52 protein-coding genes, 1 pseudogene and 1 riboswitch (2 of these 54 cut by a window edge) are annotated in these 57,671 nt (G+C 40.9%); of the genes and pseudogenes, 19 read left to right on the plus strand and 34 right to left on the minus strand.

The genetic code is table 11. The features are described 5' to 3' along the window. On the minus strand, positions 1 to 2,287 hold the 5' portion of the coding sequence (locus tag AU255_RS01325; RefSeq protein ID WP_080521199.1) for a DUF4118 domain-containing protein. 419 nt of this gene lie to the left of the window's left edge; 2,287 of the gene's 2,706 nt are visible here — the first part of the coding sequence; it begins with the start codon at positions 2,285 to 2,287; its stop codon lies beyond the left edge, outside the window. A 629-nt stretch (positions 2,288 to 2,916) separates the two neighbouring features. On the opposite strand from AU255_RS01325, the gene AU255_RS01335 reads away from it, so the two are divergent. The 3 genes from AU255_RS01335 to AU255_RS01340 all read left to right on the plus strand — a co-directional run bounded on the left by AU255_RS01335 (position 2,917) and on the right by AU255_RS01340 (position 4,798). Beyond that, positions 2,917 to 3,234: a hypothetical protein gene (locus AU255_RS01335; RefSeq protein ID WP_080521201.1), complete on the plus strand. Its 318-nt coding sequence runs from the start codon at positions 2,917 to 2,919 to the stop codon at positions 3,232 to 3,234. Between the two features lie 365 nt (positions 3,235 to 3,599). Continuing rightward, positions 3,600 to 4,517, plus strand: a complete 918-nt coding sequence (locus AU255_RS19630; protein ID WP_143735828.1) for an IS4 family transposase — start codon at positions 3,600 to 3,602, stop codon at positions 4,515 to 4,517. Further along, positions 4,466 to 4,798, plus strand: coding sequence for a hypothetical protein (locus tag AU255_RS01340; protein ID WP_332889021.1), 333 nt, complete (start codon positions 4,466 to 4,468; stop codon positions 4,796 to 4,798). The genes AU255_RS19630 and AU255_RS01340 overlap by 52 nt, the downstream gene beginning before the upstream one ends. A 149-nt stretch (positions 4,799 to 4,947) precedes the next feature. Here the strand turns inward: AU255_RS01340 and AU255_RS01345 are convergent, their stop codons facing one another. From AU255_RS01345 to amrS, 3 genes are all read right to left on the minus strand, one after another. Beyond that, positions 4,948 to 6,336 (minus strand): IS4 family transposase, encoded by a 1,389-nt coding sequence (locus AU255_RS01345; protein WP_080521203.1) that lies wholly within the window; start codon positions 6,334 to 6,336, stop codon positions 4,948 to 4,950. Positions 6,337 to 6,771: 435 nt separating this feature from the next. Next, positions 6,772 to 7,266: a hypothetical protein gene (locus AU255_RS01350; protein ID WP_080521204.1), complete on the minus strand. Its 495-nt coding sequence runs from the start codon at positions 7,264 to 7,266 to the stop codon at positions 6,772 to 6,774. A gap of 672 nt (positions 7,267 to 7,938) precedes the next feature. After that, positions 7,939 to 9,024, minus strand: coding sequence for an AmmeMemoRadiSam system radical SAM enzyme (gene amrS / locus AU255_RS01360; protein WP_080521205.1), 1,086 nt, complete (start codon positions 9,022 to 9,024; stop codon positions 7,939 to 7,941). A gap of 263 nt (positions 9,025 to 9,287) precedes the next feature. Between amrS and amrB the strand changes: the two genes are divergently transcribed. Together amrB and amrA are read left to right on the plus strand one after the other, a co-directional pair. Beyond that, complete coding sequence (amrB, locus tag AU255_RS01365) at positions 9,288 to 10,073, plus strand: AmmeMemoRadiSam system protein B (RefSeq protein WP_080521206.1); 786 nt, start codon at positions 9,288 to 9,290, stop codon at positions 10,071 to 10,073. After that, on the plus strand, positions 10,060 to 10,635 hold the full coding sequence (gene amrA, locus AU255_RS01370; protein WP_080521207.1) for an AmmeMemoRadiSam system protein A: 576 nt from the start codon (positions 10,060 to 10,062) through the stop codon (positions 10,633 to 10,635). The genes amrB and amrA overlap by 14 nt, the downstream gene beginning before the upstream one ends. A gap of 44 nt (positions 10,636 to 10,679) precedes the next feature. Here amrA and AU255_RS01375 read toward each other — a convergent pair whose 3' ends face one another. The 11 genes from AU255_RS01375 to moaB form a co-directional block, all read right to left on the minus strand. Further along, the gene (locus AU255_RS01375) at positions 10,680 to 11,333 is read right to left on the minus strand and encodes a tetratricopeptide repeat protein (protein ID WP_080521208.1); all 654 of its coding nucleotides are present in this window, start codon (positions 11,331 to 11,333) and stop codon (positions 10,680 to 10,682) included. A 58-nt stretch (positions 11,334 to 11,391) separates the two neighbouring features. Further along, positions 11,392 to 11,859 carry a CYTH domain-containing protein gene (locus AU255_RS01380; RefSeq protein WP_080521209.1) on the minus strand — a complete coding sequence of 156 codons (468 nt, stop codon included), beginning with the start codon at positions 11,857 to 11,859 and terminating at the stop codon, positions 11,392 to 11,394. Between the two features lie 6 nt (positions 11,860 to 11,865). Next, on the minus strand, positions 11,866 to 12,906 hold the full coding sequence (gene galE / locus AU255_RS01385; protein WP_080521210.1) for a UDP-glucose 4-epimerase GalE: 1,041 nt from the start codon (positions 12,904 to 12,906) through the stop codon (positions 11,866 to 11,868). Between the two features lie 56 nt (positions 12,907 to 12,962). Continuing rightward, positions 12,963 to 13,508 carry a dTDP-4-dehydrorhamnose 3,5-epimerase gene (gene rfbC / locus AU255_RS01390; RefSeq protein WP_080521211.1) on the minus strand — a complete coding sequence of 182 codons (546 nt, stop codon included), beginning with the start codon at positions 13,506 to 13,508 and terminating at the stop codon, positions 12,963 to 12,965. 123 nt (positions 13,509 to 13,631) lie between these two features. Continuing rightward, positions 13,632 to 14,528 carry a dTDP-4-dehydrorhamnose reductase gene (gene rfbD / locus AU255_RS01395; protein WP_080521212.1) on the minus strand — a complete coding sequence of 299 codons (897 nt, stop codon included), beginning with the start codon at positions 14,526 to 14,528 and terminating at the stop codon, positions 13,632 to 13,634. A gap of 3 nt (positions 14,529 to 14,531) precedes the next feature. Then, positions 14,532 to 15,590 carry a dTDP-glucose 4,6-dehydratase gene (gene rfbB, locus AU255_RS01400; protein ID WP_080521213.1) on the minus strand — a complete coding sequence of 353 codons (1,059 nt, stop codon included), beginning with the start codon at positions 15,588 to 15,590 and terminating at the stop codon, positions 14,532 to 14,534. Positions 15,591 to 15,981: 391 nt separating this feature from the next. Further along, positions 15,982 to 17,658, minus strand: coding sequence for an RluA family pseudouridine synthase (locus AU255_RS01405; RefSeq protein WP_198942512.1), 1,677 nt, complete (start codon positions 17,656 to 17,658; stop codon positions 15,982 to 15,984). 318 nt (positions 17,659 to 17,976) lie between these two features. Then, a complete protein-coding gene (locus tag AU255_RS01410; protein ID WP_080521215.1) occupies positions 17,977 to 18,459 on the minus strand; it encodes a PaaI family thioesterase in 483 nt (160 codons plus the stop codon). A gap of 9 nt (positions 18,460 to 18,468) precedes the next feature. Continuing rightward, positions 18,469 to 21,108, minus strand: coding sequence for an aminopeptidase N (pepN, locus tag AU255_RS01415; protein ID WP_080523245.1), 2,640 nt, complete (start codon positions 21,106 to 21,108; stop codon positions 18,469 to 18,471). 123 nt (positions 21,109 to 21,231) lie between these two features. Beyond that, a complete protein-coding gene (locus tag AU255_RS01420) occupies positions 21,232 to 21,615 on the minus strand; it encodes a DUF423 domain-containing protein (protein WP_080521216.1) in 384 nt (127 codons plus the stop codon). After that, positions 21,615 to 22,139 carry a molybdenum cofactor biosynthesis protein B gene (moaB, locus tag AU255_RS01425; RefSeq protein ID WP_080521217.1) on the minus strand — a complete coding sequence of 175 codons (525 nt, stop codon included), beginning with the start codon at positions 22,137 to 22,139 and terminating at the stop codon, positions 21,615 to 21,617. Before moaB ends, AU255_RS01420 begins: the two co-directional genes overlap by 1 nt. 252 nt (positions 22,140 to 22,391) lie before the next feature. Here moaB and AU255_RS01430 point away from each other — a divergent pair, with 252 nt between their 5' ends. Further along, on the plus strand, positions 22,392 to 23,702 hold the full coding sequence (locus tag AU255_RS01430; protein ID WP_080521218.1) for a cyclic nucleotide-binding domain-containing protein: 1,311 nt from the start codon (positions 22,392 to 22,394) through the stop codon (positions 23,700 to 23,702). 107 nt (positions 23,703 to 23,809) lie between these two features. Here the strand turns inward: AU255_RS01430 and rpmG are convergent. Next, positions 23,810 to 23,964 (minus strand): annotated as a pseudogene (gene rpmG / locus AU255_RS01435) (50S ribosomal protein L33). A gap of 13 nt (positions 23,965 to 23,977) precedes the next feature. After that, entirely contained in the window at positions 23,978 to 24,214 is a 237-nt protein-coding gene (gene rpmB / locus AU255_RS01440; RefSeq protein WP_080521219.1) for a 50S ribosomal protein L28, read from the minus strand. A 313-nt stretch (positions 24,215 to 24,527) separates the two neighbouring features. Between rpmB and gshB the strand changes: the two genes are divergently transcribed. The 6 genes from gshB (at position 24,528) to AU255_RS20595 (ending at position 29,455) form a co-directional block, all read left to right on the plus strand. Then, positions 24,528 to 25,481 (plus strand): glutathione synthase, encoded by a 954-nt coding sequence (gene gshB, locus AU255_RS01445; protein ID WP_080521220.1) that lies wholly within the window; start codon positions 24,528 to 24,530, stop codon positions 25,479 to 25,481. A gap of 4 nt (positions 25,482 to 25,485) precedes the next feature. Further along, positions 25,486 to 26,352 (plus strand): TonB family protein, encoded by an 867-nt coding sequence (locus AU255_RS01450; RefSeq protein ID WP_080521221.1) that lies wholly within the window; start codon positions 25,486 to 25,488, stop codon positions 26,350 to 26,352. Between the two features lie 376 nt (positions 26,353 to 26,728). Then, the gene (locus AU255_RS01455) at positions 26,729 to 27,016 is read left to right on the plus strand and encodes a twin-arginine translocation signal domain-containing protein (protein ID WP_080521222.1); all 288 of its coding nucleotides are present in this window, start codon (positions 26,729 to 26,731) and stop codon (positions 27,014 to 27,016) included. An 85-nt stretch (positions 27,017 to 27,101) separates the two neighbouring features. Next, the gene (locus AU255_RS01460) at positions 27,102 to 27,980 is read left to right on the plus strand and encodes an IS982 family transposase (protein WP_080521034.1); all 879 of its coding nucleotides are present in this window, start codon (positions 27,102 to 27,104) and stop codon (positions 27,978 to 27,980) included. Between the two features lie 66 nt (positions 27,981 to 28,046). Further along, positions 28,047 to 29,075: a multicopper oxidase family protein gene (locus AU255_RS01465; protein WP_233144634.1), complete on the plus strand. Its 1,029-nt coding sequence runs from the start codon at positions 28,047 to 28,049 to the stop codon at positions 29,073 to 29,075. Further along, the gene (locus AU255_RS20595; RefSeq protein WP_233144524.1) at positions 29,072 to 29,455 is read left to right on the plus strand and encodes a multicopper oxidase domain-containing protein; all 384 of its coding nucleotides are present in this window, start codon (positions 29,072 to 29,074) and stop codon (positions 29,453 to 29,455) included. Before AU255_RS01465 ends, AU255_RS20595 begins: the two co-directional genes overlap by 4 nt. Positions 29,456 to 29,812: 357 nt before the next feature. Here AU255_RS20595 and AU255_RS01470 read toward each other — a convergent pair whose 3' ends face one another. Next, positions 29,813 to 30,241, minus strand: a complete 429-nt coding sequence (locus tag AU255_RS01470; protein WP_080521223.1) for a hypothetical protein — start codon at positions 30,239 to 30,241, stop codon at positions 29,813 to 29,815. A gap of 200 nt (positions 30,242 to 30,441) precedes the next feature. Then, entirely contained in the window at positions 30,442 to 30,660 is a 219-nt protein-coding gene (locus AU255_RS01475) for a hypothetical protein (RefSeq protein ID WP_080521224.1), read from the minus strand. Between the two features lie 92 nt (positions 30,661 to 30,752). On the opposite strand from AU255_RS01475, the gene AU255_RS01480 reads away from it, so the two are divergent. Both AU255_RS01480 and AU255_RS01485 read left to right on the plus strand, forming a co-directional pair. Further along, on the plus strand, positions 30,753 to 31,592 hold the full coding sequence (locus tag AU255_RS01480; protein ID WP_158083023.1) for a phytochelatin synthase family protein: 840 nt from the start codon (positions 30,753 to 30,755) through the stop codon (positions 31,590 to 31,592). 363 nt (positions 31,593 to 31,955) lie between these two features. Beyond that, positions 31,956 to 32,031, plus strand: a riboswitch (cyclic di-GMP riboswitch). Between the two features lie 714 nt (positions 32,032 to 32,745). Beyond that, entirely contained in the window at positions 32,746 to 33,135 is a 390-nt protein-coding gene (locus AU255_RS01485; protein ID WP_198942513.1) for a CBS domain-containing protein, read from the plus strand. A gap of 252 nt (positions 33,136 to 33,387) precedes the next feature. On the opposite strand, the gene rfaD is transcribed toward AU255_RS01485, so the two are convergent. The 5 genes from rfaD to AU255_RS01510 all read right to left on the minus strand — a co-directional run bounded on the left by rfaD (position 33,388) and on the right by AU255_RS01510 (position 38,235). Then, complete coding sequence (rfaD, locus tag AU255_RS01490; RefSeq protein WP_080521227.1) at positions 33,388 to 34,335, minus strand: ADP-glyceromanno-heptose 6-epimerase; 948 nt, start codon at positions 34,333 to 34,335, stop codon at positions 33,388 to 33,390. A 172-nt stretch (positions 34,336 to 34,507) separates the two neighbouring features. Further along, positions 34,508 to 35,929: a bifunctional D-glycero-beta-D-manno-heptose-7-phosphate kinase/D-glycero-beta-D-manno-heptose 1-phosphate adenylyltransferase HldE gene (gene hldE, locus AU255_RS01495; RefSeq protein WP_080521228.1), complete on the minus strand. Its 1,422-nt coding sequence runs from the start codon at positions 35,927 to 35,929 to the stop codon at positions 34,508 to 34,510. Next, positions 35,922 to 36,497 (minus strand): D-sedoheptulose-7-phosphate isomerase, encoded by a 576-nt coding sequence (locus tag AU255_RS01500; RefSeq protein WP_080521229.1) that lies wholly within the window; start codon positions 36,495 to 36,497, stop codon positions 35,922 to 35,924. The genes hldE and AU255_RS01500 overlap by 8 nt, the downstream gene beginning before the upstream one ends. Positions 36,498 to 36,547: 50 nt before the next feature. Continuing rightward, the gene (locus AU255_RS01505) at positions 36,548 to 37,417 is read right to left on the minus strand and encodes a glycosyltransferase family 9 protein (protein ID WP_198942514.1); all 870 of its coding nucleotides are present in this window, start codon (positions 37,415 to 37,417) and stop codon (positions 36,548 to 36,550) included. Between the two features lie 53 nt (positions 37,418 to 37,470). Then, complete coding sequence (locus AU255_RS01510; RefSeq protein ID WP_080521231.1) at positions 37,471 to 38,235, minus strand: glycosyltransferase family 2 protein; 765 nt, start codon at positions 38,233 to 38,235, stop codon at positions 37,471 to 37,473. Between the two features lie 142 nt (positions 38,236 to 38,377). On the opposite strand from AU255_RS01510, the gene ilvA reads away from it, so the two are divergent. Beyond that, the gene (ilvA, locus tag AU255_RS01515; protein WP_080521232.1) at positions 38,378 to 39,901 is read left to right on the plus strand and encodes a threonine ammonia-lyase, biosynthetic; all 1,524 of its coding nucleotides are present in this window, start codon (positions 38,378 to 38,380) and stop codon (positions 39,899 to 39,901) included. 13 nt (positions 39,902 to 39,914) lie between these two features. Here the strand turns inward: ilvA and AU255_RS01520 are convergent, their stop codons facing one another. Further along, positions 39,915 to 40,511, minus strand: coding sequence for an MBL fold metallo-hydrolase (locus tag AU255_RS01520; RefSeq protein ID WP_080521233.1), 597 nt, complete (start codon positions 40,509 to 40,511; stop codon positions 39,915 to 39,917). A gap of 382 nt (positions 40,512 to 40,893) precedes the next feature. Here AU255_RS01520 and AU255_RS01525 point away from each other — a divergent pair, with 382 nt between their 5' ends. Continuing rightward, complete coding sequence (locus tag AU255_RS01525; RefSeq protein WP_080521234.1) at positions 40,894 to 42,129, plus strand: hypothetical protein; 1,236 nt, start codon at positions 40,894 to 40,896, stop codon at positions 42,127 to 42,129. Positions 42,130 to 42,467: 338 nt separating this feature from the next. On the opposite strand, the gene AU255_RS01530 is transcribed toward AU255_RS01525, so the two are convergent. The 6 genes from AU255_RS01530 to ectA all read right to left on the minus strand — a co-directional run bounded on the left by AU255_RS01530 (position 42,468) and on the right by ectA (position 48,765). Next, positions 42,468 to 43,337 (minus strand): TPR end-of-group domain-containing protein, encoded by an 870-nt coding sequence (locus AU255_RS01530; protein WP_080521235.1) that lies wholly within the window; start codon positions 43,335 to 43,337, stop codon positions 42,468 to 42,470. Continuing rightward, positions 43,322 to 44,803, minus strand: coding sequence for an aspartate kinase (locus tag AU255_RS01535; protein WP_233144525.1), 1,482 nt, complete (start codon positions 44,801 to 44,803; stop codon positions 43,322 to 43,324). The genes AU255_RS01530 and AU255_RS01535 overlap by 16 nt, the downstream gene beginning before the upstream one ends. Positions 44,804 to 44,856: 53 nt before the next feature. After that, a complete protein-coding gene (locus tag AU255_RS01540) occupies positions 44,857 to 46,302 on the minus strand; it encodes a sodium/proline symporter (protein ID WP_080521236.1) in 1,446 nt (481 codons plus the stop codon). A 138-nt stretch (positions 46,303 to 46,440) separates the two neighbouring features. After that, entirely contained in the window at positions 46,441 to 46,827 is a 387-nt protein-coding gene (locus AU255_RS01545) for an ectoine synthase (RefSeq protein WP_080521237.1), read from the minus strand. A 56-nt stretch (positions 46,828 to 46,883) separates the two neighbouring features. Then, positions 46,884 to 48,182, minus strand: a complete 1,299-nt coding sequence (gene ectB / locus AU255_RS01550) for a diaminobutyrate--2-oxoglutarate transaminase (protein WP_080521238.1) — start codon at positions 48,180 to 48,182, stop codon at positions 46,884 to 46,886. Beyond that, on the minus strand, positions 48,169 to 48,765 hold the full coding sequence (gene ectA / locus AU255_RS01555; protein ID WP_233144526.1) for a diaminobutyrate acetyltransferase: 597 nt from the start codon (positions 48,763 to 48,765) through the stop codon (positions 48,169 to 48,171). The genes ectB and ectA overlap by 14 nt, the downstream gene beginning before the upstream one ends. Positions 48,766 to 48,990: 225 nt before the next feature. Between ectA and AU255_RS01560 the strand changes: the two genes are divergently transcribed. Continuing rightward, the gene (locus tag AU255_RS01560) at positions 48,991 to 49,536 is read left to right on the plus strand and encodes a MarR family winged helix-turn-helix transcriptional regulator (RefSeq protein ID WP_233144527.1); all 546 of its coding nucleotides are present in this window, start codon (positions 48,991 to 48,993) and stop codon (positions 49,534 to 49,536) included. A 343-nt stretch (positions 49,537 to 49,879) separates the two neighbouring features. Here the strand turns inward: AU255_RS01560 and AU255_RS01565 are convergent, their stop codons facing one another. The 3 genes from AU255_RS01565 to AU255_RS01575 all read right to left on the minus strand — a co-directional run bounded on the left by AU255_RS01565 (position 49,880) and on the right by AU255_RS01575 (position 54,673). Next, positions 49,880 to 51,697, minus strand: a complete 1,818-nt coding sequence (locus tag AU255_RS01565; protein WP_233144528.1) for an ABC transporter ATP-binding protein — start codon at positions 51,695 to 51,697, stop codon at positions 49,880 to 49,882. 150 nt (positions 51,698 to 51,847) lie between these two features. Further along, the gene (locus tag AU255_RS01570; RefSeq protein WP_080521240.1) at positions 51,848 to 52,801 is read right to left on the minus strand and encodes an acetoin utilization protein AcuC; all 954 of its coding nucleotides are present in this window, start codon (positions 52,799 to 52,801) and stop codon (positions 51,848 to 51,850) included. Between the two features lie 30 nt (positions 52,802 to 52,831). Further along, entirely contained in the window at positions 52,832 to 54,673 is a 1,842-nt protein-coding gene (locus AU255_RS01575) for a polysaccharide biosynthesis protein (protein WP_233144529.1), read from the minus strand. 493 nt (positions 54,674 to 55,166) lie between these two features. Here AU255_RS01575 and AU255_RS01580 point away from each other — a divergent pair, with 493 nt between their 5' ends. Then, positions 55,167 to 56,948: a DEAD/DEAH box helicase gene (locus AU255_RS01580; RefSeq protein WP_080521242.1), complete on the plus strand. Its 1,782-nt coding sequence runs from the start codon at positions 55,167 to 55,169 to the stop codon at positions 56,946 to 56,948. A 138-nt stretch (positions 56,949 to 57,086) separates the two neighbouring features. Further along, positions 57,087 to 57,671: the 5' portion of a bifunctional [glutamate--ammonia ligase]-adenylyl-L-tyrosine phosphorylase/[glutamate--ammonia-ligase] adenylyltransferase gene (gene glnE / locus AU255_RS01585; RefSeq protein ID WP_080521243.1), read on the plus strand. It continues 2,268 nt past the right edge of the window; the window shows 585 of its 2,853 coding nt (coding positions 1–585); its start codon is at positions 57,087 to 57,089; its stop codon lies off the right edge, out of view.

The following is a 57,671-nucleotide window of genomic DNA, read 5'->3' on the forward strand; positions in this document are numbered from 1 at the left end:
ATTCCGTTTTAACTGTCGGAAAGCTGCGTTTCAGTCGTATGATAGCGCTCCCGATAATGTCGGTCACAGACGCCCAATCACGTTCGATTTTTAGCGAGCCATGCCCTAGACGGGTCATGTCCAACAGATTTTGAATATAACTATCTAGACGACGGCTTTCTGACAATATAGTGTCGACCAGTTCTAGTCGGTCTTCAGTATTTAATTGTTTGTCCAGTAAACGCATACTCTCGGCGGCCCCCATCATCGCCGCCAAGGGTGATTTTAGATCGTGAGAGACAGATGATAAAAGTGCGGATCTCAATTGCTCGATTTTGGTTTTGACTCGGGCGGATTCTAATTCACTGACCAATTGTATCCTTCGCCAGGTATCAGCGGCTTGCTGTATCATAGTTTGGATCAACTCTTTATCATGAGACCTTAGCCCGGACACCTTGCTATCTAGGCGCAGGATAACGGCAGCGATGGTCTCGCCATCTTTTGTAATAGGAAAAACTGTCCAGGCTGATTTTGTTACCGTATCGGTGAAACGTCCGGAAGGCTCTGCATGATGTAGGGTCCATTCGATCGCCGAAAAGTCGATCGGTTGGAACTCGACAGGAGGGTGCGGATAAATTGTATGGTTTTTGTGTTCCGTGGGCATGACAATACAGCATTCGGCCTGCATTATATTATGCAATTTTTTAACCAATGCATTCCATACTGCCTTAGAGTCTTCAGCGACCGATAGCTCTTGCCCAAGCAAGCGCATGGACTCTGAATAACGGTTAGCTTCGCGTAAGAGTATAAATTGACGACGAATACGCGAAGCAGCAGGACCGCTAAATAGCGCAATCATAAATAGAAAAACCAGTGTGTATAATTCATCTTGTCGATCGACCGCCAAACTGTGGCGAGGTTCAGTCAAAAAGAAATTGAAGCTCAGGAAGGACAGGATCGATGCGAGTATCGCTGGCACCGAGCCGTGCTTAAGTCCTGTGATCATGACAGCCAAGACATAAAGCATAACCAAGTTAGCATTACTAAGCCAGTACTCTAGGGGAATGGCCAGTAGCGTGGCAAATAACACTGCGAAAATGCTGAAAACATGGCCGAATTTGTTACCCCAGATACAGATGTTCGAATCCTCGACGCGCTTTACATCGACGGATGAAGGTTTTTTTCGGAAAACCGATACCTCGATCGGCAACCCGGATTCTATCAATCGTTGATAAAGATTTTTACGCCAAGGAAAAAACTTATGACGTTTTCCTGCTCCCACCAACACCGTATTAATCCGTTGTTCCGTAATAAAAGGGAGAATTGTTTGAAAAGTGTTGGGGCCACGAAGCGTTTCCGTCTTTGCCCCAAGGTTTTTGGCTAACGAAAAAGCCGCTTGCAAACGAGCGGAATCTTTTTGATACCGAGGTTGCCCGGTATCTACCCAGACTACTAACCATGGAATTTGCCTGCGATCGGCAATTTGTCGACCGAGACGAATCAAATACTTCTGGTCGCGTCGGTGGCTGATTAAAACCAATAATTTCTCGTAAATAACAAAATCAAGAATATTGTCCTTGTTTTGAAGTTCCGATTTAAGATGGGCGTCCGAACGCTCGGTCACTTCACGTATCGCTAGTTCGCGTAACGCCGTTAGACTAGATGGCAAGAAAAAATTCTTTCCAGTAGGAAGTAGGAATTCGGGCAAAGATACTTTGCCGTTTCGAAACCGTTCAAGCAGTGTCTTGGTAGGGGGGGCGATGAGTATCAAGTCATCGGCGTTATCGATGATTTGATTGGGTACGGTTTCATCGATACGTACACCGGTCATTTGTAAAACGGTGTCACTAAGGCTAGCGAGATTGTAAATATTAAGAGTCGTGTAAACATCGACACCGGCCGTTAATAATTCGGCAATATCCTGATGGCGCCATCTATGCCGTCCGCCAGGCAAATTACTGTGCGCCAGTTCATCAATCAGAATTAGTTGTGGTCGACGTCTGATAGCTTCGTCGAGATCAAATTCTTCTAATTCACGCCCCTGAGAAAGAACAGATTTTTTAGGTAGTACTTTAAAGTTCTCCAACAACAGAGCCGTATCATGTAGTCCATGGGTTTCTACCCAGCCGGCCAATACTGATTCACCATTTTTTAATCGTTCTTTTGCTGCGGTAAGCATCGCATAAGTTTTACCGGCACCTGAGGCTGCACCAACAAAAATTTTTAAGTGTCCATGGTTTGGATGTTTATTGTTATTTAAGAATGGTAAGGTGCCGGGGGAAATCTGACATGAATTATAGCCAATCATTTAATTAATTTTTGTTCTTCATATTTACCCGCCATCTGCTGTAAGTAATACCGATAGCGAATCCTGTTAGTTTAAAGTAGGTTGTCAAACCAGCCCAAAAAAAACTATTTTCGTCGTATTTCCATAAATCATTGTACGGAATTGCCGCCAAGGACGCTAGGCCGGAAAAGATAAAGCCCCACGAAAGACCATATTTCCAAGTTAAGAGGCACGCGGGAATTAGATAAGGAAAGATCGAGTAAATCGGGAACTGACTATATCGATTAACGAGCGCTAAGAAAAATAGCCACGCTACCATGATTATCAAATCACGTAAAAATTCCTGTTTGCTACCTGCTAGTCTAAAATATTGCATTTATGATACCCAATGGCGATAAAATTGTCTGTGTTGAATATGCACTTCGCAAGTAGCTTGAGTGCATCAATACAGATTCGCCAATTCATAGTAAATAAAGGTATATTATAGAGCTCGAATGTGTAAAATTTTTAGAAGGATAGGAGGCGTGCACATAAAAATTTCGTAAATAATTTCTATGTAAGATTCACAATAATTTCGATGGCATCAATTCTTTCCTAATAATTCATTAACTAGCTTGCTTAGAGAGTTGCTTTCTGAGCTGTATGATTAAATGGTTCACCTTGATGAACGTGCCAATACCTTAGACGGTAAATTAGAAATAGTATGTGGACAAAATGAAGGTAGCCAGCACTTGTTATCTATCTCTGGTGTTGTGTTGTTGAGTGCTACCATAATATCTCATGGAGGACGCTCGGTCGTTAGAGTGGCGCATTTATATACAGATAAACGAAACTTATGGATTAGTGAATTCGACCAACGAAGAGGGAAAAATATTTCTGCTGTTGATGTAGTAGTGACTAATAAGAATACACTTATTGCATGGGCACTATTGACCAACAAGCAATGTTATGAGGCTGCAATTATATGATTGGCAGCTACCAATATTTTAGAAATGGTGTTCAGGAATATTTAAATAACTGGGGGCATATATGGTCTGCCCCGTATTGCAAGTAAAATTTTGCTCGTAACATAAAGAAATATTGCACCCATATATTCGGTCTTTGTATGAGGTTGTCTAATGTCTAATACCTCTGGCCCTGATGGAATTCGCGCATTTCACACCTTATCAGAGCGATAAAAGATAAAAGGGGTAAGTACCTGAGGTATCCCCACAAATTAACCCTAAAAACAGCTGGATACGCTATTTTTTTTTGTAAAACAAAACTAGGGTAGACTTTTCCGGCCTAAGCATTTGATTTTCGTCTTATCATTTCATCACGGGTAGGGGTATTTATGTCAGTCGTCAAAACCTTGTATTCTTTCTTGAAGCAATCACTTCCTTCAATGCATACCGCACGCCTTCAGGCACTGATGGTAGCAGTCGAAGCGGGGCTAAGTGGTGCGCCTCTATCAATTACTACGCTAGGGCGCGCAGTATCCGGTGACTCCTTCATCAAACATAAAATTAAGCGTATGGATCGTCTTATTGGAAACACTCATCTCTCGGAAGAGCGGCTGTCCATCTACACAACCATGGCTTCCTGGTTATTGAAGTCCCTTCCCCTGCCTACTATTTTAGTCGACTGGTCGCCGTTGCCTGATGACCAAAGTCAACAACTGTTACGCGCATCGCTTCCCGTAGGTGGTCGGAGCATCACTTTGTACGAAGAAGTCCATCCTGGTCGTAAATTGGGTAATCGACGTGTACAAAAACAGTTTCTGGCTCACCTGAAACGAGTATTACCGCTTCATGTGACACCTATCGTGGTAGCAGATTCTGGCTTTCGCACCCCGTTTTTCCGCGAGGTTGAGCACTTCGGTTGGCACTGGCTTGGGCGGATTCGTAACCGTGACACTCTTGCTTTTGCTGACCATCCTGATGAGTGGGTATCAGCAAAATCACTGTACGCCAAAGCGACTCGTAAGCCTAAGCTGTTGGGATCGGCTCATTGGGTGCGTAGCAACCCCTTGGATGGGCTGTTAGTAGCATTCTATCGAAATCCTAAAGGCCGGAAACATTTGACTGCGCATAGGAATCCTGCTCGATCCGGGCAAAGCCGGAAGCAGGCCAAACGTGAAAAGAACCGTGGTTACTGGTTGTCTCACCCTCCTTGCAAGCCTATTCGGCGATTCGGGTCGTCGAGCATTATCGCACCCGCATGCAAATTGAAGAGGGCTTCCGTGATACCAAAAGCACTCATTATGGGCTAGATTTAGCCAACGAAATCCGTATTCAAGCTGATCGTAGGGCTAATCTGTTGTTGATAGCTGCATTGGTGACCTTTGCGCTTTGGTTGATCGGTGCTAGCTTGAAAGGCTCAGACACTGAGCGGCATATCTGGGTCAATACCGGTAAAAATCGAACACCCTATTCTGTAATTTTCCTTGCTCGAATAGCGTGCAAATATGTTCAGTTTGATCTTCCAGCGGACTATCTAGAATTAGCGCAGACGATGTTGAAAGGATATTTTGGGAAGCTGGAGGCTGTCTAAATTCGTGGGGATACCTCAGGGTCAGAGCCCTTTTTAAGTAATATAAACATAACCATTTGTTTATATTGATTAAATTTCTTTAACCCTTAAAAAAGGGCTACGACCCGAATGGCACTTACTTAAGAATAAAACACATAAATCACAGTGAGTTACTTTATTTTCTTCGGGTGTCCATTCTTTCTAATCACTGCTCTTGCTTCTTCTCTAGGTTTCATTAACAAGGAAAAAGGCTTTGGTCTTCTTTTTACTGCACGAGGCTCTATTCGACCAGAACGATTTCCAACCCGCTGCTGAGCAATTAATACAAATAATGATTCTTCAATGACTCCTGTACCAGTAAGAGCCGTCTGTTGAGTCCATGCCAACCACAATTGTAGTGTATGCTTAAAGCTAAGCTGGCGTGGTAATATATCGGCTAATAAAGCCGCTTGAGCCATTAATAATCGAATCAGATTATAGGCCAGAAAATAGACCCATATCTCCTTTTCACTCATTTCGGGTGTTTTACAGCTGAGCGTTTCCATGCCCATCGTCGTTTTTATATTCCGGAAATCAACTTCAATCTGCCAGCGTTTTTTATACAAAACCTTGAGTTCTGGTTTCGATGCTTCTTTAGGGCATAGCAATGTTGTTATGAGTATCTTGCCATGAGTGCTTAACTCACGGATAAGTAACGTTTTCGGTGCAACATCATAGTGCGCTTGTGTCATCCAGTCTGGTTTGATCTTTGGTTTGGTTAGTTCGATTAAGTGATCTCTGGTGCCTATTCGTTTGCCTTTCCTAAAGTCAGTTACCCGTTTACGCGCGCCCATTTGCTCAAAGACGGCATCAATGCCTTTTTCACGCAGTGAAGCTAACAAAAAATAGGTACCATAAAAAGCATCGCCAAGAACAAGGTCTCCCGTATCAAAGGTGTCTATAATATTACGAAGCAAACTTTGCTCATCTGAGCCTTTTCCATTGAACCGTCCTATCGACGCATTTAAAACGGCCCCACTTGAAAGGCAGATAACGCCAACCAACCGACAAATTGGAAAACCAAGTCCTGGTTTTTGACCACTCTGCTGAGGATATACTGCCTGATTTTCAACGGTGTCGGGCATTGTTACAGTGGTTCCATCAATTAAATGTACACGCCTTCCATGCCAGCGCCATTGCTCAGGGATTTGACAGTTAATGAGCTCACCTGTCTGGCAAACTAGGTCAGAAACCATTGCTAATGGCAAACGCTGTCTTGCTCGACAATAACCACCCGTAGAGGTACTAACAGGTGCAAGGCCACCAATGATACGTTTTATTGCTGCATCATTGACCGCTTTTTGACAGGAGCGATCTTCACTCAAGGCTTGTGCTAAAAAAATTGAAAGTGTTTCTGTGGGCGGATAAAGTCGCTCTCGATGTTCAGGTAATAAGGTGTCAATTCTTGATAGCAGTTCAGGGCAGGTGAGCAGGTTAAAAAATTGATACGAATCTGTCTTTTCTGCACATTTTTTTATTCTTTGTTGTTGGCAGCGTAAAAATTTGTTATTAATAAACATTAAGGCAGGTTCCTCGGTGATGGCTAAGTTGTTTTGTCGCAATCAGTTTATCATCGAACCTGCCTTTTTTAATATTTTCAGTAGCTTATATCTTAAGTAAGTGCCATTCGGCTACGACCCCTTTTACTTTCGACCCCTTTTACTGTTCCTTTTACTGTTACCTAAAACGGAAAGACGCACCAAGGTAAGAAAGGTAGCAGGAGAACGAGGAATATGGCAACGACATTTTTGTGAGTATGTCATTCGTGATGACTTGGACTACCAGCGTCATGTGGATTATATTCATGTAAACCCATTGAAGCATGGCTATGTAAAACGAATTATAGATTGGCCTTATTCAACTTTTCATCATTATGTAGCCCGTGGAATTTATTTGCCGAATTGGTGTTGTGATATAAATAACTCGGTTGACGGTGATGAATAATATGCGTCCGATTACGCTATGCTAATCGGACCTACCGTGCTGCCCGGTTTGTTGATACGAAGGAGCATTATTTTTCTGTTGTCTGTATGGTTATGATGAGGCGGTTCAGCAATAGGGTACGCAGCAGGCGAATGTTTCCTGATTGAAGTGGAGGAGTGATTAGAATCACTCCGGGGAAAAGGGTAGGCAGTTTTTTTATCAGTATGATGAGAATTTTGAGGTGTTTCGGTACGGTTATTGGCATTATTAACGAGCTTCATCCGATAAAAGAGCTGGATAGCTTGTTGAGCTTGTTGACATTGCTGTTCAGACTGCCGTTTTTCCCTTAATTTTTGCAAAAAAAGTGGTAAGCTGTTTTTATTATCAGGGCTATGCTCATATTTATGACAAAAATCCCAATAATAGCGTAGCCATTTTTTATAGTAACCTTGTTCCGGTTTTGGTACAGCTTCTTGAATTAATAAATCACAGAAATAGTGGTTAATATGTTTTGGAATAGTGAACATTGGAAGATATACTGAAACTGTTTTTTGATAGAAAAAGATGGATATACTGCCTAGAGATAGTAGCTTTCAGTAAAGTGCTTGTCAAATAAGCCCGGTAGGGTGGGCAGGTTTTTTTGCCCACCTTGTTTATCGGTCAATGATGGGTTAATGGTGGGCAAACGGTAAAGCTGTTTGCCCACCCTACGTTGAATATGGGAAATCGTTGTTATGTCGAATTATCGCCGTGCGGATAAACCGGGGGCTTGCTATTTCTTTACTGTGGTGACATTTCGATGACGGAATATTTTAACCGATGATGATTCTCGTGTCTGGTTACGCAATGCGCTAGGCAATACACGAAGACGCTATCCATTTAAAATGATGCCTGGGTATTGTTGCCCGATCATCTTCATTGTATTTGGACGTTGCCGGAAAATGATAACGATTTTTCGGTACGCTGGAATGGAATAACTGGGGTCAGAATAAAGTTAAATTGCGGGAACAACTGGAAAGTTAACGCTATATTCGTCAGTAATTTGGTAGGCTAAGGTAAATTGCCAGTATTGCTGACTTAATGATAAGCCAGTAATGCGATGCAGATCATTTGATTTCGGTTTTTTACGCTTTATTTTATGCGAACACGACTCGAAGTTAAGCTTAAATAAACTTTATAAAACAGAACTCAACCCCGCTCTACATCTGGACACCCATACGCTTAGCGCCCAAATTGCCAGGCTTTGCTGCAAAATGTCCCGCACATTGAGTACCACAAGCTTTACATGCGCCTGTTTCAGTCAAATTCCATTCAGATAATTGATACCAGTCACGGCCTATTAATAATTGCCCACATGCATGACAATAGGTACTATCAGCAGCCTTATCGTGGATATTGCCAACATAGGCGTAATGTACGCCATTTTTTATAGCGATCTCTCGTGCCATTAACAATGTTGCGACTGGCGTTGATGGCGTATCCTGCATTTTCCAGTCAGGATGGAAGGCAGAAAAGTGCATAGGCACATCACTGCCCAGATTTTCTACCACCCATTGAGTCATCTTTTCCAGCTCTGCTCTAGAATCATTTTCGCCAGGAATTATCAGTGTTGTTAATTCCAGCCAGACGGATGTTTCATGCTGCAAATAAAGTAATGTATCCAGTACAGGCGCAAAATGAGAGCCGGTTAATTTATGATAAAAATTCTCGGTAAACGCTTTTAAATCAATATTGGCGGCATCCATCACTCGATAAAACTCGGCTCTGGGTTTAGGGCACACATAACCCGCTGAAACAGAAACCGATTTGATGCCCAGTTCGCGACAGGCGATGGCTGTATCAATCGCATATTCATGAAAAATAACCGGATCATTATAGGTGTAGGCGACACTTAAACAACCCAGTTCAGCGGCTTTTTGGGCAATCTGTTCAGGTCCGGCAATACTCATGATTGAATCCATTTCACGAGATTTACTAATATCCCAGTTTTGACAGAATTTACAGGCCAGATTGCAGCCAGCCGTACCAAATGAAAATACCGACGAGCCTGGATAAAAGTGATTGAGCGGTTTTTTTTCAATCGGGTCAACAGCAAATCCACTGGAACGTCCATAACTGGTTAATACAATTTTTTGTTCCTGGTTTTTGCGCACAAAACATAAGCCTCGCTGGCCTGCATGTAATTTGCAAAATCTTGGACATAAATCACACTGTATACGGCCATCACCTAAGTCATGCCAGTATTTGGTGGCGACTACTGTTGGGGTATGTTCTTTTATATGCATAGCTATCCTCCAAAGTCGTTAGCTACAGAGACTGTGAAAGTATTCAATAATATACCTAAAAGGACAGGTTCCGTAGGTTGGGGTGAGATTGCGAACCCCAACAATCAATGGCTTACCTAGCCTCAGTGTTGGGGTTCATGTTTCACCCCAACCTACGCATAATACTTTCACAGTCTCTAAAGCTAACACATAGAAACTTGTAATTTATCATCAATTGGCTTATACAGTTTAATTATTACATAAAAATAATAGGGGAAATAATCATGAATAATATACGTCAGCCCGCAGTTGCTGGTTTGTTTTATCCTGATAAGCCGGATATATTAAAAAGCATGATTTCTGATTACTTACATCAAGTAGCTCCTGTGAATGAAGCTCCGCAGGCTATCATCGTACCGCATGCAGGCTATATCTATTCGGGTGAGATTGCTGCGAGCGCCTATGCGCGATTGCAATCCAGGCGTAATAGCATTAAGCGCGTGGTTGTATTAGGTCCATCACATAAAGTTAGCTTTGCAGGTCTTGCGCTTTCTCACGCCGAGGCTTTCAGAACGCCAATAGGTGATATTCCTGTAGATACTGAAGCAATCGCCTCGATAATTCATTTTCCCTTTGTCGGATATAGTGATCAGGCGCATTTATATGAGCATAGCCTGGAAGTTCAATTACCCTTTCTACAAATGACTTTAGACGCGTTTAAACTGCTTCCAATCGTCGTAGGCGATTGCCCGGCCGAACAAATTGAGCAGGTACTTGAACTGTTTTACGGTGCAGATGATACTTTAATTGTTATCAGTTCCGATCTTAGCCATTTTCATGACTATGCTACGGCACAGCGACTCGATAAAGAAACCAGCGAGAAAATTGAACACCTTGATTATCAACACTTAGACTATGGCAGTGCGTGTGGGCTAGCACCTGTTAGCGGGCTAATGGCGCTGGCCAAAAAGAAATCCTTGCAGATTGCAACCATTGATCTTAGAAATTCAGGTGATACGGCAGGTGATAAAAGCCGTGTGGTCGGGTATGGTGCGTATGTCATTAACTAGATCTCAGCAGCAACAATTATTACAAGTAGCGAGAGACTCGATTGCTTATGGTCTTAAACACGGTCAGGCATTACCGCTAAACAGCAAAGAATATGCGCCGGAATTACAAGTACTGCGGGCAACATTTGTTACTCTGGAAATCAAACATCAACTGCGCGGTTGTATTGGCATGCTGGAAGCAGTCCGCCCGCTAGTTATAGATATTGCCGAAAATGCCTTTGCAGCGGCATTCAGAGATCCCCGCTTTCCACCTGTATCAGAACAGGAATTCCATGCTCCTTTAGACATTCACCTTTCTATTCTCAGCCCTGCCGAAGTGATGAGTTTCTACTCTGAAGAGGATTTAATTCGCCAACTCCGCCCGGGTATAGATGGTCTGATTATGCAAGAAGGCAGCAAACGCGGTACATTTTTACCCTCCGTCTGGGAGTCATTATCTGAGCCGGATGATTTTTTACAACATCTCAAGCAAAAAACGGGATTAGCAAAAGAGTATTGGTCTGATTCATTGAAAATTTCACGTTATGAATGTGAATATATTTCTGAAAGTGATGATGTGTAGGCTAAAGCTTGTTTCCAGCGTAAAACTAACAGGCGATGTTGGGTTTATTTAGCCGCGACAAACTGATTGTTTTCTATAATGGCTAATTTAGCCTGTCTGTGTAATTGCGTATCGGCAAACACCTGGTTTTTTCTAACAGGAATTGCCATAGCTCGCTTAAAATAAGTGACTGCTTGCTGCTGTTTTCCCTGTTTCGCTAAAAAGTCACCATAAAAATAATTAGCATCAATGGTGTTAGGGTTGATAGCCAATGCCTTTTTCAGCATTGTATTGGCTTTATCATTATCGCCATAGGCGATGGGCCAGCTAGGCACCATATAATAAAGCGATCCCAGAGTAACATAAGCAGCACCTTCAGAGGCATTTGGATCCAGTTCAATTGCCCGTAATAGAAGGTCTCGCGCTTGATGAACAGCTTCCAAAGCTTTAAAAGCATCAACGTTTTCCGCATTACTTGCGATAATAATCGCCTGCTGAATTATTAACTCGGCTTGATCAGGGTACTGTGCGTTTAAGGCTGTAACTTCAGCAAGTAATTGCATATATGCAGCTGTTTGTTGCTTTTTTGCAACACTGTAATGAATATGCGCCCACTGAGCCTCAATATTTTGTACAGCCAGCCCTAATGCATCGGCATTAACAATCGCCGGCATAAAATTTAGCGTAAGTGAAAGAAAAATAGCAATTATCTGTTTCATAAGTTAAATATAATTGCTTATTCACATTTTTGCAACATTTGTTGCAAAAAAGATACGACTACCAGCGCGTGTAAGGGTTTTTTACTAACTGATTGTTGTAATAACGTATGTCTTCCGTGACCTCTTCGCCTACCCAGTCCATTTTTTCGAAAAGTTCATCTACGTGCGATAGCTCGATTTCTGCGACACACAGCCCCTGATTCTCGCCTGAAAATTCATCAATCTCCCAGGTATGTTGCTTAATAACAACAATATGCCTGGTTTTTTCTATTAAAGGTTTATGGCATAGCGTATTTAGAAGTTCATGCGCATCATCTGCCGGTATATCGTATTCATATTCCTGACGTTGCGCTCCGATAGTGGCGCTTTTAATATTTAACTTTGCTGTATCATCGCTTACTCTGACCCTGACTGAGCTATGCTTATCACTATTTAAATAACCTTGACGGTAATTAATTGATTTTGAGACCAAGGCGCGCCAATTATCATTAGCGAGTAAAAATTTACGTTCTATTTCTATTGCCATAACTTGCTATTCATATCCATTCGGGTTTTGATTTTGCCAACGCCAGGTATCAGCAACCATATCATCTAATTTTTTCTCTGTTTGCCAGTTTAGTTCGCGTAACGCTAAGGCAGGATTGGCATAGAATTCAGCGATATCACCTGTACGACGCGCAACGATTTTATAATTAATTGTTTTCCCTGTTATGCGTTCAAATGCAGTTATAACCTCAAGCACGCTATAGCCTTTGCCTGCCCCCAGATTATATGCCTTACAGCCCGCAATATTTTCCAGCGCATCCAGGGCATGTAAATGGCCTTTTACCAGGTCTACAACATGAATATAATCACGTACACCGGTACCATCCGGCGTAGGATAATCATCACCAAACACAGATAATTGCGCCAGCTTACCAACCGCTACCTGAGAAACATAGGGAACCAGGTTATTAGGAATGCCATTAGGGTCTTCGCCAATCAAGCCACTATGATGAGCGCCAATTGGATTAAAATAGCGCAATAAAATAATTGTCCAGGGATTGTCGCTAGCAAATACGGCATCAGCGCTGGATAAATCCTTTAAAATATCTTCCACCATGGCTTTCGACTTACCATAAGGATTGGTCGCACCAAATACCGGTAAATCTTCTGTGTATTTTACTGTATCAGGCTCACCATATACCGTTGCTGATGAGCTAAAAATCATTTTTTTAACGCCAAACGTTTCCATGACCTCTGCTAGCACCAGGGTACCGTAAACATTATTCTGATAATATCTAATCGGCTGTGCGCAAGACTCACCTACAGCTTTCAATCCAGCAAAATGCATAACCGCATAAATATCATGTGCAGAAAAAATTTCGTGTAACGCCTTTTTATCTCGGAGATCTGCCTCTACAAAGCTCAACGTCTTGCCCGTAATTTTTTCTACCCGCTGCAAAGACTCAGATTTACTATTGGATAAATTATCAATCACGATGACATCATAATTAGCTTGCAACAACTCTACGCAGGCGTGACTACCAATATACCCGGCCCCACCGGTCACTAGAATTTTTTTCGCACTCATTGTAACTATTCCTTATGTTTACTCTATTTCTAAAACGGAGCATAGTTTGTCTTTATTCAGGCAAAAAGCTCAGCATCTTTTAATAATAAACCTTGCTTGTCCTTACCTGAAAGTTGGGGTTCACCATCATATTGCCAATTAATATCAATAGCTGGATCATTCCAGGCAATGCAACGCTCATATTCTGGCGCATAATAATCGGTGGTTTTATACAAAAAATCTGCACTGTCACTTAGTACCACAAAACCATGAGCAAACCCCGCCGGTACCCAAAGTTGTCGATGATTTTCGGCATTAAGCTCTACTCCTTCCCATTGGCCAAAAGTCGGTGATGAACGACGTATATCAACGGCCACATCAAACACTCTGCCATGTGTAACGCGCACCAGCTTTCCCTGAGGGTGTTGAATCTGGTAATGCAGACCACGTAATACGCCTTTTGCTGAGCGGCTATGATTGTCCTGAACAAATTGAACATCCAGACCAGTCGCTTTACTAAATGCCAGTTGATTAAAACTTTCAAAGAAAAATCCACGGCTATCACCAAAGACTTTTGGTTCAAGAATAATAACATCGGGAATATTTGTCGGGATAATTTTCATAAAACACAGTCTTCTTTAAGTAATTGCACAAGGAATGGCCATAGCCGGTTTTTCTGTTTAATAAAGGGAACAAGTAGTTACCCAAGTCTCCGGGCAAGAAATAATGCCTTTCTGTTGAATTCTTTATTTCTCTAAAAATTCAGTCAGCATACGCGTTACACCAGCCTGCCAATGCGGAAGCGTTAAAGCAAAATTAGCGTGTAGTTTATCGGTGTTCATTCGTGAATTGTGCGGCCGTTTGGCAGGAGTAGGAAATGCACTAGTAGGAACTGGTGAAATAGTCTCAACCGTTGCCTGCAAATTATGTCCCATTTTCTGCGCAGTTTCGATGACGTAACTCGCATAACCATACCATGATGTTTCACCTGCTGCGACCAGGTGATATAGGCCACTTAATTCAGGCTGTTTTTGTACTGTACGAAGTGCGTGAGCCGTTATATCAGCCAATAAGTCCGCACCGGTGGGTGCGCCAATCTGGTCATTGATCACAGTCAGGGTGTCATGCTCTGCCGCGAGGCGTAGCATGGTTTTTGCAAAGTTATTGCCGCGCGTACCGTAAACCCAGCTGGTACGAAAAATCAGGTGCTTACATGCTGAGCTTTGTATTGCCCGCTCACCGGCCAGCTTGGTCGTACCATATACGCTTAGGGGGCCCGTTGCATCAGTTTCCTGCCAGGGCATAATACCCGTACCAGCAAAAACATAATCCGTAGAATAATGTATCAGCCAGGCATTTAATAGCCTCGCCTCTTGCGCCAACACAGCGACAGCATCGGCATTAATGGTCTGTGCTAATTGCATTTCACTTTCCGCTTTGTCTACGGCGGTATGAGCTGCTGCATTAACAATAATAGCGGGTTTAATTTGTCGCACGGTCTCTGCCAGACCAGCAAGATTTGCCAGGTCGCCACAATAGTCTTTACTGCTTCTATCTAGAGCAATCACTTCACCCAGAGGTGCGAGGCTACGCTGAAGCTCCCAGCCTACCTGACCATTTTTACCTAATAAGAGTATTTTCATGTATCAATTCTGATAATTTGTTTCCATCCAATCGCGATAGGCACCCGATTGTACATTAGCGGTCCATTCATGATTATCTAAATACCACTGTACTGTTTTACGAATCCCTGTAGCGAAAGTTTCGGCTGGCTTCCAGCCTAATTCACGTTCAATCTTCCGCGCATCAATAGCATAACGGCGATCATGCCCCAGACGATCGGTAACAAAGGTAATTTGCCCGGTATAGCTTTGATTATCGGTACGGGGACGTAATTCATCCAGCAACGCGCAAACAGTGTTCACAATGTCTATATTGGGCTTTTCATTCCAGCCACCTATATTATAAGTTTCTCCGGTAGTACCCGCAGCCAAAACCCGACGAATAGCACTACAGTGATCTTTCACATACAGCCAGTCGCGTATTTGCTGACCATCACCGTATATAGGCAAGGATTTACCTGCCAAGGCATTAACAATTATCAAGGGAATCAGTTTCTCCGGAAAATGATACGGTCCATAATTATTAGAACAATTGGTCGTTAAAACCGGTAAACCATAAGTATGGTGATACGAACGTACCAGATGATCACTGGCTGCTTTACTGGCAGAATAAGGGCTGTTCGGCTCATAGCGACTGGTTTCGCTGAAGGCCGGGTCATCCTTCGCCAGGGAGCCATAGACTTCATCGGTGGAGACATGTAATAAACGGAAATCTGCTTTACTATCCCCTTCAAGCTCATTCCAGTAAGCCCGAACCGCCTCTAGTAAATGGAATGTACCGACTACATTGGTTTGCACAAAAGCTTCAGGGCCATGGATAGAACGATCAACATGAGATTCTGCGGCAAAATTGATCACTGCGCGCGGCTGATATTTTTCCAGCAACCGGGTGATTAAATCAGCATCGCCAATATCTCCCTGAACAAAAATATGTCGTTTATCACCCTGTAAGGAAGCCAGGCTTTCCAGATTTCCTGCATAAGTGAGCTTGTCGATATTCACCACCGGCTCATCATTTTCAACCAGCCAATCTAGCACGAAGTTTGCGCCAATAAATCCTGCTCCACCTGTTACAAAAATCATTTTTTTAATTCCCTGGATAACTTTTTAGTACTATTAAAATGGAACTTTATTAAGCAAGTTAAAGTCTATTAGTCGTCTTGTTTTTTTAGCCGAAAATTGTAACATATTTTAACTAATTTTTTATAAGACCGCTTATCTTCAAGGCATGCAATTATAGACAAGTTTTTCAATAAGAAGGTTTTAAATGAGTGATATAACTCAATTCCTGATTGAATTCAACACACAAATATAATTCAATAAATGCAAGTCAACGGTAGAAATAATGGCTGGCAGTATTAAACAAATACAAGTTTTATAGAAAGGCTCCTGATGTGACACGTTTCAGCGCCTTGCTCTCGACTAAAATCAACTCGCTATACAAAACCGCATCCGTGGCCGCGCGAAGTACAGCTTAAAACTCAGCCTCAAGCTGGAAATGCATTAATTTATTAGTAACAGGATGGTGAAATTCTAGATATTCAGCATGCAGGTGTAGGCGGTTGGCTTTGCTGCCGTATAGGTCATCACCAACAATAGGCGTATTTAAGCCCTTTATATGAGCCGAATGGACACGTAACTGGTGTGTGCGCCCGGTGATAGGGTAGAAATAAACTCTGGTTTGATTGTTCTTGCGATCTATCACTTGCCATTGGGTTTGCGCAGACCTGCCATGCTCGTAGCAGACTAGCTGACGAGGCCGGTCATCCAGGTCTACTCGAAGAGGTAAGTCTATAATGCCTTTATCTCCAGTAATTAAGTCATCTAATAAGGCCACATAGCGCTTTTTAACCGTACGTTTAATAAATTGTCTTTGCAGGATTTTATGCACTTCTTTGGATAAAGCGATCAACATTAAACCAGAGGTAGACATATCCAGTCGGTGTACGATTAATGGTCCTGTCGCTCGCGGATAGCTTTGCTGCATGCGCAGATAAACCGAGTCTTGTATGTTTTTCCCGGGGACAGATAAGAACTCTGCGGGTTTGTTGATCACCAGCATAACTTCATCCTGATAAATAATATCGAGGGTTTTTCCTGTCGCTGGATTCGCCAGTAATGGATTTTTGTCCATCTTAATCCCTGCAAGCATATGCTTTAAGATAGGCTGACATTTCCCCTGGCAGCTCGGATAGAAATTTTGATGTTTGCGAATTTCTGATTTAGGTGATGCGCCCCACCAGAATTCAGCCATTGCCAAGGGTTTCAGCTGATTTTTAAATGCGTAGTGTAATAATTTTGGCGCTGCACATTCTCCTGCTCCAGCGGGTGGAATAATCTGTGCCGTGTCTTTGAAAATATCACATAAGCTTCTGGAAATACCCTGGTTATTTAGAAATTGGTACTGGTCAAAAAGCCTTTTTTGTAAAGTAGCGGATAGATGTTTACGTCGACTTTTTAAAATAGCGATTTCAGCAGTCAGCTGATTAAGATTTTCTTCCGCTTTTTGAATGCGCCTACTCCACTCAAGATTCAAATCTCTTAGCTGAAGTTTTTGTTTAACACTGTCATTAGCCAATTGCTCTTTAAATAGTATGAGTTGATCCGCATCTAGCGTTATTTCCGCCATTGCACGTTGAGATTTTCTGATTTTCCGGCTGGCAACGATGTGCTTTCTATATGTTGCACAAGCTGAAATAGACGCATCCGTTTCCGCTTGTACAATAGATTCAAGTTCTATAATTTGCGGATTATTTTCCAGGCTTTGAATATGCTCATTGATTTTATTTATCTCTAATTGTTCCACTGTAAAGAAGTCGTCTTCAGCCAGCATGTCAAAAACAGGAGGAACAAAATTGGGCAAATGATTTGTGCCGGCCAGTTTGCCTGAAAATGCGGCTAAATAGCCAATTTCATGGGCCTTATTTTGTACTAATAAAACACCAAACATCTTGCCTATAGCGGTTTCTTTATTGCCTGAAATGCCAAAATTATGTTGCCATATGGTTTGCGTTTCAAGATGCTCTTGTAATTCTTTTGCCGCCAATAAACACAAAGGGTGCGGCTGGTAATAGAAGGGGAAAGTAAAACGTTCAGGCAAGGCATGGGAATCAATAGACGCTTTAAACGAAGTAAAGTAATTTCTTGGCAAGTACATATTCGGGTGGTTATCGCTATGACGTTAATTGCTAATCATTTTTAACGTTAAAGTTTAGAGTGAATTGATTTATTTTTTGCCTGAATTCGTATAATAAGCGCATAACCTCTGAAAGATATATAAAACTTGTCCATGGCTTTTAACGCAATTTATGAGTCGCATAATGCTTTGTCAAAGAAGCTTTTATGCATACTGCGAAAATAGCAAATAAATGGGTGCAACATCGAGACCTGTGCCTATAAAACCTAACGCCCTATATGGTAAGCGAAACGATATAAATTGAAGACAATGCATACAAAAGCATGGCCTACCCTATTTGGTTTGCTTATAACCAGCAGGACGGATTGCTACCCTGGTTTCGATATGCGTACATAAAGAACCGTCGGCTAAATAATAGCCATATTCAAATAGCGGCGTACTTCTGCCTTTCTGTGCTAAATCAGCGCGAATTTGCTGTTCTATTTCTGGTGAAATATGGAAGCGTAATTCGAGATCACTTAAGCCTTGAACTCTGAAATCCAGGTTTAGCGATCGTGTCCAGACCGCATAGTCAGGAAATAGTTTCGTACAGGCCATTGCTGCAATAGGATCGGCAAGGCAGGCCTGGAAACCACCAAATAAACTCCCACCGGCATTAGTGGCAATCCAGCTGTGCGGCAGACGTATTTTAATATGCCGCCAGTCGGGAGATAAATCCAGTACCTTAATTCGCATTAGCCAAAAAGCAGGAAACCACTCGATTCTTTTTTGATCAGACAATAAAGGGGTATTCCAGATAAAGCGACGTAAGTTCATAAGGCACTATTAAGCTAAGCTTTTACTGGCAATTTCAAACACGTCTTTAGAGATGTTGTCAGTATTTATAATTCGTTCCAGTTGTTGTTTCATCAAATCTTGTCGCTGTTTATCAAACCTGCGCCATTGGGTTAAAGCGCTCACCATGCGTGAAGCAACTTGCGGGTTAAGGCTATTTAATGCAATAACCTGATCGGCTAGAAATTGATATCCCTGACCATTTTTAGCATGATAGTGAACAGGATTGGCCTGACTAAATGCCCCTACTAAAGAACGCACCCGGTTAGGATTTTTTAAATCAAATGCGGAGTGTCGTAATAAAGATTGCACTACTGTAAAAGTATCAGGCTGTGTGCTCGAGGCCTGTATGCTAAACCACTTGTCGATGACTAATGCTTCATCTTGCCATTGTTGATAAAACTGCTGTAAGCAGGCTTGTTTTTCTGGATTTTCAGAGTTTACTATCGAGCCCAGCGCGGCAATCTGGTCAGTCATTGTTTTTGCATTGGCAAACTGATTGTGTGCCAGCTGATGACTGTCATCTGTATTCAGTTGACTTAAATAATCCAGGCACAGGTTTTTGATTCTACGTTTGCCTATGGCTGCTGAGTTAAGTTCCCCGGTTTCTTGCTGATGGTTTTGTAAATAAAGGGCTGAAATCTGTTCCGTTAAGTGTGCGGCCAGACTGCGTTTGACAAATTGTCTTGCATGATGAATAGCCTCTACATCGACGACAGGCATTTGTTCCGCGAGATAATTTTCTGCGGGTAAAGAAAGTAAGCAGGCTAAATATGACAGGTCTGGCGAGGTCTGTTCGAGAATGGCTTTAAAGCTGTCAATCAGGATCTCAGGAATAGATAAACTCTTCCCTTGTTTGATCGTGTCGATGAGTTCAAAAATGATGCTGGCTGTTAATTTCTGTCCTGCCTCCCAGCGATTAAAGCTGTCATTATCATGCCGCAATAGAAAAGCAAGTTCAGTTAAAGGCTGTGACATTTGCAATTTTACCGGTGCTGAAAAACCACGTAATATCGATAATATCGGTGTACCCGGCACATTTTCAAAGATAAAGTCTTGTGTCTGTTCACGTAACTCCAGTGTCAGCTCATTATTTATGGCAACGGTATCGACTACGCTAGCATCCATGATTGTTCCATCTTCCGAAAACAACGCAACTTTAACCGGAATATGCAATACGGCAGCATTTTTCTGTCCAGGTATAGACTGGCTTAAAGTAAGCGTCAAAGATTGCTTGGCGGCATCATAGGTTTGTTCAACTTTAACTACAGGTGTGCCTGCTTGCGAATACCAGCGTCTAAATTGACTTAAGTCCTTATTGCTTGCGTCTTCCATTGCTTGCACAAAATGCTCACAAGTGACAGCCTGACCGTCGTGCCGCTGAAAATATAAATCTGCACCTTTATGAAAATTCTCGGTGCCTAATAAAGTGCGTATCATGCGCACCACTTCAGCGCCTTTTTCATAAACCGTCAGTGTATAGAAATTATTGATTTCTATATAGGCTTCAGGGCGTATCGGGTGTGCCAAAGGACCAGCATCTTCTGCGAATTGACGGGTACGAAGTGCGTTGACGTCATCAATACGTTTAACAGCTTTGGAGGTTTGATCGGCAGTAAACTCCTGGTCACGGAATACCGTAAAGCCTTCTTTTAAACTTAATTGAAACCAGTCTCGGCAAGTAATTCGATTACCTGTCCAGTTATGGAAGTATTCATGGCCTATGACCCCCTCTATGTGCTCATAATCCATATCAGTAGCGGTATCGGGACGGGCCAGCACAAATTTCGTATTAAATACATTGAGGCCTTTATTTTCCATTGCGCCCATATTGAAATGGCCAACTGCAACAATCATGTATAGGTCTAAATCATATTCACGGCCGTAAGTAACTTCATCCCAGCGCATGGAATTTTTTAAAGACTGCATGGCATGGGCGCATTTATCAATATCATGCGCTTCCACAAAAATTTTCAGAGTAATATCACGGCCACTCATCGTCGTGAAGTGATCTTCTATGCATTCTAATTGCCCGGCTACCAGGGCAAATAAATAACATGGTTTTTTAAACGGATCTTCCCAGGTGACCCAGTGACGATTATCAATTAATTCTCCCTGAGCTACTTTATTGCCATTAGATAATAAAACAGGATAAAGCGTTTTATCAGCAATCAACGTAGTGGTAAAGCGCGCCATTACATCCGGTCTGTCCAGAAAATAGGTGATCTTACGAAAGCCTTGCGCTTCACATTGAGTGCATAACATATCATTAGAAACAAATAAGCCTTCTAATGCACTATTAGCTTTTGGATTAATGGTATTTTCTATTGCCAGGGTGAAAGTTGTGTTTTGAGGTACATCGGCAATAGTTAATGACTCATCGTTCAGCTTGTACTGACTAGTTGTCAGTGTCACTCCATTTAAAGCAATACTTATTAAAGTGAGCTCTTCTCCTAATAGCACTAATGCAGCATTTCTGGCTTTATTATCCGGGTTATGCGTAATCGTTAACCGGGACACCACTCGAGCATATTCGGCTTCAAGAATAAAATTTAAATCGACGGTTTCGATTAAATATTCAGGTTCATGGTAATTTTTAAGATAAATGGTTTGTGGCTTGGCTTCAGGCATGTATTTATTGTTCATGATATTCTTTATCAACTAGTTTTCGCATTGCCATTTTAGTACTCTGACGGTTGTGCGAAATAAATATTACGGGGCATTGTGCCCCATCTATCGGCGGTGTTTTAAGGCTTAGCTTGTATTGCATGCTTTAAATGAAAAAATAATAATTAACAGCCAGGCGCTTAAAAAACAGACTCCTCCAATAGGAGTGATCATCCCCAGCCATTTTACACCGGATAAGCTGAGTAAATATAAGCTTCCTGAAAATAAAATAATACCGGTAAACATTAACCAGCCAGCATAAACTATTATGCGCTCGGCAGGGTGTTGTTGTCTGAGCAAAGCAATAAAACCCAAACCTAAAGCGTGCCACATTTGATAGGTCACCGCTGTTTTGTAGACTAATAGCATTTCCGGGGCTAAAACAGCTTTTAAGGCATGTGCCCCAAACGCGCCCATTGCGACGGCAAGAAATGCGCTTACAGTGCTTAAGAGAAGAAAGATGGGATGCATTATTTTTCCAATAAACGTGGCATTAACTGTACAAGATTACACGGTTTGGTACTAAAGTCTAATTGTTCGCTGATTAAACTGTCCCAGGCTGTTCGACAGGCACCTGAAGAGCCAGGTAAACAAAAAATATAAGTTGCATTTGCTACGCCTGCAACTGCACGGGATTGTATCGTAGAGGTTTTTATCTGCTGATAAGAGAGCATTCTAAAAACTTCTCCGAAACCATCCAGGGTTTTATCCAGTAAAGGCTCAAATGCTTCAGGAGTGCCATCTCTGCCGGTAACACCTGTTCCACCGGTACTGATAATAACATTCACTTTGTCATCGGCAATCCAACTGGAGGCAGCGGCACGGATATAGTAAATATTATCACTCACAATCGTTTTAGCAAATAAATGATGCCCTGCTTTCTCTAATCGCTCTACTAGCGTTTTTCCGGATACATCATCTGCTTCGGTTCGTGTATCGGAAACGGTTAAAATTGCTATATTAAGTGGAATAAATTGCTTGTCAATCTGAGACATAATACCGGTCTGTTTGTGTGTAGAAATAATAATACTCTATTTTACATAAAAGAGTTGTCTATAACAGGACTTGATTATGTGTGGTATTTGTCAGGCACTGAGCAGCGTAAGAAGAACTGTATAAAAATATTACTAGCAAGAGCATTCGATTATAATTAGCTGATATGAATAAATATTCAATTGAACAGAATAGATTTGCAAACTATTGCTATGTTTTTAACATCTTGCCAAACATATTTTTGAAGAGTTTCTATGCCTGTTAATCCTAAATCAGAACAAGGTCAAGCTCTACGCAAATTATTTCCATTGGCAACCATGCCATCACAGCAGTTTAAAGAGTTATGCGCAACTTGTGATGTAACTGAAATGCCTAGTGGGAGTTGTTTATTTAATGCAGGTGATGCAACAGAGTCATTTATTTATCTCATACAGGGCACTGTTTCTTTAGAAGTTGATGAGTTTATATTCGAAACTATAACCGGGGGTACTGATGCCGCGAAATTTGCACTGGCACACCAGTTTCCGCGCCAGGTTTGTGCTCGCGCACTTGATAATGTCAGTTTTTTTAGCCTGAAACTCGATGTGTTTGATAAAACAGATATTGATTATAACGAGGCAGAAAATGTATACAGGGTTGAGAATGATGACGATTCCGAAGCAGATGCATCCATTGACTGGCTGGCAGCCATACTTCAATCACCCGTGTTTCAACGCTTGTCTGCGGTAAATTTGCAGCAAGTTTTAATGAGTTTAGAGGACGTTAAATTTAGCAAAGGTGAGACTATTTTTCATCAGGGTGATGAGCGGGACTATTGTTATTTGATTAAAAAAGGCCGTTGTGCTTTAAGTCGAAAAGCCTCAGAACGAGCAAAAGAAATAAAATATCTGGAACTCTCTGAAGGCATGTCATTTGGAGAAGAGGCGATATTAACCGGTGAGCCCAAAAATATGACGGTAACCGCTGTCACTGATATGCTGATATCGCGTATAGATGCCGATCGCTTTATCAAGTTTATTAAAGAGCCTGCTCTAAAATACATTGATTGCTGTGACTTAGAGCAAGAACGTGAGCAAAACCCGGAGTTGCTTGTTGTAGATATACGTTCGGTTGATGAATACAATAAAAATCATTTAGAAGGCAGTCGAAATATTCCTTTATACTCATTACGTATGTCTATGAATGAGTTAAGGCAAGAGCCTGGCAAGATTGTTGTAGTTTGTGCGGACGGCAGATCGAGTGATGCGGCTGCTTATGAATTGATTAAGAACAGGATCAATGCAGTTATTTTAAGCGGTGGCATGCAGAGTATAGCTAATGAAGCTGTCGAAGCAATAGATGAAAATGAGACTGAACTAGCGGCTAAGAAAATAACAGAGCAAGCAGTTGAGATGATAGAGTCTGCTGATAGAGAATCTTGCTTGCAACAGGAGAATCAATCATTAAAAATAGAAAATGAGCGATTGACGACAGAATTGAAGTTATATAAAAAGCAATACAGGTTGCTTTATAAGCAAACGGAGAAGTTAAAAGCAGCGCTAGATAAGCTTCGAGCAACTCAGTAAGCATTGACAAACCCTTAGGGATTGTCAATGCTTACGTCGCCATATAAAACCTTATCCGCCTGTGGAAGATTACAGACTGAAGAATGCAACCAGGCAAATAAAAGTAATTATTTGATTTTTGCTTCTTTGTACATGACGTGTTGACGCACAACAGGGTCAAATTTTTTATTTCCATTTTTTCTGGCATAGTACGTTTATTTTTATCAGTTGTATAAAAATGTCCGGTACCTGCAGAAGAAACTAGTTTTATTTTATCGCGCATTTGTTATTTCCTCTTAAAATTTTTCGCCACGCTGACGCATTTCTACTAAAACAGCATCAATACCTTTTTTATCGATGATGCGCATACCTTTTGCAGATAATCTTAAACGTACCCATCTGTTTTCACTTTCAACCCAGAACTTATGATGATGCAAGTTAGGATTAAAAAGTCTTTTCGTTCTATTTTTCGCGTGGGATACATTGTTTCCCGTAATAGGGCGTTTACCCGTTACTTGACAAATTTTGGACATGATTTACCTCTAATGTGCCTTTATTCAAAGTTAGCCTGACTTTATACCAAATTTTCTTATGTAGGTAAACAATAATATATTTTTTTACCTAAAATAATCACTCACTTGTAGCGAAAAACACGCTATACTTCACCAGGTGATAACCGCTCTGATATAGCGAGAAGGTTTATGTCGAGAGGAATGGATATATAGTTAGTCAGGAATGTTAGAACTATGTTACATAGTCATAAATCAGCGAAAAGTTCAGTGGACGCGGTGAGTATACACAGATATTACATTATGCTTAAAAACATTTTTCAAAGAGATCAATATTGTGACAATTAAATTTGGCATGGTCATGGATTCGATTGACCAAATCAATATTCATAAAGACACCAGTTTTGCAATGTTACTGGAAGCGCAGGCGCGCAACTGGGAATTACATTATATGCAAATGGGCGATTTATTTTTGCGCAATGGCAAAGCGTATGCCAATACCCTGAATATTCAGGTGCAGCGCAATACAGTCGCCTGGTATACCGTCATGGATCAACAAACGATAGAGTTGCAGTCATTAGACTGCATAATTATGCGTAAAGATCCGCCGGTTGATCAGGAATATATATATGCTACTTATTTACTGGAACATGCTGAACAAGAGGGTGTGTATGTTATCAATAAGCCTCAGTCTTTACGTGATGCCAATGAAAAACTTTTTACCTCCTGGTTTCCACAGTGTTGTACTGATACGCTGGTAACGCGCAGGGCAGACTTGATTCGTGAATTCCTCGCAGAACACCGGGATATTATATTAAAGCCCCTGGATGGTATGGGAGGAGCCTCGATCTTTCATCTGCGTAGCAATGATCCAAATATCAGCGTTATTATTGAAACGATAACTGAGCATGGTCTGAAACATGTTATGGGGCAAAAGTATTTGCCAGAAATAAAACAGGGTGATAAACGCATCTTAATTGTTAATGGTGAGGCTATTCCCTTTGCGCTAGCGCGTATTCCTGCTCAAGGCGAAACTAGAGGCAATCTTGCTGCCGGAGGTTTTGCACAGGGACAGCCTTTAAGCGAGAGGGATGTCTGGATTGCACAACAAGTTGGTCCGGTATTAAAAGAAAAAGGGCTGATTTTTGTGGGGATTGATGTGATTGGTGATTATTTAACGGAAATTAATGTTACCAGCCCAACATGCGTACAAGAACTGGATAAGCAGTTTGGTATTAATATCTGTGCACAATTGATGGATCATATTGAGACAGTTATCGTTAAAATATAGCCGTATGACTGAACAAATCTTTCAACGACCTTCACCTTTGTCTAATAATGATACCTTGCTGGTTACGCTTTTTATTGCGGCAGTTATACACACTTTGATTATATTAGGTGTTAATTTTAGTATGCCTAAAACCGACAAAGCCAGTAAATCCATAGAGATTACACTAGTAACTCGGGAGGCAAAAAAAGCCCCGAAAAAGGCCGAGTTTTTAGCTCAAAATAATCAGATAGGTGCGGGTAAAAAGCAGGCAAAACCTGTCCCCGCTGCAAGCAAACAAAAAAGTGCAGGTACAAAGCTAAATAAACCGCCAGGTCAAAAAAAGATTACTCCAAAAAGCATTGTGCATAAACGGGTATTAAGCCAACAGCACGCAGAGCAAAAAATTCAAAAGACTGAACAAACTCTAAAGCCAAGCGAAACAAGTCGGCCGAAGTTATCTATGGATGCCCTGCAACAGCAATTGGCTCAGCTAGGTGAAAAAATACGCTACAAAAAACCCAGTAGTGATCAAAAGCGCATAAAATTTATTAATTCGGTCAGTACTCATAAATATCTTGCAGCACAGTATATTACTGACTGGCAGCGTAAAATAGAAAACATGGGCAATCTTAATTATCCGGCTATAGCCAAACGTCCGGGCTTTTCAAGTTCTCTGACTATGGATGTCGGTATTAAGCCCAATGGTAGTATCTACAGCATACGCATAAGTAAATCATCAGGTTATCCTGCTCTGGATCAAGCTGCCAAGCGTATCGTCAGGTTAAGTGCACCTTTTCCGCCTTTGCCTAAAGCATTACTTCAGGAAGTTGATGTTTTAGTCATTACCCGGGTGTGGAAATTTTCTGATGAATCAGGATTGTATACTCAATAAACATTTTAAATTACACAATTGTATTGCAGCTAAGCAAGATCTTTGTGTCAGTCCTCCCGCGCTCTCCGCGAGAATTAGTAAGGGAACCCTTTGTGTTCTGTAATGCAGAGTATTTCATCATCACTTCCTCATTAAAGTAAACGAGAAACTTTTTATATATGTCATTCCGGCATGTTGGTTGAAATCCAGTGCACAGAAATGAGAATGGTAAAGGCCACAGCATTTAAAGGAATTATGATAATCATCCTCCTCTTGTATTATTTTTCTGAGTAAAATCTAAAATTTTTTTGTGGCTATTGTCAGCTAAAAAAGAGCGTATAGTCCAGAATATAACTAAATTATAGTTTAACTTAGTTAATAATGAGAGGAAGAATATATGACGAATAAAATCAACTATAACAGACGTCAATTTTTACAACACTCTGCTTTAGGTGCAGCGGCATTAACAGTTTTCCCTGAAATGCTGTTTGCCAAAGCGGGACAATTTCAAAATAAAGCAACTCCTGGTTTTAATGCGGATATAGAAATTGAGTTTACATCGCGCGATGCCTATATCCCTATTTTAAAAAGTGGTCGTAAAACGAAAGTTCAAAAGTATTACGCTGAACTTTTAAAAGGTCCTAAAAATACTGTGGTTGAATTGGAGAATAACTATTTAACCTGAGTTCGGGATAAGAAAAGGTGGGCAGTCTTTTGAAAATCTGAAAAAATAGAAACAACCAAGAATTTATTTTTTCTAAGACTGCCCAATGCTAAGTTTAACCCGATTATTTTGTGATGTAGATGATTTTTGTAAAACCTTTTTACCCCACTGGGAGAAAACCCAAATAGAAAACGGTGAAAAGAAAAGACGGAAAAAGCGTTGCATTAGCCCCAGTGAAATAATTACTTTGATTGTTTACTATCATCAGTCAGGGTATGACACATTTAAATGGTTTTATTTACGCTACTTGCCCAAAAACTTATCTAAAGCTTTCCCAAAGGTGCCGAGTTATAACCGTTTCATTGAATTATTGCCCGATATTATCGGTCCTTTAACGGCTTTTATGCAAACACGTTGTGGCCGAAGTGAAGGTATTGCATTTGTTGATTCAACACCCCTTTGCGTTTGTAAAAATATTCGTATTCCGCGCCATAAAACTTTCAAAGATGTGGCCCAACGAGGCAAGTCTTCTACGGGCTGGTTCTATGGGTTTAAATTACACATTATTGTGGATGATCGAGGGGAAATACTTTCTTTTTCAATCACGAAAGGGAATGTTGATGACCGTAAACCCGTACCAAAATTGGCTAAAAATCTGATTGGAAAGCTTTTTGGCGATAGAGGATATATTTCTAAAAAACTCACTGAACTTTTAGCAACCGATGATGTTGAGTTAATCACAACTCTCAAGAAAAATATGAAACCACGAGTCATAGCTGCTTTTGATGCACTTTTATTGAGAAAGCGTAGCATTATTGAAACTATCAATGATCAACTTAAAAATATTTTTCAGCTTGAGCACTCTAGACATCGTTCGCTTACGAATTATATGATCAATATTGTTGCTTGTTTAGTTGCTTATTCTTACCAGGAAAAAAAGCCTGCACTCAACTTACGTAGAGAAGATTTATTACCTTTGTTATGACGTCTTATCCCGAACTCAGGTTATTTAGGCCCAATTCTTAATTACGTTAAAGGCCAGAAAGTTCGTATCTATTATAAGAATATGTTATCTGAGCCATCGACCATCCATTGGCATGGATTGCATGTGCCACAGCACAGCGATGGTCATCCGATGTATTCTTTAGCGCCTGGACAAAGCTATGTTTATGAATTTGAAGTCATGAATAATGCCGGCACCAGCTTTTATCATTCGCATTCACATAATTTAACTGCAGAGCAGGTTTATAAAGGTCTAGCAGGGCTGATTACGGTCACTGACAGTGAAGAGCTAAAATTAGATATACCACGGGGCGAGTATGATTTGCCGTTTGTTATTCAGGATAGAACTTTTAACGCGCAAAACCAGTTACAGTATTTACATGGTATGCACGGCAGAATGATGGGTTTTTTGGGCGAAAACATTTTAGTCAATGGTACACCAAACGCCGAATTTTCGGTAAAAACGTGCGCTTATCGTTTTCGCGCAGTGAATGGCTCGAACTCCAGAATTTATAAATTAGGCTGGGATGATGGTACGCCGTTAACGGCGATTGGCACTGATGCGCATCTTTTAGAAAAACCAGAAACGCGGCCTTACTTAATGTTCGCACCTGGTGAACGTATTGATTTATGGCTGGATTTTAGTGGTCGTGCCGTAGGCTCTAAGTTAGTTATGTACAGCTTGCCCTATGAAGGAGCGATGCCGCCGAAAATGGAAGAGCAACGCCTGGGCAAGAAATCTTCTGGCGGTATGGGTGGAGGAATGATGGGCGGTGGCATGATGGGAATGATGGGGTCTGGTTTAGGTCAGGGTGATAAATTTCCAATTGCCACATTTAAGATTACCGAAAAAGTCAGTGATTCACCTGAATTACCGAAAACATTAGGTCGATTTGAACGTTTAACCGAGGCGAGTGTAGATAATCCTAATAAACCGATACCGATAGGTATCGATATGAAGCCGATGCGTCCAATGTTAAATGGCAAATCTTTTTCCATGAATCGAGTGCTGGATTTTGAAAGAGTTGAACTTGGCTCGATTAAAAAATTAAAATATTTCATGACCACGGCCCTATGAAGATGGAAGAGGGCGAAAAAATGGATAAAGATATGGATATGTCCGATGGCAAAATGAACATGGAAGGTGGTGGAGGTATGGGTATGATGGGTGGAGGAATGGGTGGTGGGATGATGTTATCCATGGCGCATCCGATACATCTGCATGGTCAGCAATTTCAGGTGTTATCCAGAGAGATCGAAGGAATGCGTCAGGAAGAGTATAAAACGGTAAAAGACGGTTTTATCGATACAGGCTGGAAAGATACTGTTTTAGTGATGCCGGGTGAAGAGATTGTTATTGCCAAGCCGTTTCAGGATTACAAAGGTTTGTTTTTATATCATTGCCATAATCTTGAACATGAAGACTTAGGCATGATGCGCCAGTTTTATATAGGCTAATAAGGTCCCCCTACAAGGTGCTTCGTTGTTCCTATATATTTTTAGCTTGAATCCATGTGTTTAAACAATAGATTTTGGATGCAAGGCTGAGGAATGATGGGGTATTTTGTTAGTATTCTATGATCTGTGCTTGTAGTTTTACCTACATTCTGCAAGCATAGATTTGAACAGAAAAAATATTCTTAGACAGTTAAAATCACCAGTTACTCAAGATTTTTTATTTTTTTGGTCAATCGGTAAAGTTTTACTCGGTTCAGACTTAAACTCAGAAGTATGTATTCTTATTCACTAGCTATTTTTGGATTTAGGTTAGTAAAACATCCGGCCAAATGACATGACTTTTGATCCGGAAATCTATTAAAGTGGATCGGCTGATATTTTGACTCTTGATTGAACATTCCCGGTGAGTAATTTTCCGGCAACCCGAATCAAGTAAATAAGTTGTAAATTAGGTTCCCATTTGCACCATACTTTGTTGTCACTCAATTGAGCCAACCAGCGGACTGCATGGTATATTCGAGGAGTGCAATGAAATAATTCAGCAGTAGCCAGGAATTGATCCGTCTTGATTTTTCCTAAACCCACGTGGACTTTTGCTTTTTCAATCCATGTTTCGCAAGTTGGTCGTTCGAGATACTTCTTATGTGCTTGCCACTGTGTTTGGGGTTTTGATGATACATAACACAAATAACTATCCTCTGACATATCCCAAAGTTCGGATTGAGGGTCAGTTACATTTTTCGGTAATTTAAAACTGACCGCTACGAATAGCAAGAGCGAGACCATTCGCCACAAGGATATTAAAACTCACACTGTTCCCATCGGGTTGGCCTTTTATGAGCGCTCAACTCCGTTCGGTGAGTCGTGCAGTTAATTCTTGAGCTGTACCTTGTACCTTTATCAAATAGATATGTCTTCGTATCCAGTAGTTCGCCCACAAAGTAACCACTGTCACCTCAATAAATATTGCGCATCCGATTAGGCAATTATGCCAGTATTTGTTTGGTAAATTCAATAACACTATTGCTCGTATAGGCATCACTCGATCGGCACCAGACCTGTAGAATTTCTTTAGTTCCTTCTATAAAGGCAAGTTTTGGATGATATGAACGGGCTTCTTTGTTTTTGCAGTTTGAATCTTTGGTGCTTTCTTCTGGAGATTTTAGCCCAAAAATATTATCATTACTCTCAGGCCTATTCCTCATTGTAATTTCTATTGTGGTAGATAAAATTCCAACAGAATACGTCAGCCTAGCGTCACACAACAGATATAATTTTAACCCCTATTCTAGAGATGATGAAACGCACATTACGCTTATTACATAGTATTATCATACTTTCAATAACAGCATGCTCCGTTTCAAAAAACACAGTAGAACCCGATGACCAGCCTATTGTCGGCTGGGGAAGTTCTGAAGGCATTAGTCGCCTGGAGGAATCGAGATATAAAACCGATTTCTTTAAATTAGCTAATCATTTTGAAAGCCAGCACAACAAGATTTTTTGCGGCCCCACTTCGGCCGCTATTGTTCTCAATTCATTGCGAGTACGAAATGGATCTATTCAAATCCCTGAAGACAAAACGCTGCTTAATCAATCTGATTTACAATTCCTTGCGAGCAAAAAATGGTCTCCTTTTTTCCAGCGTTATACTCAAAACAACATATTTCTGAATAGCCCAAAATCCAGAGCATTTGTACTGGGTAAAGTATTGCTGGACCCAAAAGGTAATATCATCATTGATGAAAAAGGTAAGTCTAAAAAAGACAGAGGATTCCAGGTACGTCAATTAGCTGAGTTATTCCGGGAACATGGATTAAGTGTAAAAGTCAGTATCGTTAATCAAGCCCTGGATAATACAAGTATTAAAAATGAAATTATTGAGAATTTAAGAACGCCTAATGATTATGTTATTGTCAATTATAAACGTACTGTTTTAAACCAGGCCGGCGGTGGGCATATATCACCTCTAGGCGCATATCATAAAGCGTCCGATTCATTTCTTGTCATGGATGTTACCCCGAATAAAGCAGATTGGGTCTGGGTAAAAGCGGATCTATTAATACAGGCCATGCGTACATTTGATACTCATGAGAATCGTGGCTATTTGCTAGTTAAAGAAAAAAAGAGCCAGTAAATTAGCTCTTATTACACTCTCAATTTGAATACTATTATAAGTGTTGTGCTAAGCATTCCAATAGCATTTTAGCTGCAACCCACGATAAAAATCACTCTAAAAGCAAAGCGGGCCGTGCTGCCGCATCCCGTTAATGACCGTTTGAAAAGTGCAGCGGATCATTCCTTAGGTCACGAATTAAAAATTAAGCAGGGATAGCCCTAAAGAACTCGTAGCGCGATTTGTGACCTGATATCGTTTTTTGTTAAAACTTACTTGTAAATTGTCTCAATACAACCCTAATTTTTAATGCCTGAAAGCGCCTATTGTTGACATAAATACTCAGTTGAAAGTTTTTTAATAAGCGTATACCTTAACTAGGAGACAACGAAAAGCTAAACCTGCTGTAACGCAGGGACAGAAAGTGACGGGGCCTAAATGGGGAAGCCGAGCTGCCGAAAGTGATTCAGGAATGGATTTAATGATGTGTATATTTTAATAATATATCAATATTGCACACCTGCTTACTACTCAAAAGTGTTAAATATTTTTTGAGTAGTCATTAAAATAATAATTAGGATTTTAAAAATGACTGAAGAAAAAAGCAACAACACCTGAATTCATTCAGAACTAGCATGGGAACAGGCGCGCCATGCTACCTCACGAAATTCCGGGACTCCTGTCGCCTTCATTCATTCACATACGCAGCGACTAGGGGATGCCCTGAACGCCCTGCGTCCGCAACGACTACGCACAAAAGCCGCTTCGTCAAGGCTACCTCAAATGGCTTGACGGCTATTCGGAATGCAATTCTTGCTTCTCTCGCGTGCTGCTAGCACACGTCGAATCAGCGAATTGCCCTGTCGCCTATCAGGGACTAAAAATCATCACTTCGCTTAGGCTCCGTTTCCCTGATTTTCAGCGTTGGAACAGAAACTTACGGGTTCGACATCAATTCAATTGTCATAACTGTAAATTTGAGTGTAATAAAATCAACCCGATAAATGCGGGTTATTTTTGTTTTAGACATATCCACAAGCACTACAGTCCATGTTGCAAATAATGTAACTAATGCGAGTTTGATGCATATTCTCTGCTTGCCTTTAATTTTTAATAATGTCCATTTTTAGGGAAATTACACATCATGAAAAAAAACGAAGCGATCTCAAAAATAATGTCCTCTGAGGTTGTTACTGTTCATAAGAACCAAAAATTAAGTGATGTACGCCACATTATTTGCGAATCAAATATCCAACATGTCCCGGTCGTTGATGGGAAAACATTAGTCGGACTAATAAGCTACACCGATCTGATGAAACTGAATATTGTTATTAACGGTGCTGATGAACGTACGATTGATGCCATTGTTGATCAGCAATTCACCATTCAAGATATCATGGTCACCGAGTTGATTGCACTTAGTGAGACCGATACTATAAGGCAGGCATCCAAAATACTTGCCGAGGGTGCTTTTCATTCTCTTCCGGTTATCGATAAGCAAAAACAACTTGTTGGTATCGTCACAATGACCGATTTAATAAAATATCTTAACGATCAATATTAATAAAAACTATTACTGGATATCCGCTTTTTTGTGATGCAGGAAGTTTGATTTTTTCAATAAATAGACGAGGTCTACTTTGGTTACTAGAGTAGACCCCCTAATTATTCCTCAAATCACCAGATATCAATTTTTAGCGGTGATGCACTAAACCATATTGTCATTTAAATTCATTAGAATTAAATCAAAAAGACTTGATTCATCGGGATCACTCGGAGAGGTTTGGGCAAATTTGAATAAAGTTGCCTATTCTTTTTACTTCTTGCTCAAATAAGCTAAATATAAGGCAACTCCTTCCTGAACAGTTTTGAACGCTGCATTATAGCCAGCTTGGCGTAAATTATTCATATCGGCTTGAGTATAGCTTTGATAACTTCCTTTTAAATGTTCAGGAAAAGGGATATATTCAATCTGCCCTTTTTGGTGGAACTCAATCACTGCCTCAGCGACGTCTCTGAAGGATTGGGCCTTACCCGTTCCTACATTGAAAATACCACAGACTTCAGGGTGTTCAAATAGCCATAAATTCACTGCGACTATATCATCAATGTAAATAAAATCTCGTAATTGTCCGCCATTTTCATAACCATCACAGCCTTCAAATAACTTGGGGTTTTCCCCCTTTAATAATTGATTATGCAAGTGAAAGGCAACACTGGCCATACTGCCTTTGTGCTGTTCCCTGGGGCCATAGACATTAAAATAGCGTAAGCCGACAACCTGAGTCTGTTTGTCCAGGTTCAGTCTGCGTACATATTGATCAAATTGCCATTTAGAATAGCCATAAACATTCAGTGGGCCTTCATATTCACGGCTTTCAGTAAACTGTTTAGTGTCGCCATAAGTTGCAGCCGAAGACGCATAAATAAAGGCGATAGAATGCTCCAGACAATAATGTAACAGGGTTTTGGAATACTCATAATTATTTTGCATCATGAATTTACCATCCCATTCTGTTGTAGATGAGCAAGCGCCTTCATGAAAAATGACATCTATTTTAAGAGGCAAGCCGGTATTGGTTTGTATCCGGTTAAGAAAGTCGTTTAAATCCCAATAATCAGCAATATCGCAGTCCACAATATTACGGAACTTTGCACCATCGGTTAAATCATCAACGATAATAATATCAGTACGCCCTTGTTGATTGAGGGTTTTAACAATATTGCTACCGATAAATCCAGCACCGCCTGTGACAATAATCATAACTTTTAGCCTTGTTTTTTTTGTTCTTAAAAAAATTGAGAATAGCGCAGCTTGGGTGAGTTTGTTTGTGCAATGAAAAAAACGTGACCCAGAAATTCATCTTGCTATCTTTAAATGTTGCTTATGTTATCCGCACAATAGCAGATAAGCGAAGCTCCATTTTTTACATGGTTTACTGATTTTTAATACGTTCGATTGTCGTCGTGGTAGATTTGCCATCAACAAAATCAAGGATTTGTACTTTACCACCTGCGTTAATAACGGCTTCTGCGCCGACAACTTCTTCGGGTTTATAGTCGCCGCCTTTTACCAGTATGTCGGGTAAAAATGTATTATAAATACGTTCAGGAGTTTCCTCAAAGAAAGGGATAACCCAATCCACACAACCTAATGCGGCAATAATGGTCATACGGTCTGCTAATTTATTAATCGGGCGGGAAGGCCCTTTTAATTGCTGTACAGACTCATCAGAATTGATAGCTACCACCAGACGATCACCTAATAGCCTGGCCTGTTCAAGATAGGCGACATGACCGGCATGTAAAATATCAAAACAGCCATTGGTCATCACGACTTTTTCGCCACTTTTTTGTGCAAACTCGATTTCATTTTTTAGTTCATCTTCTGACACGACACCACTAATATTTTCCTTATCACCATGTAATGCACGATTAAGCTCATGGCTGGAAACGGTTGATGTGCCAAATTTTCCTACAACTATGCCAGCGGCCATATTAGCCAGGTGCATGGCATGTTGTAATCCCAGTCCTGAGGCAACACCCAATGCCATACTTGCAATAACAGTATCACCAGCACCAGTGACATCGAAGACTTCACGCGCATGAGTAGGTAAGAAATGAGCTTCCGATTTTTTAATTAAAGCCATTCCATGTTCGCTTAAAGTAACCAGCAAAGCTTCAATATTATGTTGCGCAAGTAATGACTGCCCTTTACTTATTATTTGTTCATTATTCAGGCATGGCCCGACAACTGCCTGAAATTCAGATCGATTGGGGGTGATTAAGGTTGCACCCTGATAACGAGAAAAATCTGTACCTTTAGGGTCAACAAAGCTTTGCACCCCTTGTGCATTTGCTAACTCAAGTAATTGTGGAATATGCTCTAAAACGCCCTTGGCATAATCCGAGAAGATAACGACATCTGCTGTAGCCAATGCTGCCTTATAATGTCTCAACAACTCTGTGTAGTCAAAATCTATTAAAGACTCTTCAAAGTCCAGGCGTATGAGCTGCTGGTGTTGTGCAACTATGCGTAACTTACACGTAGTTGGCACATTATTGCTTTTAATGAAATCACAAGTAACGCCTTTAGCTTCTAATAGATTCTGTAGTTCATTGGCTTCATTATCATCACCGACTATACCTAATAGCGTAACGTTGGCAGCTAATGAGGCAATATTTAAGGCAACATTTCCTGCGCCACCCGCGCGTGCCTCTTTTTTTGCAACCTTGACGATAGGTACTGGTGCCTCAGGCGATACGCGTGTCGTTTGCCCGGACCAGTAATAGTCGAGCATCAGATCACCGACCACCAGTATATTTAATCCTTTAAACCCCGGGATTTCACTAATCATGATCAACCTCATCTACCATTTCGCACCACCAGTGATAAATTATCATGTGCGCTTCCTGGATTCGGGCTGTGGTCTTGGATGGAATGATAATAGGCATATCAACCAGGGATTTTAAATGACCTCCATCTCCTCCCATTAAACCAATAACCGTCATGTTTCTTTGTTTAGCTGTGATACTCGCCTGCATTATATTTTCACTATTGCCCGAAGTTGAAATTGCAATTAAACAATCACCCTCAGCACCCAGTGCTTCAACCTGGCGAGAAAAAAGACTATCAAAACTAAAGTCATTGGGGTGCGCTGTCAGAATTGAACTATCTGTAGTCAGGGCAATGGCAGGATAAGCGCGGCGATTTTTATGGTAGCGAATAACCAGCTCGGCAGCAAAATGCTGACAATCTGCAGCGCTCCCGCCATTGCCGCAGAGCAGAATTTTGTGGCCAGATACCAGAGTGCTAATGATCAGCTTGGATGCCGCAGTGATCAGAGGCTTAGAGCCAGTTAACTGATTAATAATCTGCAGGTGTTCTTGTATCACATCAGAAAAATCGTTTGCTACTGTCGACATTAGAATCTCAATTGTTTATATATTGTGCGAGTGAATAGTGTATTGAACATTTAACTACAGAGAGAAATTAGTTTGTTTTCTACGCGTTGATAAAATTCTTCCCCATAATTTTGAGGTACTTCAAAATTTGCCTGTTTTTCTGGATCACTGATTGTTGCCCAGCGTTTAGAACTGGCGAACAAGTGGTCACCAAAAAATGATAATGTTTTAATATTTAAAGCCCCTGCCAGGTGCATGGGGCCAGTTGAGGTGCTCACAAACAGATTAAAAGAGGCAATTAATTTGCAGAAATCAACTAATGACATTTTTGAATCCACTAGCTCTGCGGGGAAATCAATATGGCTTTGTATATAGGTTTTACTTTCGCTGTCGTCAGGTCCAAAAGTAAAAACCACCTTGATATCTTGTATGGCAGAAATAGATTTTGCAAGCTTTAGGTAATCGACCAGTTTTAAATTACCATCACTACTGCCGCCAAAACCGGGATGGAATGCAATGGTTTTTATATTTGAGCAGGGTGTTAGATTATTAAACTGTAAAAAAGGTCTATCTAGCTGGCAATTTATATCTGGTGAAAATGCTTTAAGTAAGTCGATATTATATTGCCATTCCGTTTTTTTAACCTGGCCTCTTCTTTGTTTAACGGTCTGATTAAAAAATAGCTGTGCTATTTTTGTTGCTGGAGATATTCGCGTTTTTATGCCTGACAAAAATAAAATTGTCCCCAGCCGTGTATCAATAAAACATGAAATACTGGTATCTATTTTTTGTTGGCGAATGTTTTTTATGAGTTGTAGAGGGTTTTCAGAATATAAAATAACCTCATCTATATAGTCGATTGATCTGGCCAAGTCATAATTTATTTTAGAAACCAGCACAATCACCCGATGATTAGTCTGCGTTTTTAAAATCTTTAACATGGGTAATATGGTTATAAAATCACCAATTTTATCGTGTCTAGTGATTAATATATTCATTGCTTCAGACTTTTATTCATTGCATAGAGTTTCATATGTTTATAAAAAGTCGTGGCCATATGCGAAAAAGCGATAATGAGACCTGGATAGCCATCCAAAAAGCCTAATTTTAAAACATAGGTTTTAAAAAATGCAAAGTGCGCATTGATAATAGCTTTTAAAGGCGAGGTTGATTTTTTGCCGGCATTGTCCTCTGCATACAATGTTGAGTATCGATCCAGCTTGATAATAAAGTCAGAAATGGTGCCATAAGGGTAATGTTTTATTGCACCCTTAATATGCTTAATATGAAAACCATCTTCAATAATAGCTTCGTGTACATTTTTATCAGTAAAAGCAGTTTTATTCCTGTTATATAGTCTGGGAATAATATCCTTTCCCCAGCAATATTTTATTTTTGCCGATTGATAATAGTTTTCTCGTAAAATCGTATAAATACACAGCTCATTTAGCTTGGTCTGCTGCAAATTTTGTATAAAATCATCAGACAATATTTCATCTGCATCTAATGATATTATCCAGTCATTTTTTGAAAAACCTGCCGCTTTGTTTTTGCTGGGACCAAAGCCGATAAACTCACCCTGAATCAGCTTAACATTGGGATAGCTTATGGCGATGTCTTGGGTGCTATCTGTAGAGTTATTATTGTATAAAACAACCTCATCAAAGCAAGCTAAAGAATCTAGAGTATTTGTCAGGGTGCTTGCAGCATTTTTAGCAATGATTACACAGGAAATATGCTGTATTTTTGTATTATGCATAATTCTATTGACTCAAAGCTTCGAAAAACTGATGAAAGTTGGCGACTTGATTAAAAATAGCATAATTCAGGTTCAGGGTAATAAGCTTTCAGACTAAGGAATATGGGATAATATGCGAAAAATGATTATAGCACTTTAACCCATGACCCAAAAATACATAGAAAAAATATTAAGAGCCAAAGTTTATGATGTTGCGGAGGAAACCCCGCTTGATTATGCGCCTTTCCTGGCAAAACGTTTTAACAATCAAATTTATTTAAAGCGTGAAGATCTGCAGCCTGTTTTTTCTTTTAAATTGCGAGGTGCATATAACAAAATTGTATTTCTCAGTGAACAGGAAAAGCAGCTTGGTGTCATTGCAGCTTCTGCTGGCAACCATGCACAAGGCGTCGCATTGTCGGCCACCAAGCTAGGTATAAAATCTTTAATAGTCATGCCTAAAACGACTCCCGAAATCAAAGTTAATTCGGTGCGCGCCTGGGGTGCAAAAGTGATTCTGCATGGTGATTCATTTGATGATGCTTATGCGCATGCCAAAGACATAGCGAAACAAAAAAATATGACCTTCGTGCACCCCTATGATGATCCTGATGTGATCGCAGGTCAGGGTACAGTCGCAATGGAAATACTGCGTCAGAAAACCGATATGATAGACGTGATTTTTGTACCTGTAGGCGGTGGTGGCTTAATTTCCGGAATAGCCGTTTATGCAAAATTTGTTCGTCCTGATATTAAAATTATCGGTGTCGAACCGAATGATTCTGATTGTTTAAATCAGGCATTAAAAGCTAACAGGCGGGTGACATTAAAGCAAGTTGGCTTGTTTGCCGATGGTGTGGCTGTAAAACAAATAGGTAAAGAACCTTTTCGACTGGCAAGGAATTTGGTAGACGAAGTTATTACTGTAAATACGGATGAAATCTGTGCCGCAATAAAGGATATTTTCGATGATACCCGGTCTGTTGCAGAGCCAGCTGGAGCGCTCGCTGTTGCAGGACTAAAAAAATATGTGGAAAGAGAGCAAATTACTGGTCAGACCTTAATAGCAATAGAGAGTGGCGCAAATATTAACTTTGACCGTTTACGCTATGTTGCCGAACGAACTCAGGTGGGTGAACACAGGGAAATACTCCTGGCGGTTAACATTCCTGAACAGCCGGGAAGTTTTCTGGCTTTTTGTAAATTATTAGGTAAGCGCAGTATCACCGAATTTAATTACCGCTATTTTGATTCGGGGCGCGCGCAAATATTTGCCGGTATTTCAAGTAGCGGGAATGAAATGGATAAAACTGAAATAATCAGCGAATTACAGGATAAAGGTTTTTCCGTTACCGATATGACTCAGAATGAACTGGCAAAAGAGCATATTCGATATATGGTTGGAGGGCATGCGCCTAATGAATTAAATGAAGTGATTTATAGTTTGCAGTTTCCCGAACGGCCGGGTGCTTTACTACGCTTTTTAACCTCATTGGGCAGTCAATGGAATATTAGTCTATTTCATTATCGTAATCATGGTGCTGCATTTGGTAAAGTATTGATTGGTGTCCAAATTACACAGTCCGAACAGCCTGCTTTGCAATTATGCTTTGATGCTCTGGGTTTTCTTTATACAGAGGAAACTAAAAATCCAGCTTATCAATTATTTACTGGCGGGCGAGGCTAGGAGATCAGTTTTTTTAATCTTCAAGCAAGTGTTTTAGTGCGGAGCCCGCATGTTTAAAAACAGGCCAGCCATCACCCGTTAAAACCGTATCAATAGCTGATAGACTGGCAAGTCGTGTTACGGATTGTTGCGCTAGAGCCCGGTCTGTTAATTTTGCATTAGGTAGTAGGCATAATTCACCGGCCACATGAGAACGGATTAAGTCTCCAGTGATAAGTGTGCTGTTTTCTAGTATTAAAGCGAGCTCTCCCGGAGTTTTTGAACCTTCAAGCTGATAAGCAATAAGTCCTGGAACTATTTCTTCATTATCAGTAATCCAGCGGTCACAACTGACAGGAAAATTTTCTTGTTCCCCCGCTGGGCCGAAAATTTTCGCCCCGGTACGTGTCGCTATATTTTTTGCATCACGGCAATGATCACTATTGGTAATGACGATAATATTGGCACCGCCTAATGCCTGTAGATGTTTAAAATCATGGTCTGACAGGGCTAAGGGATCAATTAACACATTCCCTTGTTCACGAACCCAGAGTACACTGTGAAAATCCAGATTTCGTTCTTGATTAAATTCTGACCAGCCAAATAAGTCTTTTCTATGTAGTTGTTTCATATAAATTTAATAAGTTTCTTAGTCTTCAAAAAGCGAATACGATAAGCGGGGGGTATCAGGATTATATACTTTGTACGATAACAGGTGTGGATTTTATGGCATGTACATAAAAATTGTGCATGCCTAGTCAGGTTTATGACACAGCAACGTAGTTATCACTAAAAATATACGGTTGGAGAGCTACAGCTGTTATCGTGCGAAATATAAGCAGGCTTTGATTTCCAGTAGAGTTTCTTAAGTATAGCTAATATTACTTACCTCAATTCAACTGCGATTATTAGACACGCATGACTTCGGAAGACATCGTGTTTACAAAATTCTTGAATTAGGGCTAGACTTTATGTAATGTAATGTAATCTCAATGGTAAAGGAATGCCCCTCCATGACTTTTCTAATTCGCGCTTCAAGTTATATGCAACTCTGGTGTTTTCAGCACCCAAATGTGCTAACTGACATGCTGTTGAGCATACTTTATTTTATTGATTTAATGCTCTATATCAGGCAGGGAGCACGAAAATTTCTTACCAGACGGTCGGAGATTTTAGGCCCTAATTACGCTGCTTTAGGTCGATTAATCGTAGGTGAGTACTATGCAGTTACCTCATTAATTAAAAGCCCGCAACATCAAGGGGTTTTTCTTAGGCCCGCGCGACTACTACGAAATCGGTTGCCTGCCGACCTTCTATTATTCCTGGCAGATAAAGAAGCGGGTGTGTCGGGTCAGCACAAGGCATTTCATGATTATATCTGGAATAGTTTGCTCATTCAGGCCCAGAATCGATCACCTGAGCCAAGGCTTCAGAAATTAATAGACGAATTAGTTCATTCAGCGCAACAATATGGTAGTACTCCTGATGCTAAGTCTATTTCTCCGAATGTTCAGCGCATGGTTATTCGCTATTTGATGTTGGTCATACTGGAAGTAACAGTCAATGAAACTCAAGTTGAAGCCATTAGAAAACTGTTCTGTACAGGAGGCTCGACTGCTGATTATATGTTTAAAACGATAACACCTTATGCACTCCCGGGTTTTATGCTCCACAGTTTACAGAATAATATTGATGAAATTGTCTTGCTTATTCAGCGCTCTCCAGTTTTGAAAGACTATTTTCCATCAGTAGCTAATCATTATTTAAACAAACAGCAATGGAGTTATTTGTTATTGTCGATTGTGGGTATTGCTGCCTTAAGAAATGGAGTTGACCTTGCGACTTATGTATTAAGCGAAATCCCCTCAGATTTTCCAATTGATACCTCAGACAACATACTTGTTCAACGTGCTGTACTTGAGATTGCTCGATGTCATGCCCCTGTCAACATGGTCAACGTTATTACTCCGCAGCTCATGTCATTTGAGGTAGCGGGTAAAGCATGCTATTTCCCAAAGGGCACCGTGCTTGCTGCATGTATAGGTCTTGCAAACCAGGATATCAGGCAGTTTCCCGATCCAGCTGCTTTCAACCCCGATCGCGATAATTTGATGTCTGCAATGATCAGTTTTAATTCGGTTGATTTCCATGCCACAGATTATGCTGGATGGTACACATGCCCGGGTCCTAAGATTGTACTTTCTATGTGTGCTGATTTGCTTGTTACCTGGCGAAATGCAGTTAGTTAATGCGTGTATTTATTCAAAATTACATGTTCATTAATTTGGAGTTCAGCTAGCGTTTCTAAATTCTAAGAATGATTGTTTAGGCAGAAAGCACTTAAAATAATTGGGGATAGCTAATATACGTCTGATAATTGGAGCATTCAGCCGCTTTCAGTGAAATTTAGCAGGGATGGATGATGTACAAATGAGACATTATATTGCAAATAGCTTATTTTACAGCCAAGAAAACATCTTTTATTAGGGCATTATTCAGTTTTTTGTTGGTTTTGATCTCTAAGGAGTACCGAGACATGAAATGCAACCCTCATCAATGAATATTATGAGGAAGGAAGAATTGAAAATCATTTTGCGCTACGCAATAGTTCTTTAAAGGGTGCGAAATCCTTTAACGGCAGTAATACAGGGTCCTTGGCAATTTCATCGCGATAGGATTCAGTCCTGACAAACGCCTCGGATAAAAAGCGAACAGCATCTTCGAGATGCCCCATTACCGTGTAAGCGCAGGCAAGCTGATAGAAAGCATGGCCATTATCAGGGTCAATCTTCAATGCCTGATGACATAAATTAGCCGCCCACTGAGGTTCGCCTAGCTCAAGTACGGCATCGGCTTTGTAAGTTAATGCCTCACAATCATCCACATTTAGCTTTAGTATATGATCATAAATAGCGACTTTGTTGGCTGGGTTGGTATCCTGACCGGCACGTAGCCAAAGCGATTGCATTTCCCGGGTCAACTCTATCTCTTCGCGGTTTTTTTCAATATGTTGGGTCTTTTGGTTGAGTTGCTGCTCAATAATGGCTAAACGCTGTTCATATTCATTGACAAGTTCCGAGATTTTTTCATCAGCCAATGATTGAACGCGTTCTTTCATATCCTTGATAGACGTCCAGCCTATCAATAATAAAATAGAAGTAGTGCCAGCAATCAAATAGAAAAAATAAGTGATCGCATTAGTCGCATAAGTCACGCCTCTATCTACCGAGGTTAACTCCCGATCTATAACTTGCTGGAGCAGCTCATTTTTTTGCGCGGCCATATCGGTCCGTAATTGTTTTAACTCATCCAGCATGTAACGTTCGATAAAAGGGCTATACAAGGGATTTTTCAGTGCCTCCACCTGCTTTTGCCTGGCATCTTTTATTTCAGCGGGCTGACTCATGGCGAGTAATGGCACCAATGCCGTTAAAAATAATATTATGAGGCGAGACATATTGCGCGACCATGATTGTGTACTTCAATCAAGCAACTATGCAGGCTTTTAATTGCTCTTTCATAATCATCAACCTTGATAATAAACTGCATATTGACTTGCCGCATGGATTGGTGCATAGCCAATACACTGATATTCTGGCTGGCTAAGCCGCCCACCGTTTTTGCCAGAATACCGGGTATCTGCATGTCGCTGCCGATTGCTGAAACGATGGCTATTTTCTGCTGGTCTATTTCCGATTCGGGAAATGTCTCTTCGAGCACCCGCCGAATTCTTTTTATCGTTTTCAGGTTCGTAGACAGATAATGGGTAATGCTGTTGGCATTAATGTCCTTGGCAATGATATTGGCTTTGAAGCGGTGTATCGCTGTCAGGATTTCGTGATCATACCGATCGATATTGCCCGCTAAGTCCTGGTCGAAAATCTCCAGCGCATAGGCGCCTTTGCAACCTGCGATAATTTCCACGCACGGAACATCGCTGATATAGTCACCGGTAATCAATGTGCCGCTGTGATCAGGTTCAAAGGTATTTTTTACGCGTAAGGGAATATTGTTCCGGCGCAAACCCTTGGCAGCTTTAGGATGTATCGCCTCCATTCCGAGTTTAGCTAACTGGTCTGCGACGTCATAATTAGTACGGCCAATGGGGACGGCGTTAGCTTCACTAACGATCCGAGGGTCGGCACTACTCAGATGAAACTCTTTATGGATGACCGCTTCCTGAGCTTGGGTTAATACTGCAATCCGGCTGAATATCATTTCACTGTAGCCCCTGTCGAAACTGGACATCAAGCCATCCGCACTGTGGGCATAGCCGGTGACGATTGGCAATTGTGTATTCAGATCAAGCCCGTTAAATGCCAACTGAATACGATCATCTAAGGGCAAGTGCCGAGTGGATTTCCAACCGGTTAAATCAATAAAGCAAGTGTTAATTCCTTCGCATTTTAGTAACTGTGTCATATTCCAGGCGCTATGAGCTTCGCCGATACTGGCTAGCATTTCCCTAACCGTCTCCAAATGCGAGTCTAAGGCAAAATGGCCATGCTGACAGAGGCTGTGCAGGTCCGTTAAGCTGCTCTCGGCGTCATCCAGTCGCTCACTGATAAAGGCATTGGCTTGCTCCAGTAATTCCCCGTCTTCAAAGAGTGAGGTATTAATGGCTTGCATACTTATCTTTAAAGTCTGCAGCGCTTGCCGCCAGCCTTGGTCGTCGTCATTGTTGGCAAATAAGGAAAAAACGCCAGGCTGCCCTGTTTTTTTATGCTCTAGCAAATCATTAGTGATACCGGCATAAGCAGAAACAACAAAGATTCGTTGATAAGGCTTATTGCTTTGTGTGGGCTTTAAAATAATGTTGTCGCGCACTGCAGCATAATTACTCATTGACGTGCCGCCAATTTTTTCTACACTATGAAAATTCATTTCAGTATTCTTTGGCTTCTCTTCGTTCAGGTTGCTCATAATTGTGTTTCCGGAAGGCTAATAGGGCAGGTCTTTTATTTAATAGCAGATATTCACTTTGTACTTACAAGATTCATAACCTGTATTTTTAATTGCATTAAAATGCCCTCTTTCTTAAAAATTACGGGTATATAAAATACCGATAAGCCTGCAATAATACCGATCATTCCCTCATATATAACAGCATGCCAGCCTAAATATCGCCATAAAAGCGCAACACCTAAGCCTGTAAACATTGCGCATAGACTTCTGTTTTGACTTGGTTTTTTGCCCAGACACAAAACAATCAACAACGGCGCAAAAGCACTGGCTAAACCAGACCAGGCCATAATAACTAAACTGAAAACACTCTGACTATTAAGTAATGCCCACACTAAAGCAGCCATGGTAATCGCAACCGTAGCCCCTTTAAGTAAGCGAGTATTTTCAATTTTATGCGGCAATAAATCATGGGTGAGTGCAGCTGAGCAGCTTAATATTAGCGAGTCAGCTGTGGACATGGTGGCAGCAAAAATTCCTGCGAGAATTAAGCCGACAAAAGCGGGTGATAATAATTGCAGAGCCATTGTAGGGAGTGCCAATTCAGCATCGAATTTCCCCGTATCTACCAAATAGATACGCGATAATAAGCCTATCCCCGTCGCCATACTATAAAAAATAAAATACCAGCTGTAATACCATAATCTCGCTTGGCGCATTTTGCTAGCATCGTTTAATGCCATAAAACGCACCATAACATGAGGTTGACCTATGACCGATAAACCTGCAAACATCCAGCTAATAGAAAATAAAATACCACCGGCCAATCCTGGCAGTGCTAAATCTTTTGGGAACCAATCCATAAAGCCTTCAATAGCACTCATCTGGTCGAGCGCATTAGAAAGACCACCTAGTGAGCTAATTGCTGTTACCAATAATAAGCTCATGGAAAATATCATAACCACAGATTGCGCTGCATCCGTCCAGATCGACGCGCGAATGCCTCCGGCAAAACAATACAGCACCACCATAATGCTACCTAATACGGCACCTGCCCAAAGAGGCCAGTCAAATAGGACATGCAGTGCTTTACTGCCTGCAACTAATTGCGCACTGGCATAAGCCAATAAAAAAAACAGTGAAATAAGGGCAATCGCTCGCTGTAATACTTTATATTTCTCGCCGTGCCAATGACTTAATATGCCTGCATAACTCACTTCACCGGTCGCTTCTGTTGCAACACGCAAGCGTGAATGCACAAAAGTAGAAGCCAGAAAATCGCCTGCAATCCAACCCAGCATTAACCATATTGAAGCAAGTCCCGTAGCATAAGTGTAACCAATAATGCCTATAAACATATAGCCGCTATTATTGGTTGCCACTGCTGATAGACCCACTAAGCCGGGCGAAATAGAACCGCTGGCCAGATAATAATCTTTCTTGGTGTCTTGGCTTTTAAAAAAAGAGCTAACGCCGATAGCAACAAATAGCGCCATAAAACATAAAAAACTGATAATCACTAAGTGCTCCTTAAAGAAAATTCTATACCTACTTATCTCGGATGAGCATCAAATAGCCACGGTTTAATTGGGACTTGTCGAGTAGGCAGTTAAACCTTTTCGCTAGTTCACTTCGTTAGTTCAAGTGCTAATTTCTTTTCAGCTTAACTCGTAAGCACCCTCTGCATTATGTACTTCCTTGCCGTTAAGCGGAGGGTTGAAGACGCAGGCCATTTTCATCTCTGTAAAGGCGCGTAGCGTATGTTGATCATGTTGATCTAAAATATAAAGTGTACCGGGTGTAATCGGATGCTTTTTATGATCCACTCGCGTTTCAACTTCGCCTTCCCCTGAAATGCAATACACCGATTCCAAATGATTTTGATAGTGCATCTGAAAGTCTGCCCCAGCATAAATGGTTGTAATATGGAAAGAGAATCCCATATTGTCATCTTTTAATAACATGCGAGTACTTTCCCAATTACCATCAGGTGATACAACGCGACGCGTTGTTTTTTCCGCTTCTTGGAGTTGTCTAACAATCATAATGTTTTGTTGGATAAATAGGCTGAGTGTTTAATATACGTTTCTTGTTTATCGCTTTAAGCAGTGGTAGCAAAATAATCTTTTTCTTCTGGAATCGAATCTTCCTTAGCGCACACCTCTTTTATCGCCTGCTCAACGATATCGATGCCTTTTTTTAAGTTTGCGTCACTAATAATAAGCGGGCATAGAAACTTAACCACTTGATCATCGGCGCCGCTGGTTTCAATAATCATGTTTTTCTGAAAGGCTTTGTGGGTTATTTTTCCTGCCAAATCACTGTTAATGCAATTGATTCCCTGAAACATACCGCGCCCACGAGTACTAAAATTACCTTCCCCATATTGATCAATAATGGCTTCCAGACGTTTTGAAACATATTCACCTTTGCGCTTTATCTCTTTTGAAAATGTATCATCTGACCAGTATGTATCGATGGCCGCTTTTGCCGTAACAAAGGCAAAGCTATTGCCTCTGAAGGTGCCATTATGCTCACCGGGTTTCCATTGATCTATTTCTGGACGAATAAGTACCATCGCAAAAGGTAAGCCATAGCCGCCTAATGATTTTGAAAGGGTCACGATATCAGGGTAAAGACCGGCTTCTTCAAAGCTAAAATAGGTGCCGGTGCGACCACATCCTGCTTGAATATCATCAACAATTAATAAGACATCATGCTTTTTACACGTCGCTTGCAAATCCTTTAGCCATCCAAGGCTCGCCGCATTAATACCACCTTCACCTTGAACAGTTTCAACAATAACCGCGGCAGGCAGGTCAATACCGCTACTTGAATCAGTAAGTACTTTATCCAAATAAGCGATGGTATCGATATCTTCACCCAAATAACCATCAAAAGGCATACGGCTCACACCATTAAGGCTCACGCCTGCGGCTCCGCGATGGTGAGAATTTCCTGTAGCGGCTAATGCCCCCAGGCTCACACCGTGGAAACCATTGGTAAAAGCAATAATATTTTCACGCCCGGTGACATTTCGCGCTAATTTTAGCGCGGCTTCGACTGCATTGGTTCCAGTAGGTCCGGTAAATTGCAGCACATAATCCAGATTACGCGGTTTTAGAATTTTTTCGTTAAAGGTGTTAAGGAACTCTTCTTTAGCTTTGGTATGCAGATCTAATCCATGAGTAATTCCGTCATCATGAATATACTGGAGTAATTTTTCCTTAAATACAGGGTTATTATGACCATAATTTAAGGTACCCGCACCCGCAAGAAAATCAAGATATTCAACGCCATCTTCATCATAAAGAAATTCACCGACTGCTTTGTTAAAAATACGTGGAAATGAGCGCGCATAAGACTGTACTTCTGATTCGATTTCTTCAAATATTTTCATTATTAATTTCCTTTCTTATATTAAACGGACCAATCTTCACTAACATTTCAGTGTCATGAGCATTATCAAGATGTTGCTTGCGATCAAACATAACTGAGCTGTGAAGTTCGGTATTTAACTTGCTGGACAGGCCGTTGAATAAAGCCCAAGAGGCCTGATTTGATTCGGTAATAGTTGTTTCAAGATACCTGATGTCATTGCAAAGTGGGCGATCAAGTATGTGTTGTAACATACGTGTTGCAAGCCCCTGGCCGCGTGCCTGCGTGCCGACGGCCACTTGCCAGACAAACAATGTATTCGGTCTATCAGGAACAACATAGGCTGAGATAAATCCTACCACTTCATCTTGAGCAACAGCGGCTACTGAAGTACAGGAAAAATGACTGCATTGCAATAAATTGCAATATAAGGAATTTGTATCTAACGGGGGGCATTGAGAAATTAGTTTAAATGCCTGTGAACCATCTTCTGGTAAAGGCTGACGTAGATCTATAACTAAACTTTTAATATTAAAAGCACCAAATTTGTATACACATCTAATTATATATTTTATGGAAAAATATGCTAAAAGCTGATATTTCAATAAATTAAATTGAATGAGTAAGATTGAAATTACCTTTATATGATATATTATTTAGACATCAAAGTATAGTGCACTAAACAATATTACATCGCAAAGGGATTCGCAATAGACTTAAACTAAGCAGCAACAAACATTAATGGGAGAACGCTTTAAAAATATCTTTTCCATATATTATTAAAGATTACAGGCTGTATTCACTGAAGATCAGTTTATAATCAAATTATTTTGCAAATAACCAAAGGTGTGCTTTTGAAGCGAATTGAAGAAGTACTCATTGCTCTGCGTCGTGTGATAAGAGCAACTGATCTGCACTCAAAATATCTTGAAAAAACAACCGGGCTAACGGCCCCGCAAATTTTGTTACTGCAAGCGATTAGCACGATGGGTCAAGCAACGATAGGTGAACTGGCTAATAAAATAAGCCTTAGTCAAGCAACAGTGACAACGATTTTGGATAGACTCGAAAAGCGTAACCTAATTACTCGCCAACGTTCGGAACAAGATAAACGAAAAGTACATGCTTACCTAACAGAGGAGGCGTCTAAGGTACTGATAAATGCGCCACTACCACTACAAGACCAATTTACTCAACAGTTCACTGATCTTCACGAATGGGAAAAGACCATGATTATTTCGTCGCTACAGCGTGTTGCTCAGATGATGGATGCACAAGATATTGATGCATCTCCAGTTCTGGATATTGGACTTATAGACAGACAATGCACAGAACTTAACAATAGTAAGACGCTAATTAAAGAAGATAAGATCTAATAAAGCAAAGCTCTCTGCTCTTTATGGTTCGCCTAAGACCACATGGATAGCTTGTACATTAATGCATAGTTGTTTGCAGGCTGCGAAGTGTTAGTTTATTGATATACAGAAAAATGGAAAGCTATCAACTTGGCATAGTTTTACATATGGGGAAGCTTGAGAGTTGCTTGTGTGGTTTTTGGTAGCGTGTCTTGCATAAACAAACGGATAGGACAGATGTATGACGCGCTTAGTCTCCATGATATTGGGAGCAGACCGGCAGCCTAAGTTTTAACAATGCGTGCTAAAAATTCACGCTCCCCGTTGTGTCTAGCTAACCTGGCACGATCTTATATAATATTTTTTAAGATCGAACTTGAATGTCTGCTGCTTCAGGAAGAAAACCGCCTGCCTGCATAGACCATAGTTTTGCGTAGTGACCATTTAGGCGAAGTAATTCGGCGTGGCTGCCATTTTCAATAATTTGTCCCTGGTGAAAAACCAGAATGCGGTCAAGATGAGACAGGGTTGACAGTCGATGTGCAATAACCATTACTGTTTTATGCCGCATCAGGTAAACGAGACTTTCCTGAATGAGCCTTTCTGTGATGGAATCCAGAGCACTGGTCGCTTCATCAAGTAATAAAATTGAGCTGTTTTTTAGAATAGCTCGCGCCAGAGCAATGCGCTGCCGCTGCCCTCCTGATAATTTAACACCACGCTCTCCCACCAGAGACTCATAACCCTCTTCGGTATCCATTATAAATTCATGGGCATGTGCTTTTTTAGAGGCTTCTATGACTTCATTATCGGACGCATCTAGTCGGCCATAGCGAATATTTTCCATGAGTGTACGATGAAACAACATCGGATCCTGAGGAATCATGGCAATGTTATTGCGCAAACTTTCCTGAGAAACCGAATGGATATTCTGCTGATCTATTAAAATACTTCCGGATTGGGGTTCAAATAGACGCAAAATGAGATTCAGTAAACTACTTTTACCACTCCCTGAAAATCCAACCAGTCCGACTTTTTCTCCAGATTTAATCGATATATTCAGGTTCTGAAAAACCGGTTTTCCTGCCACGTAACTAAAGTCAACTTTATGAAATTTAATAGTGCCTGATTTTACTATTAAATTTTTTGCATTAACCGGATCCAGAATTTCATGAGGTTGTATGATTTGACTTACCCCGTCATTGATATTTCCGGTATATTCAAAAAACTCAAGAAAGCGTCGACTCAAACCTCGAGCTTGTTCAATCAGCATTAATGACAGGCTCGCCGCCATGGCAAACTCACCCACGGTCATAGCATTCGCACTCCATATTTTGAGTGCGTAACCAATAATCCCGAGCATCAATATCATAGCGGCAATAAACTGAAACCAGCGTATGCGTTCCATAAACCAAAAAGTCTGCCGGGCAATTTTGACTTCTGTATTCAGGTAACCACCCAGGTAAGTTTGCTCATATTCACGCCGGGCAAACAATTTTGCGTTCATGATATTAGTCACAGAATCAACGATCTTGCCACTCACCATGCTTCTTGCTGCAGCGTATTTTTGAGCATACTGTCGACAACGTAGTGCCAGTAAAAAAGAAATCAGCACATACACCGCAATCCACAAACCCAGAGTTAAAGCCAGTTCAAGATTAACGCCTATCAGTAAAATCAGGGAGACACTGAAAGAAATGATCAGTGGCCAAAAATCAAATAACACGGTCCAGATTACATTGGCAACGCCCAGTGATACTTCACTGATTCGATTAGCCAAAGAACCTGCGAAATGGCTTAGAAAGTAGCGCTGGGAATGGTGCTGTAAATAGGCGAATAATTCACGGCGCACACGCAGGCGCAATGTCGGTCCAAGCATTATCAAAATGGATCCGCTTGCTCGTGAAAATAGCACGATACCTAGATTTAACAAGCCAAATAACCAAAGGGGTGATTCTACCTTGGTCCATACGTCTATTTTGAGTGTATGAGCAAGGGTAACAGCATCCATAATTTGTTTTATTGCATAGGGAAGCAATATAGAACAAGCGGCCTGCCCCGCCTCAAGTGCAGCCATCAGCAATATACCCCACAGGTAAGCGGTAACATAGCGAAAACAAAATCCGAAGGATGTTGCTGGCAAAGGAGGGGCTTCAGTATTTTCTATCTGTGCAGGGGCCACGTTGAATAAAATATAGATTTAAAAGCGTGATTATAAATCAAGCATGTAAGTCAGCTTGTCGCTAACTGAGTATAAAGATTCCAGTACAATAGACAGGGCAAAAAACTGAAGCTTATTTTGTGGCGGCAATAGTCAAAGTTATTGCCTTGTTTAATATTTGTGAGCCATACGGGATACCACAGCTGTCCAGGTTTTAGCGATATTCCTATGATTATATCCACCGCCGCCCATTGCAATAAATTTGTTGTGACACAGTTGACTGGCTAATATACAAAGTCTTTCAGCTGCATAGGCATGTGCTTTTTCGCTGTATTCCATATGCGTAATAGGATCGCCTTTTATGCTGTCGGCCCCGCATTGCAAGAGAATAAAATCGGCACCGTGTTTTAACAGGAATTCTTCTACAGATTCCCATGCCTGCATAAAAGCCTCGTCATTTGAGTGCGGGGGCATGGGAATATTGAGTTTTGTGCCGACTGCCCTGTCTTTACCTGTTTCGGATTCTGCTCCTGTGCCAGGGTATAAAAAATGGCCATCTTCATGCAGATCAACAAAGATAAGTTCAGGGTCATTTTCAAAACTGTAAAATACGCCATCGCCATGATGGGCATCAATATCAATATAGGCAATACGTTGAATATTATATTTGTTACGCAGGTACTCGATAGCCACACCACAATCGTTATATACACAGAAGCCTGCTGCTATGTGGCGTCGTGCATGATGTAAGCCTGCTATCGGAATAAATGCGTGTTGATATTCATTGCTGATAATGCGATCTACTGCATCACAGACTGTGCCCACCACAAACGAGGCTGCTTCGTACATGCCAATAAATGCAGGAGTGTCTCCCTGATCTAAATAGCCGATACCCTGTCTGGATTGTTGTTTTACCTGTTCGACATAATCGTGTGTGTGAAATAATTCCAGGATACTTTGTGGCGCCTTTTGTGGCGGCAGTATGTCGACTTTTTCTTGCAGGAATTGTTGGTAGAATTCTTGTGCAAATACTTGATACCGCATCGGGCCAAAAGGATGGTCATTAGCAAAGCTATAACGGGCTAAATCGTCGCCAAGATAGACACAGCAGTGGTGTCGGCTCATCTGGGTAATGTTTCCTTATAAGCGAGATTGCTATTCGTCCACATTATTAAACTCAGGCACTAATTGTTTTAGTTGCTCTAGTATATTTGCAGAATTGCGGCTTTTGCATGCCGCGAGTAAATTTTCCATTTGTTGCTCCCATACATCCTGCTCATAGCGTCGAGCTTTTGCTAAAAAGAGCTTTTCAAATCCGGTGCCTAATAATTGCTCTTGCTCATGAAATAGTTCTTCATGTAATTTCTCCCCTGCGCGCAGGCCGATATATTCAATTTTAATATCTGAACCGACGCTTAAGCCGCTTAGTTGAATCATTTGTTCGGCGAGGTAGCTAATCTTGATTGCCTTGCCCATATCCAGTACATAGATTTCACCGCCGGCACCGACTGCTTCAGCGTTCATAATAAGCCGACAGGCTTCAGGTATGGTCATAAAAAAACGCGTCACATCAGCATGTGTAACGGTAACGGGACCTCCGGTTTTAATTTGTTCTCTAAATAAAGGTACTACACTGCCTGCCGAATCGAGCACGTTACCAAAGCGGACTGTTATAAATGAAGTGTGTTCCGCCCGGGTATTTAGATTTTGACATAAAATTTCTGCCGCACGTTTGGTTGCTCCCATAATATTGCTTGGATTTACTGCTTTATCGGTAGATATTAAAACAAAGCGTTCAACATTTTCAGCGAGTGCTACTTCAGCGACATTTTTTGTGCCTATTAAATTATTAGTCACAGCGGCTAAGACCTGTCCTTCTAATAAAGGCACATGTTTATAAGCTGCTGCATGAAAAATTATGTCAGGTTTTTCATTGCGAATAAGCTCTTCTACTGCAGTTCGATCAGATACATCACCTAAAATTGCACTAAGCTTTAAATCAGGAAAGCTCTTTTTTAATGTTGACTGGATTTGATACAGGTTAAATTCAGAATGTTCATAAATAATTAATGATTCTGGCGAAACCCTAGCGAGTTGGCGACAAAGTTCGGAACCTATAGAGCCTCCTCCTCCGGTAATTAAAATTCTTTTGCCCGATAGGCTGGATTTAATTTGGGTCCAGTTCAGATTGACTGGTTCACGCCCTAAAATATCATCAATGGCAACATCCCTTAAATTTCCTTTAGAAACAGTATTAGAAAGTAATTCTTTAACAGAAGGTAAGGTTTTGAAGGGGACCTGGGCCTGTTCACAAGCCTCAACAATGCCACGCATTTCTATTTCAGATGCAGACGGGATGGCAATCAGAATAATATCGACATTCAGTTTTGCTGTATATTCAGCGATTAAATTAGTATCGAAAAGAACCTGTAAACCTCGTATTGACCGCCCTTTTTTTCTTTTATCATCATCCACAAAGGCGATCGGCAATAAAGAGACCTCGTCTTGTAATAAGTCTCTTGCCAGCATTTCTCCTGCGGCACCTGCGCCAATAATTAGTGCACGCTGGGCCGCTGATTCGTGTTTTACCCCATCTTTATAGTAGCGATAAAACAAGCGGGGAATGCTTAACAATAGTAATAAAAAACTGGTATAGAGTGGTAGTACTGAGCGCGGCATAAAGGCTAGTCGGTTATAAACGAATAGGCTCCCGGCAATAAAGAAAACGCCGAAAAAGACGGCCTTAAAAATTCTGATTAAATCGGGTAATGAAGAAAAACGCCAGACACCTTTATATAAACCAAAATACCAGAAAATAATTGATTGACTAATAATGACATAGGGTAAATGAACTAAGGCATTTTTGAGATAATCACTGGGTATAAGTTCTAAATCAAAACGGAACCAGAAAGCTAGTAGCCAGGCGCATGCCACCATAAAGGCATCGTGGGTTGCGATGGTTAAGCGTGATCTAAATGCAAAGTAACTATTGAACACTGGTGGTCTCGGTAGTTTTAACGGGTTTATTAGTTTTTTGAGTTGTCAACAACCTACTGGCAGCTACTTCTAAGAAATATGTTGTATAAAAATAAGATACAATTCTTTGTCTATATTGGCATTGAAAGGATAGATAATCAATATAATTCAAGTTACAAGTGCGATTCCAGTAGTCATGGGGGTTTGCATTTAGTTTGTTAAGAAGCATTGCATTAGGTGTTTGGTAATTTAGTCTCTTGGTATGGAGGGTTATTAAGGCGTTGGATGGCGAACTCAAATGCTCATTGGCTTAAAAAGTGCTATTAAGTTTGCAAAAATAACTTGCTCAGCAACTGAATCTATAATAAGCCGAGCATAAATATATTATATGGGGTATTATAGAGGATAAAATTTTTAATATCAGGTAGCTTTTTATATTCTGCCCAGCACTCTCATCGTATACCACAATAGAACCGCAAAAACTCTATTGACGCAAACACACTAGGAACGCTTAATGACCTCCGAAGTATTATCACTTCCAAAATTTTCCGATTTAAAACTTATTGATCCGCTATTTAAAGCTCTGAATGAAGTTGGCTATGAAAATCCGTCACCGATTCAGGCACTGACCATTCCACTAATTCTGGAAGGCAGAGATGTGCTTGGACAGGCACAGACTGGAACCGGTAAAACTGCCGCATTTGCTTTACCTTTATTGTCAAAATTAGACATCAAACAAAAGGATCCTCAAGTTCTGGTTTTAGCGCCTACGCGTGAATTAGCGATACAGGTTGCTGAAGCCTTTCAAAAATACGCAAAATATATTAAAGATTTTCATGTGGCACCGATTTACGGAGGACAAGATTATTCCGGACAATTGCGTATGTTAAGGCGTGGTGCTCATGTTGTCGTTGGCACGCCTGGGCGTGTTATGGACCATATGCGCAAAGGTACTTTAAAGCTAGAGAACTTAACATGCCTGGTATTAGATGAAGCAGATGAAATGCTACGTATGGGTTTTATCGACGATGTCGAATGGGTATTAGAGCAGTTGCCCAAGCAACGTCAAATTGCCTTGTTTTCAGCAACAATGCCAACAGCTATTCGTCGTATTGCTGATAACTATTTGCATAATCCTGAACACGTTACTATTAAAGTTAAAACCACGACAGCCGAAACTATTCGTCAGCGATACTGGACAGTGAGCGGGATGCATAAGCTGGATGCATTAACACGTATTTTAGAGGCAGAAACTTTTGATGGCATGATCATTTTTGTGCGCACTAAAAACTCAACTATCGAATTAGCAGAAAAATTAGAAGCACGCGGTTTTTCAGCAGCAGCGATTAATGGTGATTTAGCGCAAAATCAACGTGAAAAAACCATTGAAAAATTAAAAAATGGCAAACTGGATATTCTTGTAGCTACGGATGTTGCTGCCCGTGGTCTGGATGTGCAGCGTATCAGCCATGTTATTAACTATGATATACCTTATGATACAGAAGCCTATGTGCATCGTATTGGCCGCACAGGGCGTGCAGGCAGAACTGGTGATGCGATTTTATTTGTTGCACCACGTGAAAAACGCATGTTAGGCGCAATTGAACGTGCAACCAGGCAGCGTATCGAACTGATGGAAATGCCTTCCACGGAAATGATTAACGATAAGCGAGTTAATCGCTTTAAACAACAGATTACTGATACTTTAGCAACAGAAGAGTTAGAGTTTTACAATAAAATCATTGAACAATATGAAACAGAACACGACGTTCCAGCCAATGAGATTGCTGCTGCCTTAGCGAAACTGGTACAAGGTGATGAACCGCTATTATTGAAAAAGCCTGCTAAAACGAAAGAGCATTCTGATGGTGGTCGTGATCGAGGCCGTGATCGTAGTCGTAGCAGCGATGGTGAAGGTGAAAGAACTTCAAGCAAGCGTCGTAAAGGAAGCGCTGCACTACAAGGCAGTATGCAACGTTATCGTATAGAAGTTGGTAAAGACCATGGTGCAAAGCCAGGTAATATCGTCGGTGCGATTGCTAATGAGGCGGGGCTGAATGGTAAAGAAATCGGACAGATTGATATGCATGCTGAATTTAGTATTGTCGATTTGCCGAAAGGTATGCCAGATGAAGTTTTTAATGGTTTGAAGGCAACTCGTGTTGCCGGACAAAAACTGAATATTGCACCTGTTAAGGATGGTGAAGTTCCTAGACAGAATAAAGACTCGCATAGAAGTGGAGAAAAAACGGATAAAAAGCCCCGCAGAAATCCACGCAAAAGTAAATCTTCTTAACTTTAGTTAAGAACCGGGCTCGAAATATCCATGAACTTACTGCCTGGAGCGGACTTTATTCCGCTCCAGGCAGACATGGATTTACTGCTCTGGCCATGCACATCACCAGAATGCAAAGTATTAACATAGAGAAATTCCATGTTTTCCCTGGATAATATTCCTCCTCAGTTACACGATACTGCGAATATGCATATCGAGCACTTCAATGACTCACTAGCACGATTAGAGCTAGACTTTCCTGAAAACCTGCAAGTCATCAGTACGCTTCCAAAAGTGTTTTGTTGCAGTGAATTTGTTGCCCAGACTTGTAAACGTCAGCCTCAATTCATGCTGGATTTAATTAACAGCGGTGATTTGTTTTCTGCAGATGTACGAGGCAGCTATAAAAGTCAACTCAGCATATACACTTTTCAAAATGAAGCTGAACTGATGAAAATTCTGCGTCAGTTCCGTAATCAACAAATGCTACGGATTGCCTGGCGTGATTTAGCTGGCTGGTCTGAACTCGATGAAACTCTGAGTGATTTAACGACACTGGCTGAAAGCTGCATTCAATTTACTCTAGACTATTTATATCAGCAAGCTTGTAATAGACGTGGTATTCCGGTTTTATTTGATGGTACAGAACAAGGTTTAGTCATTTTAGGGATGGGTAAATTAGGTGCCTGGGAACTTAATTATTCTTCGGATATTGATTTAATTTTTGCCTATCAACAAGATGGT

The sequence above is a fragment of the Methyloprofundus sedimenti genome (assembly GCF_002072955.1).
GTDB lineage: Bacteria > Pseudomonadota > Gammaproteobacteria > Methylococcales > Methylomonadaceae > Methyloprofundus > Methyloprofundus sedimenti.

Excerpts from the sequence above, each read along its gene's own strand:
- ilvA (WP_080521232.1), top strand. The coding sequence starts at position 38,378 with ATGACCCAAAAATACATAGAAAAAATATTAAGAGCCAAAGTTTATGAT.
- galE (WP_080521210.1), bottom strand. The coding sequence starts at position 12,906 with ATGAGTGCGAAAAAAATTCTAGTGACCGGTGGGGCCGGGTATATTGGT.
- AU255_RS01430 (WP_080521218.1), top strand. The coding sequence starts at position 22,392 with ATGCCTGTTAATCCTAAATCAGAACAAGGTCAAGCTCTACGCAAATTA.
- AU255_RS19630 (WP_143735828.1), top strand. The coding sequence starts at position 3,600 with ATGTCAGTCGTCAAAACCTTGTATTCTTTCTTGAAGCAATCACTTCCT.
- AU255_RS01475 (WP_080521224.1), bottom strand. The coding sequence starts at position 30,660 with ATGAGGAATAGGCCTGAGAGTAATGATAATATTTTTGGGCTAAAATCT.
- AU255_RS20595 (WP_233144524.1), top strand. The coding sequence starts at position 29,072 with ATGAAGATGGAAGAGGGCGAAAAAATGGATAAAGATATGGATATGTCC.
- AU255_RS01520 (WP_080521233.1), bottom strand. The coding sequence starts at position 40,511 with ATGAAACAACTACATAGAAAAGACTTATTTGGCTGGTCAGAATTTAAT.
- AU255_RS01340 (WP_332889021.1), top strand. The coding sequence starts at position 4,466 with ATGCAAATTGAAGAGGGCTTCCGTGATACCAAAAGCACTCATTATGGG.
- moaB (WP_080521217.1), bottom strand. The coding sequence starts at position 22,139 with ATGTCTCAGATTGACAAGCAATTTATTCCACTTAATATAGCAATTTTA.
- AU255_RS01410 (WP_080521215.1), bottom strand. The coding sequence starts at position 18,459 with ATGAACTTACGTCGCTTTATCTGGAATACCCCTTTATTGTCTGATCAA.
- AU255_RS01510 (WP_080521231.1), bottom strand. The coding sequence starts at position 38,235 with ATGCATAATACAAAAATACAGCATATTTCCTGTGTAATCATTGCTAAA.
- AU255_RS01525 (WP_080521234.1), top strand. The coding sequence starts at position 40,894 with ATGACTTTTCTAATTCGCGCTTCAAGTTATATGCAACTCTGGTGTTTT.
- hldE (WP_080521228.1), bottom strand. The coding sequence starts at position 35,929 with ATGATTAGTGAAATCCCGGGGTTTAAAGGATTAAATATACTGGTGGTC.
- pepN (WP_080523245.1), bottom strand. The coding sequence starts at position 21,108 with ATGCCTGAAGCCAAGCCACAAACCATTTATCTTAAAAATTACCATGAA.
- AU255_RS01350 (WP_080521204.1), bottom strand. The coding sequence starts at position 7,266 with ATGTTCACTATTCCAAAACATATTAACCACTATTTCTGTGATTTATTA.
- AU255_RS01455 (WP_080521222.1), top strand. The coding sequence starts at position 26,729 with ATGACGAATAAAATCAACTATAACAGACGTCAATTTTTACAACACTCT.
- AU255_RS01505 (WP_198942514.1), bottom strand. The coding sequence starts at position 37,417 with ATGTTAAAGATTTTAAAAACGCAGACTAATCATCGGGTGATTGTGCTG.
- AU255_RS01380 (WP_080521209.1), bottom strand. The coding sequence starts at position 11,859 with ATGGCAATAGAAATAGAACGTAAATTTTTACTCGCTAATGATAATTGG.
- AU255_RS01580 (WP_080521242.1), top strand. The coding sequence starts at position 55,167 with ATGACCTCCGAAGTATTATCACTTCCAAAATTTTCCGATTTAAAACTT.
- rpmB (WP_080521219.1), bottom strand. The coding sequence starts at position 24,214 with ATGTCCAAAATTTGTCAAGTAACGGGTAAACGCCCTATTACGGGAAAC.
- rfbC (WP_080521211.1), bottom strand. The coding sequence starts at position 13,508 with ATGAAAATTATCCCGACAAATATTCCCGATGTTATTATTCTTGAACCA.
- amrA (WP_080521207.1), top strand. The coding sequence starts at position 10,060 with ATGTCATTAACTAGATCTCAGCAGCAACAATTATTACAAGTAGCGAGA.
- rfbD (WP_080521212.1), bottom strand. The coding sequence starts at position 14,528 with ATGAAAATACTCTTATTAGGTAAAAATGGTCAGGTAGGCTGGGAGCTT.
- rfbB (WP_080521213.1), bottom strand. The coding sequence starts at position 15,590 with ATGATTTTTGTAACAGGTGGAGCAGGATTTATTGGCGCAAACTTCGTG.
- AU255_RS01570 (WP_080521240.1), bottom strand. The coding sequence starts at position 52,801 with ATGAGCCGACACCACTGCTGTGTCTATCTTGGCGACGATTTAGCCCGT.
- amrS (WP_080521205.1), bottom strand. The coding sequence starts at position 9,024 with ATGCATATAAAAGAACATACCCCAACAGTAGTCGCCACCAAATACTGG.
- AU255_RS01535 (WP_233144525.1), bottom strand. The coding sequence starts at position 44,803 with ATGAGCAACCTGAACGAAGAGAAGCCAAAGAATACTGAAATGAATTTT.
- AU255_RS01345 (WP_080521203.1), bottom strand. The coding sequence starts at position 6,336 with ATGTTTATTAATAACAAATTTTTACGCTGCCAACAACAAAGAATAAAA.
- AU255_RS01450 (WP_080521221.1), top strand. The coding sequence starts at position 25,486 with ATGACTGAACAAATCTTTCAACGACCTTCACCTTTGTCTAATAATGAT.
- AU255_RS01375 (WP_080521208.1), bottom strand. The coding sequence starts at position 11,333 with ATGAAACAGATAATTGCTATTTTTCTTTCACTTACGCTAAATTTTATG.
- AU255_RS01485 (WP_198942513.1), top strand. The coding sequence starts at position 32,746 with ATGTCCTCTGAGGTTGTTACTGTTCATAAGAACCAAAAATTAAGTGAT.
- AU255_RS01545 (WP_080521237.1), bottom strand. The coding sequence starts at position 46,827 with ATGATTGTTAGACAACTCCAAGAAGCGGAAAAAACAACGCGTCGCGTT.
- AU255_RS01470 (WP_080521223.1), bottom strand. The coding sequence starts at position 30,241 with ATGGTCTCGCTCTTGCTATTCGTAGCGGTCAGTTTTAAATTACCGAAA.
- AU255_RS01460 (WP_080521034.1), top strand. The coding sequence starts at position 27,102 with ATGCTAAGTTTAACCCGATTATTTTGTGATGTAGATGATTTTTGTAAA.
- AU255_RS01480 (WP_158083023.1), top strand. The coding sequence starts at position 30,753 with ATGAAACGCACATTACGCTTATTACATAGTATTATCATACTTTCAATA.
- AU255_RS01335 (WP_080521201.1), top strand. The coding sequence starts at position 2,917 with ATGGTTCACCTTGATGAACGTGCCAATACCTTAGACGGTAAATTAGAA.
- amrB (WP_080521206.1), top strand. The coding sequence starts at position 9,288 with ATGAATAATATACGTCAGCCCGCAGTTGCTGGTTTGTTTTATCCTGAT.
- rfaD (WP_080521227.1), bottom strand. The coding sequence starts at position 34,335 with ATGATTATTGTCACAGGCGGTGCTGGATTTATCGGTAGCAATATTGTT.
- AU255_RS01420 (WP_080521216.1), bottom strand. The coding sequence starts at position 21,615 with ATGCATCCCATCTTTCTTCTCTTAAGCACTGTAAGCGCATTTCTTGCC.
- ectB (WP_080521238.1), bottom strand. The coding sequence starts at position 48,182 with ATGAAAATATTTGAAGAAATCGAATCAGAAGTACAGTCTTATGCGCGC.
- AU255_RS01530 (WP_080521235.1), bottom strand. The coding sequence starts at position 43,337 with ATGTCTCGCCTCATAATATTATTTTTAACGGCATTGGTGCCATTACTC.
- AU255_RS01500 (WP_080521229.1), bottom strand. The coding sequence starts at position 36,497 with ATGTCGACAGTAGCAAACGATTTTTCTGATGTGATACAAGAACACCTG.